This is a genomic window from Gilliamella sp. W8126 (assembly GCF_016102185.1).
GTDB classification, from domain to species: Bacteria; Pseudomonadota; Gammaproteobacteria; order Enterobacterales; family Orbaceae; genus Gilliamella; species Gilliamella apis_A.
The window spans coordinates 57672-115342 of the sequence record NZ_JACFPE010000007.1 but is presented as its reverse complement, the minus strand read 5'-3'; the positions used below and the strand labels follow the sequence as shown (position 1 = coordinate 115342).

The window sequence follows — 57671 nt, the reverse complement described above, 5'->3', positions numbered from 1 at the left end:
ATAGTAAATAATCGCTTAATGGGTTATTTTTGGCTAAAGTTTTCAAACGTGCCGCGCGGTGAATATAAAGTGTTTTCGTTGATGGATAAAATAGCAATGGGATCTGCCTAATTACTGAGCTTATATTTTGTTGTTCGAGTTGTTCTTGCGAAATGATTTTTATACTCATTATTGATTACCACTTTGAGGTTTTATCCAGAATTGATTTAGCCATTTAGCTAATCTGCTGATTAATATCAGCAGATCTACTATTAGACTTTATAAAGCAGGTTTTTGCTCAGTTTGCGGTGATTGCTCAACCTTAGTTTCACTCTCGGCATTAAGTTCTTGCTGATAAACTTTTTTCATTTCTTCTTCGTACCATGATGAATGATTTTTAAGCGCCCAAGCTCGAGAAACATAGCCAGTTATCATACCTTTTATTGAACCTTTTACCCAAAGTGCCATATAAGCATGCCCAATGGCTAATAAAATAAGACATATAGCTGCAAAAGAATGTAAAAATATGGCAATACGGACTATTTGAATTGGGAAGTAATCGGAAACGTAGCGACGCCACATAATTAAACCTGTGACAAATAATACAAAGATCAGACTCATAATGCACCAGAATAGAAATTTCTGACCAACATTATACTTACCGATCGGAATACCTTCTTCTTTACCCATAATGACGTGTTTAAAGTTTTTAATCCATAACAGGTCATTTTTATTTGGAATATTATGATGTGCTAGTTTTATAAACATAAACATTAATAAAACGAATACTACACAACCAATGATTGGATGCAACGCTCTAACTAGTTGTGGTGTACCAAGAAATAATCCAAATAGCTTAATGGATGGAAAAAACAGGGACAAACCAGATAGTGCCGTTAGAATAAACAAACAGACCATACACCAATGACAGAAACGTACAATAAGTGGTGTTCTTAATATCATTCCTTTTTTATTCATGATGAGCCTCCGTTTGCGACGAATTAGGCGTATTTTTTCGGCCAAAAATAGGCAATCCTAAACGTTTCCTTGCTTGTTTATCTGCTTCTTTTTCGTGTTCTATATCTTCTTCATCGACTTCAATCGCACCGACACCCATATAATGGAACAGCAATCCACCAAAAGTAGCGACAAAAGCCGCTGCGGATAGTGGCTTCCAAGCACCTTTCCAGAATTTAACAATTTCACTAATTTGTGGGTCTTTTGGTAAGCCATGATAAAGTTCAGGTTGATCAGCATGATGTAAAACATACATAACATGTGTGCCACCCACACCTTCTGGATTATAGAGACCAGCGTGTTCAAATCCACGTTTTTTCAAATCAGTAATTCGATGCTCGGCATGACGAATCATATCTTGTTTGGTGCCAAAATGAATCGCTCCCGTTGGGCACGTTTTTACACAGGCTGGCTCTTGGCCAACTGCAACGCGATCAACACATAAGGTACATTTATAAGAGTGATTATCTTCTTTACTGATTCTAGGAATATTAAATGGACAGCCGGCCACACAATATCCACATCCAATACAGTGTTCCGATTGAAAATCAACAATACCATTAGCGTATTGAATAATCGCCCCTTCCGACGGACACGCTTTTAGACAGCCAGGATCTGAACAGTGCATACAACCATCTTTACGAATAAGCCATTCAAATTTGCCATTAATTTCAACTTCTGAATAGCGCATAACGGTCCATGCTTTAGGTTCTAAGTCGGCAGGGTTGTCATAAACACCGACGCTATTACCTATTTCGGCACGCAGATCATTCCATTCGCTACAAGCGACTTGGCAAGCTTTACAACCGATACAGGTAGTTACATCAATTAACTTGGCAACTTCCTGCTGATAATCTCGTACCCGAGGTGCAGGGGTTAAAGCGTTAGTTGCTGAGCGGCGAATAATATCTTGAGTTTGTAATGACATAATTTATCCTCCCCCTTATGCCGCTGTAGTAACTTTTTCGATATTAACTAAAAAAGATTTATATTCTGGTGTTTGTGAATTAGCATCACCTAAATGAGGTGTTAATTCATTAACCAAAAAGCCTTTTTTCGTTTGCCCAGTGAATCCCCATACAATTGGAATTCCTATGGTTTCGATCTCTTTACCATCAACAGTCAAAGTTGGTAAACGTTTTGTCACAACTGCTTTCGCTTTGATATAACCTCGATAAGAGGTAACTTTTACCGTATCGCCTAATTTTATGCCTTTCTTATTGGCAAGATTTTCACTTAATTCAATAAATTGTTCTGGTTGTGTTATTGATGCTAGTCTTGCATGTTGAGTCCAGAAATGGAAATGTTCAGTGATACTATAAGTTGTGCCGACATAAGGAAACTCGTCTGCTTTACCCAAACGTGCAAGATCTTCTTTAAATGCTCTAGCAACAGGATTATTCATCTGTTTAGGATGCATTGGATTATTGGAAATTGGTGTTTCAAATGGCTCATAATGTTCAGGGAATGGGCCATCAACCAAACGATTTAAGCAGAATAATCCACCTAAACCATCATTATTCATGATAAATGCACCAGCACCAGAGCTTGGTGATAATGTACCTGTAAAGTCAGCGATATCATTACCATCCCAATTTGTACCGTTCCACTTGATTAATACTCGATTTGGATCCCATGGTTTACCATTTTCGTCGGCAGAGGCGCGGTTATACAGCACTCGTCGATTCATTGGCCATGCCCATGCCCAGCCAGCATGGATACCTTTACCGGATGGATCACTAGGATCTCGGCGTGCCATTAGGTTACCTTGTTCAGTCCAAGACCCACAGAATATCCAGATCCCTGATGAGGTGGAGCCGTCAGCTTTTAATTGTGAAAAACCACTTAATAGTTGGCCTTTCTTCAAAATAATATTGCCATTATCATTAGTTAAGTTAGTTAATGCTCGACCATTACACTCTTTAGCTAGTTCTTCAGCCGATGGACCTTCTGGATCTAGATAATCCCAGCTTAAATTGTTAATTGGTTCGTGATAAGCACCACCTTCTTCTTCATAAAGCTCTTTAATTCTTAAGTAAATGCGGGCAATAATTTCTGGATCATAAAGTGATTCATAAGGAGGTCTTGCTGCTGCCCAGTGCCATTGTAATAAACGTGATGAGTTAACAATTGTTCCGTTTTCTTCAGCAAAGCAGTTAGCAGGAAGTCTAAATACCTCTGTTTGAATTTTGCTTGGATCAACATCGTTGGATTCGCCATGATTTTTCCAAAACTCAGCTGTTTCGGTTGGCATTGGATCAATGTTAACTAAAAATTTAAGCTTAGATAAACCATCACGAATACTATTTTTATCAGGCAGTGCTGCTAATGGGTTGAAACCTTGGCAAATAAAGCCGTTAGCTTGACCATCACGCATCATTTTGCTGAATCTTAAAACATCATAGGTTTTATCCCATTTTGGTAACCAATCAAATCCCCAATTGTTATCTTGAGTGGCATTCTCGCCGTACATTGCTTTCATAAAGCTAACAAAGAATTTCGGGTAATTACCCCAAAAATTGACCTCATTTGGACCGAGTGGTTTAGGGGTTTTTTCTGTCAGATATTGCTCAAGTGAAGTTTGCGATTCTTTTGGTAAGTCAAGATAAGCAGGCAAGCGATTAGACAGTAAACCAACATCTGTTAATCCTTGAATATTGGAGTGACCGCGAAGCGCATTTATACCGCCACCCATGACACCAATATTACCAAGAATCAATTGAATCATTGCCGCGGTACGAATAATTTGCGAACCATAAGTATGTTGAGTCCAACCTAAAGCATATAAGAAAGTTGCTGCACGATCGTTGGTTTTGGTACTAGCAAGAGATCGACAAACATGTAAAAAACCGTCTATTGGACTACCGGTTATTTGATTCACCACTTCTGGTGTATAACGACTAACATGTTGTTTTAATAAATTCCATACACAACGTGGATGACTTAGTGTTTTATCTCTTAATGCATAACCCTTTTCATCTTTTTGATATGCCCAGCTGGTTTGATCGTATTGGCGGTTAGCGGCATCATAACCACTAAATAAACCACTATTTGTATCGAAGTTAAAATCATCACGGACAATTAAACTGGCATTAGAGTGGGTAACTAGATATTCAAAGTTTACTTCGTTATGTGAGATAAGGTAGTTAATAATGCCAAGTAAAAAAGCAATGTCAGAACCAGCACGAATTGGTACATAATGATCGGCGACGGAGGCAGTTCGATGAAAACGTGGATCAATTGCAATCAGTTCCGCACCGTTAGTAATTTTAGCTTCAATAGCCCATTTAAATCCAACAGGGTGGGCTTCCGCTGCATTACCCCCCATAACGATAACAACATTAGCATTTTTGATATCATTCCAATTATTGGTCATCGCGCCTCGACCGAATGTCGCAGCTAAGCTAGAAACAGAAGGACCATGACAAACCCTAGCTTGGGTTTCGAGGCTTAACATTCCTAATGAACGAGCAACTTTAAACGCTAACCAACCAGTTTCATTACTTGCTGCTGAGGTAACCAACCAGCCGGTTGTTGTCCAGCGATTAACTGTCGTACCTTGTGCATTTTTTTCTTGAAAGTTTTTATCTCGGTCAGCTTTCATGAGTCGTGCAATGCGATCAATTGCTTCATCCCAACTAATCCGTTGCCATTTATCAGAACCAGGAGCACGATATTCAGGATATTTAACCCGTTGTTCGCTTTTAATATAATCAAGTACTCCAGCTCCTTTCGGACAAAGAGAGCCACGGCTAACAGGATGGTCAGGGTCACCTTCGATATGAAAAATAGATGATTCGGCATTTTTTGCTCCATCTCCTCGGCTATAGAGGAGCATTCCACATCCAACGGAGCAGTAAGTACAATTGTTTCGCGTCTCTTTTGATTTTAATAATTTATATTGGCGAGTTTGTGCAAGAGCTATGCTCGGGGCAAGACCCAGCGTAGCTACTGTGGTTCCTGCCATGCCACCAGCACAGATCTTAAAGAACTGTCTACGGTTAAATAGCATATGAACTCCTTAAAAAGCTGACATTACATTATTTAGATTGTTATGTTGGAATGGATAAACATCCTTATTAATTGTAATGATAATATTTAATTGAATGGAAATAAAGGGATAAATATTCAAAAGTTTGATATATGTCAAAAATAGCGTTTGCTATTTAATTGTTTTAGGGTTTTATTTAGATATAAATATATTGTTAGTGAAATTAATTAAGTGAAAAAATTGTTTAAATTAATGATTATAAATGCAGTATATTTGGCTTACTGATAATAATCAAGTAAGCCTTAACCAATTTATTATTTTGGATTAATTTCGTCGATGGTTTGCATTACACGAGTGGTAATAAGAGGTTTAAGAATTTTATTCATGATTTCGATTTTCGCTAAATTAGCATCACCTTTATCATCTAAATAACCTTGTTCTCTTAGTGAAGCAACCAATGTTGAAAAGACGCCTTTATCGAAAAATTCTGGTGCATTAATACCATGAAGTATCGATAAACGTTCTGCTATTAATCGCCCTTCTTTTTCCAAACTTGCTCGGCTGATGGTTGGATCTTTTTGCAATAATGAAAATGCAATGACATAGCGTTGTAATGTATCTTTTGAGGATGATGCCAATAGCTGTAAACCTGACATTTTTAAGTAGTTCAAGGTTAATTTGTCTGGCGTGTAACTGATTAGATTCAATTCAGCATAAGTTGCAATAATTTTATTCACATACTCAGTTAGTTGTTCATCGTTGTGATATAAAAATAGTTCTGATTTTATTAATGGGAACAGCAGTTTGACTTGCATAAGTACTTCATCAAGCGAAATACGGTTATTTTTAAGCAAAATTCGCGCGACAATTGCTGGAATGATCAGTAAATGCTGAATGTTATTACGATAATAGGTCATCAATACTGCTTGATCGGCTGTTAAACCTACCATTTCACCAACTTCATCAGTGGTAATGACAAATTTGCCCATCTCTTTAGCATGTTCGAACATCTGTTCAGCAGTTTGATCAGGAATGGTAATTAAGTCGGAATAAGGAATGTTTTTTAATAATTTTAAGAGATAATCAATATTTTCTAATAATTTTACTTTGGTTAATGTACATTGGTCAGCAGCTAACAATATTGAACAACATAAATTCATCGCATTAATTGCAGCAGATGAATTTATGTGTTCCATTATTTGTGTAGCCAGCAGGTTAGTTGTGGGTGTTAACCAGCTAGGGCGTTGTGTTCCTGTTGGATCAATCGCATCTCGCCAATCGGGAATTTGTTGATTTAAAAATTGATTTAAAGGGATAGGATCACCAAAGTTAACATAACCAAATCCTAATTTTTTCAATTTTAAAAATGCTTTAATTGTACGCCACAAGCTCTCTTTTTCTTTTTTTGCGCCACGAAGTTCATTGGCATAAGTGGCAACTTCTAAAACATGTTCATAACCAATATAAACAGGAACGATTGTGATTGGCCGAGGATCACCACGCAATAAAGTCTGGACTGTCATCATTAACATTCCTGTTTTAGGATCAAGTAACCTACCTGTGCGTGATCGACCACCCTCAATGAAATACTCGACCGCATAACCTCGGATAAATAACTCAGCTAAATACTCCCGAAATACAGCGGTATAAAGTTTATTACCTTTAAATGAACGGCGAATAAAAAATGCCCCTAAGCGCCTAAAAATAGGGCCTGCTGGCCAGAAGTTTAAATTAATACCTGCAGCAATATGTGGTGGCACCAGTCCTTGTCGATAAAGTACATAGGATAGTAATAAGTAATCCATATGACTGCGATGACATGGCGCATAGACAATTTCATGGCCATTTTCAGCTAATTCTCGAACTGGGTCAGCATTAGTAACTTTTAGACCTTGATAAAGTCTATTCCATGCCCAAGTCAGAACAAAATCGGTCACTCTAAGCATGCGGTAAGAAAAATTAGCTGCAATTTCGTTTAATAATGATAGGGCATTCTTTTTGGCTTTATCCTGATCTATTTTTTTGCTTTTAGCTTCTTCTTGTATAGCTTCGGCAAGGGCAGGATTAGTAAGTAATTTGTTAAGCATCTCCTGACGAATAGGTAACTTCGGACCAACAGAGGCAGCCCTTTGTTTGGCAAAGTGTATGCGTGCGACTCGAGCAAGTTTGTGGGCTAAAACAGAGATATCTTGATTATCGTCAACCTTAATATTTTTAAATGATACCGTTCGAGAGAATCGAGTATAACAGTCGCGGCCAGAAATTAAGATTTTATAAAGTTTATACGTTGCGCCTAAAACTTGTAGTGAAGGCATTTTTTTACCTTCTTTATCTGGTTTTCGCCCGAACATAACGGAAACTGGCAACATTTGCACATCTAGTTCATCATTTTGTTGATGCGCTGAGATATATTCCCTTAAAATTTCAATTGATTTATTTTTTTGTTTTTTAGACGCAAAAATACCCGGCCCTTTATCAATATAAATATAAGCAGGAATAGTATTACCATTAATATCAATGCCTAGTAAAGGATCTGGCAAATCATATTTAAGACAAAGTGATCTCACTACCATTAAGTCAATTTGCGAATTATAAGGTAGCACATACAAAATTGGTCGATGGATATCGAGATCCAATTCAGTAATAGGATCGGTAGGAATTGGTTTACTTTTAACAAAAAGCTTAACAGGGATCTGAATTAGTGAAAAATAAACTTTTGTCCACCAAGAAAACATAAAAATAAACCTCATATTTTGTGGCTAATTATATAATTAAATCATTGTTAGCCATTCGTTTATCGACTGACTTGTCGATGCATAAATTGCAAATTTATATTGTTATTTTACTTTTTAACAATAAACATTAATCCAAGTATATATGTGTTATTGTCTAACTGTTAGTTAATTTGCATAATCTTTCAGCTAGATTGTTTTAATTTATAGATGCCTATGCCTACCCATTATAAAGACATATTAATAGCAACACTATATAGTTTATTGAAATTAAGTTATCACAATGGTTGTATTAATGAGCGAAAACTAGCCATCACAATCCAGTTTAAATCGTGATGGCATCAGTTTATTATCAAGCTTTGCTTTGATACATTACATCTAAAATGTAACGTAATTGTTTAACATCGAGTTGACCTGGAGCTGAGGCGTTTTTGGCAGCACCAAATGTCATGGCTGAACCAAAGGTTGTCCCTGCAATGCGGCTGATTGCACCAAGACCGGCCATTGACATGGTAATAATTGGTTGTGTAGCAAATTTTTCATTCATTTCGCTGGTTGCGGCAAGTAATGTTAATACATCATTAGTATTTTGTGGCATCACGGCAATTTTAGGAATATCTGCACCTAAGTCTTGCATTTTTCTTAATCGATAGACAATATCACTTTGTGATGGTGTTTTTTCAAAGTCATGGTTTGAGGCAACCACGAATACGTTATTTTTATGCGCAATATCGATAATTTCTTTTACATTGTCATCGCCAATAAAGACTTCAACATCAATTAAATCAACTAAGCCACTGCTTGCCATTGCTTTATTTAGTTGCATATAAGCATCTAATGGCCATGGTTTTACGCCACCTTCATTTGCGGTACGGAAAGTAAATAAAATTGGTTTATTGGGCAATAAGGTCGCTATTTTTTGTGCTATGGATTTGACTGCATCAATATTATCAACTTGCGTAAAGTGGTCAACTCGCCATTCTAAAACGTCAAAATCAATAGATTGTAAAAACTTTACTTCATCAATGAGTTCATCTTCGGTTTTACCAATAATTGGCACAATTATTTTTGGAGTACCTTTACCTATCTCAAGCTGTTTAACTGTTACTATATTCATTTTATTTCCTGTTCACCACAAAATTAATCATTAAATCCCATTTGTTCTTTGACATAATCAATTGGTGCATCTTCGCCTGTCCAAATTTTTATTTGTGCCGCTCCTTGCCATAGCATCATACCGATGCCATTGAGTGTTTTACATCCTTGTTGTTCGGCCATTTCTAATAGCTTAGTTTTGCGTGGGCTATAAATACAATCTGTAACAACGAGATCTGATCGCAAGATTGTTGGATCGGTAATTAAACTTTGTCCTTCTAATGGTTTCATTCCTACACCAGTGGCATTACAAAGTACATCACTATCAGCAATTTGTTTTCTTAACTCATTCTCATCAGCTAGATCGGTAATATGTACTTTACATTTTGTCTGTTCATTTAATTTTTTTATTACCGATTCTATCTTTGTATAGCACTCATCTTTCTGATTAAAAATAGCAATTTCTTTTACACCATCAAGAGCTGCTTGTACGGCAATTGCGGTTGCCGCACCTCCGGCACCGAGAACGGTTATTTTTTTATCTAGCATATTAATGCCAGCTTCTGCTAGCATACGCATATAGCCTATGCCGTCAGTGTTATAACCAGTCAATACGCCATTATCATTTGAAATGGTATTACAGGCACCACTCATTTCTACCGCAGGTGTTAATTTATCAAGGTATTGGCAAACAAGTTGTTTATTGGGCATTGAAATAGCACTACCTCGTAACCCAAGCGCTCGTAAACCTTTTATTGCATCGGGTAGCTTTAGTTGATCGACTTCAAATGCTAAATAAATAAATGGAATATTTAATTTAGAGTAAATGGTATTTTGCATTTGCGGTGATAAACTATGACGAATCGGATAAGCCATTAAACCAATCAATAGAAAATGACCATCAATATTACTTCTCATTTGAAATTCTCCGTAACTAATCTAAATTTTGTCCAAAACTGATCATATACCATGATGTTTGTATATATTAACTTTGTTTAGCCAAAAAGCTGGCAATTTAGACCTTAGCTTATTTAATTCAATAGGATAATTATTTAATTGTAATTTCAGTTTTGCTATTGCTTTTATAATGACACGAGATCAAGTGTGCTACAACCTAAAGATATAACAATATTATTTGTTTTATTGATTCATATTTTAACATGGTCAGTTAATTGGTGATTAAAAAAGGCTTTATGCGAGTAAGCGTATACTAACAATTGCACTTTAAATAGCTATCGCCTAGAATAACCACCTTTATCTCGCTACGAAGAATCTATTTATGAATACTATTCTTGAGCTGTTTTCCTCAGTAAATGCAGTTGTTGTTGCTGTTATTTTAATGTTAGTGCTTTCGCTTTGCCGAGTTCATGTGGTAATTAGCTTAATTATTGGTGCATTTGCAGGTGGTTTATGCAGTCATCTAACCCTAAAAGAAACCATAGACGCTTTTAATGCAGGTATTAGTAACGGGGCTAATATTGCCTTATCTTATGCTATGTTAGGTGCGTTTGCCGTGGCTATTTCTAAATCAGGATTACCAGAATTATTAGCTGATAAAGCCATTAAACAATTAACTACTAATGATGCCAAAACACGAATTAAATGGTTATTAGTTATTATTATCGGGTTAGTTAGTATTTCCTCACAGAATATTATTCCAATTCATATCGCCTTTATTCCGCTTTTAATTCCACCACTTTTATATGTGATGTCGAGATTACAACTAGATAGACGAATGATTGCGTGTATTATGACATTTGGTTTGATTACGCCATATATGTTTTTACCGGTCGGATTCGGTAATATCTTTCTAAATCAAATTTTGTTAAAAAATATTATTTCGTCTGGAATGGATGTTAGTCATGTTAATGTCATGCATGCTATGGCTATTCCTGCTTTCGGTATGTTTGTTGGTTTACTATGGGCTATTTTTGTCAGTTATCGTAAACCGAGACAGTATGAACTTATCCGTGAAGAGAGTCATGCCGAACAGTTTAGTAATGTAAGTGCTCGTTCACTTATTATCTCATTATTAGCGATTGTTCTTTCTTTCACCGTGCAACTTTGTACTGGATCGATGATATTAGGTGCGTTAATTGGTTTTATTTGCTTTATTGTTTCAGGTTCAATCAAATGGGGCGAAGCAGATGGAATCTTCACCGATGGTATCAAAATGATGGCAATGATTGGTTTTGTGATGATATCTGCGCAAGGGTTTGCCGAAGTATTAAAACAGACGCATGAAATAGAACCTTTAGTCATTAATAGTGCAGCGTTATTTGCTGGAAACAAAGTCGTGGCCTCTTTCATGATGATGTTAGTTGGTTTGGTCATTACGCTGGGAATTGGCTCGTCATTTTCTACTGTTCCTATTATTGCGGCAATTTATGTTCCGTTATGCGTTCAATTAGGATTTTCACCAATTGCAACAGTTTGTTTAATTGGTGCATCAGGAGCTATCGGTGATGCCGGTTCACCACCTTCAGATACTATTTTAGCCACATCTGCTGGTTTAAATAGTGATGGACAGCATGACCATATTAGAGACAGTGTTATTCCAACCTTTACCCATTTCAATATTCCGTTATTTATTGCTGGATGGGTGGGATCATTGATTCTTTAAACAATTAAAAGAATTAAGGCTATTATTAGTTATGAATAAAAAGTCATACCAAAATATTCGTGCGCTTTGTGCAAAAGCTATTTTTGCGGTACTTGAAGAAGGACAATCACTTAGTACGGCTTTAGCATCTTTGAATAATCAAGTTGCTGATAAAGACAAAGCACTAGTGCAAGAGATCTGTTTTGGTGTAATGCGAGTGCTACCAGAACTGGATTTCTATATTCATAACTTAATGAGCAAGGTCTTAACTGGGAAAAATAGAATTTTACATTACTTATTGCTAACTGGATTGTACCAAATTCTTTATACCCGAATTCCTGAACATGCCGCTGTAGGCGAAACAGTTGGTGCGGTTAATGATTTAAAAAAACCGCAATTAAAAGGTGTGATTAATGGTGTTTTACGTGAATTTTTACGCCAACAGGCATCATTAAAACAAAAATTTCAGCAAGATAGTAAACAACAAATTAGTCAGACCTTACATCCTGGTTGGTTATTAAATCGTTTAAAATCAGCTTATCCAGAAAAGTGGCAAGCAATTGTTAATGCGAATAATCAGAAACCACCTATGTGGTTACGAGTTAATCTTAACCATTATTCGGTTAGTGAATACCAACAATTACTTGAAAAACAACAGATTGCTTCCGAGTCTTTTGCTGATATCCCTTGTGCTATTCGCTTAACTACTGCGGTAAATGTGACTAAGTTACCGTTTTTTGCTGAAGGAGCGGTAACAGTACAAGATTTATCAGCACAATATGCGGCTTATCTATTAGCACCTAAAAATGGTGAGCAAATTTTAGATATGTGTGCCGCTCCTGGCGGTAAAACCACCCATATTTTAGAACTTGCGCCAACAGCTAATGTATTAGCTGTAGATGTTGATGCCAACCGAGTTAAACGAATTGATGAAAATTTAACACGCCTAAAACAACATGCACAAGTCAAAGTTGGTGATGGTTTAACTCCTGAAAAGTGGTGTGATGGGCGTCAGTTTGATCGCATCTTGCTTGATGCTCCGTGTTCGGCTACCGGGGTTATTCGTCGTCATCCTGATATAAAATGGTTACGACGTGATAGCGATATCACTCAACTCACCGAACTACAATATGCTATTTTGACACGTATCTGGCCTTATTTAAAAGCAGGTGGCACTTTAGTTTATGCCACTTGCTCCGTATTGCCAGAGGAGAATAAGTTACAAATCGCCCGTTTTTTACAACAAACCCCCAACGCCAAACAGCAGGGAGAACTTAGGCAGTTTTTACCGACTGAATTGGCTGGTGATGGTTTTTTCTATGCTGTATTAAGGAAAGAATAGTTATTAGTAATAATGTTTGATGATTTATTATGCAAATATAAATCATCACCATTATTCTATTGTTTATATTTTTCAATCATTGTAACTAATTTTTCACTATGTTGTATTGCTTTGGCCTTTATTTCATTTGGCTCAGCGGTTACTGGTGATACCCCATATAAAACAACTGGTGTTAGGTATTGCATTTGGCTATAAAGTGCAGATAGTTTTACTGGTTGATGTAGATGATCGATTATATTAGCGTCATAATCACTATAATTTTTCTCAACTTGTCCGATAGTTAAACTGGTTAGTAATTTTTTATCTTTTAATTTATCGCCTTTTGAACCATAGGCAAATTGATAGGTAAATACATCATCAAACCATAATTTTAGGATCGCTGGCATATTAAACCAATACATCGGGTATTGTAAAATGATTAGCTCGTGTCTTAGCAATGCGGTTTGTTCTTCTTGCACATTAATTTGATAGTTTGGATAAAGCTGATGAATATTTCGAACTTCAAGATCTTTAACTTCATTTTGTAAGGTTTCAACAATAGTTTTATTGGCTGTTGATTGTTCAATATTAGGATGAGCTAAAATAATTAATGGCATAAAATTTCCTTTGTTTTTATACTATAAAAAATTGAGTTACTCTATTTAGTTTATTGACAAATATTTTTTAAGCAATATCTATCAAACTTGATAGTATAGTTAGGAATATGTATGCAAAGTGGTGAAGAACGGCTGTCAAAACGCTATAACAATAAAACTTATTATTGCCCAATAAGTTTAGCAATGGATTTAATTGGTGGAAAATGGAAAGGTGTAATCCTTTATTATTTACTTTCAGGGGAAAAACGATTTAGTGAGTTAAAGATATTGATTCCAGAAGTTACCGATATGACATTAAGCATTCAACTTAAAAAATTGGAACAAGATGGGCTTATTATTCGCCGTGTTTATGGCCAAAAACCACCACTTAAAGTGTTATATAAACTAACTCCACTTGGTGAAAAAGTTGGTCCCGCGCTTGAACAACTCTGTTTATGGGGGGAAGGCGTTTAGTTGTCATTTTTGTCTTTTTAATTGTTAGTTGATTTGCAATGATTAATGATGAATTAAATTCTTACTCAAAAAATTTTGAGGAACGGGGTTTTTTAAGCGATAAAATTTAATCAATAACATCTTATCATCGTTACTTGGACAATCTTTGGCAGATATGGTAAATTCCGAATCTGTTTTGCACTTTTAAGACTCTCGAAATATGGCTTACACATTAACCTATAGTGATCTCCCTGAAAATATACAATATTGGCAAGGTTTACCTTTATCTTTAAATGGTTGTGAAGTAGTCCCATTAGATTACAATGCCGGAAAAACTGGTTGGATTATTTATGGTAAAAAGTTAAATAAAACCTTGCTGTCAAAATTTCAAAGACAGTTGGCAATGCCGATGGTTGTGGTTTCTTCATGGAAAATTAAAACCTATCAAATTGTACGTATTGCAGGGGTAATGCCGAAAAAAGCCAAATCGATTTCGTTAAGCTTAGGGATTGATGTTGCACCAATCGATAATTTACCAACCTTACATTCTCCAGGCTTATTGGTTATGGATATGGATTCAACAGCTATTGGTATTGAATGTATTGATGAGCTGGCAAAGCTACAAGGTGTTGGTGAACAAGTTGCTACAGTTACTGAACTTGCTATGCGAGGTGAACTTGATTTTGCCACCAGTTTACGCAAACGCGTAGCTACCTTAAAAGGTGCAGAACAAACTATTTTAGATCAGGTAAAAGAGAGCTTACCATTAACGCCGGGATTAATTTATTTAGTTAAAGAGCTACATAAAAAAAATTGGCACGTTGCTATTGTTTCTGGAGGATTTACCTATTTTGCTGACCATTTAAAACAGAAGTTGAAACTGGTTGCTGCTCATGCTAATGAGTTAGAAATTAAAAAAGGCCAGTTAACTGGTAAAGTGATAGGGCAAATTGTTGATGCTAAATATAAAGCTCGAATGTTACAACAATTGGCTGCTTCTTTAGATATTCCGATTGAACAAACGGTTGCAATTGGCGATGGCGCTAATGATTTAATGATGATTCGAATTGCCGGACTTGGAGTTGCTTATCACGGCAAGCCGAAAGTGGTTGAAAAAGCAAGAATTAGTATCAATTATGCTGATTTAACTGGTTTATGGTGCATTCTATCTACCAGTTTATTAAGTGAAGGTTAGGAGAAAAATTTGGCCAAAACAGTAAAGCGCGCTTATGTATGTAATGATTGTGGCGCCGATTATCCTCGTTGGCAAGGTCAATGTAGTGCTTGCCATGCTTGGAATACTATTACTGAAGTGAGGTTAGCCAGTACCTCATCACGCAATGATCGATTAACCGGTTATGCTGGTGGTGCAGGGCAAACTAAGATCCAAAAACTATCTGAGATTAGTTTAGAGGCCTTACCTCGATTTTCAACTGGATTTTCTGAATTTGACCGCGTACTTGGCGGTGGCGTGGTACCAGGTAGTGCTATCTTAATTGGTGGTAATCCTGGTGCCGGTAAAAGTACTTTGTTATTGCAAACAATGAGTAAATTGTCTGCACAAATGAATACACTCTATGTTACTGGTGAAGAGTCATTGCAACAAGTAGCAATGCGTGCCCATCGTTTAGGTTTACCTACTGATAATATTAATATGTTGTCTGAAACCAGTATCGAGCAGATCTGTTTACTGGCCGAACAATCTCAACCAAAATTAATGGTTATCGATTCAATTCAAGTGATGCATCTTGCTGATATCCAATCTTCGCCAGGCAGTGTGGCACAAGTTCGAGAAACAGCAGCTTATTTAACTCGCTTTGCGAAAACCAAAGGAATTGCCATTATCATGGTTGGCCATGTGACTAAAGATGGTTCGCTGGCAGGACCTAAAGTGCTTGAACACTGTATTGACTGCTCGATTTTACTTGATGGTGATGCAGATTCTCGATTCCGTACTTTGCGTAGCCATAAAAATCGTTTTGGTGCCGTAAATGAGCTTGGTGTGTTTGCCATGACCGAACAAGGCTTGAAAGAGGTTAGTAATCCATCAGCAATCTTTTTAAGTCGTGGTGAAGAGATGTTATCTGGTAGTTCAGTAATGGTGCTGTGGGAAGGCACTCGGCCATTATTAGTTGAGATCCAAGCGTTAGTTGATCACTCTGTTTATGGTAATCCAAGACGAGTAACTGTCGGACTTGATCAGAACCGATTGGCACTGTTATTGGCTGTTTTACATCGTCATGGTGGTTTACAAATGGCCGATCAGGATATTTTTGTTAATGTTGTCGGTGGGGTAAAAGTGACTGAAACGAGCGCTGATCTAGCATTAATTGCCGCATTGGTATCGAGTTTCCGTAATCGTCCTTTACCACAAGATGTGGTAATTTTTGGTGAAATAGGATTAGGTGGTGAAATCAGACCGGTACCAAGTGGCCAAGAGCGTATTTCAGAAGCGGCTAAACATGGCTTTAAAAAAGCGATAGTACCTATTGCCAATATGCCGAAAAAGAAACCAGAAAATATGCAGATCTTTGCGGTTAAGAAAGTATCTGAAGCACTAGATATTTTAAGTGATTTGTAGGGGGATTCTTGCTGAAAATATTCCGCCGATTTAATTCTGCAATTTAATCTTAGAATTTAACTATCGACGGAAAAGAAGTTATTTAATTTTAGCGTTAATAACAAATTTCATAACAAGGTTGGTAAGCACTGCCTCCAGGTAGCTTCATACGGTCTTGTTTTACATAGTTAAGCAGTAAATTATCTAATTGTTTCATGATCTCTGGATCACCTTGTAACTTATAGCGTCCATGTTCGGCGATTTGCTTCATACCGAATTCTTTAACATTACCGGCTACAATACCTGAAAAAGCTCGACGTAAGTCAGCTGCTAACATTTCAACAGGTTGATTTTTATGTAGATTAAGTGATGCCATATTTTCATGAGTTGGTTCAAATGGATGCTGTAATGATTCATCAATTTTAAGTAACCAGTTAAATCCGTAAGCATCTCCAGTCGCTAAACGTGATGATTTAACCTGTTTAACGCCATGTTTCATGATGCGAGCGACTTGTTCTGGCGAATCAATGATAATTTCATACAGTTTAGTTGCTTCATCTCCTAAGGTGTTGCGGATAAATTGGTCAATTGCAGCAAAATAATCTTCACACTCTTTGGGACCAGTTAAAATAATTGGTAAAGTTTGATTTTTATTGGCAGGATTGAGCATAATCCCCAAAATATAAAGCAATTCTTCTGCGGTACCTGGGCCACCAGGAAAGATAACAATACCATGCGCCATACGTACAAATGCTTCAAGTCTTTTTTCAATATCCGGCATAATAATAAGTTCATTAACCAGTGCATTTGGTGGCTCTGCGGCAATAATGGATGGCTCGGTCATACCAATAAAGCGACTATCTTTGATCCGTTGTTGAGCGTGACCAACCGCAGCCCCTTTCATTGGTGCTTCCATAATACCAGGTCCACAGCCAGTGCAGATATTGAGTTCGCGTAGCCCTAACTGCATACCTACTTGACGAGCATAATAATATTCACTTTCGTTAATGGAATGCCCACCCCAACAGACAATTAAATTAGGTTCTTCACCCACATGTAAGGCATTGGCATTACGTAAAATTGAGAAAACAAGATTGGTGATGTAATAGGAGTGTTCTTTTTCCAGTTTATCATTAGGCACCAAATGTTTAATTGCACTAATTTGGCTATTTAAAAACAGGATATCACGCAATACCGCAAATAGATTGGCTTGAATGGAGCGAATAATTTTTTTGTCGACAAATGCGGTTTCAGGAGCATCAATAAGCTCTAATTTGACCCCTCGTTCTTTGCTGATAACGTTAATTTCGAAAGATTTAAATCTATCCAATAATTCTTGAGTATTATCAGTTTTGCTACCTGCATTTAGTGTGGCTAGTGAACAATTTCTAAATAATTGGTATAGTTCACTATTTGCTGACTTTTTCAGAATATCAACTTCTGCTTGGGCAAGTAAATCCATTGATCCTAATGGACTAATATGGGTAATCATTACAACCTCCATTTGACGGTTTTATCGGCAAAAAATCATTATATATTCAAACAGAATAAAAAAATAAGTAAAGCTGATAATAACCTAATTTATCAATTAAATTAATTTAACATGAAAATATGTAACTATTTTTTTAAATTGAATTTTTCAATATTACATTAACCAATGATTTAAATATCATTGTAGTAAGAAATTATCGCAATTTTAGTTATTAAATAAGTGTGTCATCAATGAAAACAGATTTTTGTTTAATTAGAGGTAGAGTCAGTCAGCTGAAAAAGGATATTACCTGATTGGCTTAGCGCTATCAATACTGAGTATAGTAATAACCATGTTGAATGTTAGATAAAAATAAACTGTTTTTTATTAGATTGATATTAAATAATTGTTCATAGTCAAAAAATAAACGCTATGCTAGACTAAACCAAACTCTGAAGCTGATTTGCCTAAGTGATAATATTATTCATATGGTAATTTAGCCGCGGTATAGCACAGAAATGGCTATGCTTCCCGATTTGGATAAGGTGTTTATTATATATATGCAATTAGTGGATAATTATCAGCGTCGCTTTCAATATTTGCGTTTATCAATTACTGAACTATGTAACTTTCAATGTCAGTATTGTTTACCTAATGGGTATCGACCTAATAAAGATCATAAATTTTTATCGTTAAATGAAATTGATAATGTCATATCAACATTTACCGAACTTGGTGTGCATAAAATTCGCTTAACTGGTGGTGAACCGACTTTGCGTCGAGATTTTATGGATATTTTGTCAATTATTTCGGCTTATCCAAGTATTAAACAATTGGCAATTACGACCAATGGATCACGATTATTAAAAAATGTCCATTATTGGCAACAAGCTGGACTTAATGCTATTAATATTAGTATTGATAGTTTTTCTCCTTATATTTTTAAACGAATAACAGGCCAAGACAAACTCCAAGAGTTAATGCAAGGAGTTGAAAAATCATTAGATGTTGGTATTGAGAAAGTCAAAATTAATACCGTTCTAATGAAAAATATGAATGATCATCTGAGTGATTATTTAGCTTGGATTAAACACCGACCAGTAGAATTACGTTTTATTGAACTGATGGAAACAACCGAAAGTCGCCAATTATTTAATCATTATCATTTAGCTGGTCAAGCGATGGAGTCTCAACTTATTGAACAAGGTTGGCAATTACAAGCAAAAGAGGCATTATCTGGCCCAGCGAAAGTTTATGCTCATAGTGATTATCAGGGTAAAATTGGTCTAATTATGCCTTATTCGCAGGATTTTTGTAAAAGTTGCAACCGATTACGGGTTTCATCGCTTGGTAAATTACATTATTGCCTTTTTGGTGATGCAGCTGTTGATTTACGGGATTTGCTAAACAGTCCAGAACAGAAAGCACAACTTAAAGCACGCGTGTTAGCTTCACTATTAATAAAACCAGAAAAACATTTATTACATGAGCATAATCTAGGCATCACACCTAATTTATCTTATATCGGTGGTTAACACTTGGTTTTGTTTCGGTATTTGGTTAATTTTCCAGTGAGTTATTGCCCAATCTAATAACTGTTTTTGTGAGGCATCTTGCCAGCTTTCCGGTAATTGCTGACCTAAAAACTGTAATGCTTGTGCAGTTAATAAATTCGTATTTTTACTATCAATAGGGCTAGCATGGTTTTGTTTTGACAGCTTATTACCATGATTATCTAAAGCCAATGGTAAATGGCAGTAATTAGGAATAGTAAAATTAAATAATCGATAAAGCGAAATTTGTTTAGCTGTAACGGGTAGTAGATCTGCTCCTCGAACAATTTCAGTTATTCCTTGATAATTATCATCTAATACTACAACTAAATTATAAGCAAATAGCCCATCTTTGCGATGAATAATAAAATCTTCTTGAGCATTGGCTGGATCAACAGTTTGTTGACTACGAATTTTATCATCAAAACAAAAAACTGGCTGACTTTGCTTTAATCGAATAGCACATTGTTGTTGATTAGTTGATGCTAATTGTCGCTCACGACAAAAGCCATCATATATCCCATTGCTAAGATTATGGATCCTTTGTCTGGTACAATCACAATAATAAGCTTTTTGTTGAGTAATAAGCGATTGTAATACGGCTCGATAACGTTCAATACAATTTGATTGATATAAAACTTGGTCGTCCCAATACAGTTCAAAAGCTTCTAATGTTTTTAATATTAAGGATGAAGCGCCTTTGACTTCTCGTGGTGGGTCAATATCTTCAATGCGAACAAGCCATTTACCAGAATTGGCTTTGGCTTGTAGGTAACTACCGAGAGCCGTCACCAACGAACCAAAATGCAATGGTCCAGATGGTGAGGGTGCAAAACGACCAATATATTGCATGGGCGTATTAAGTAAAATAATAGTTTAAATGGAAATTACATACCCATTTGTTTTTCACGAAGTTCAGCTAATGTTTTGCAATCGATACATAGATCAGCTGTCGGTCTTGCTTCTAAACGACGAATACCAATTTCAACACCGCATGATTCACAAAAACCAAAATCATCGATTTCAATTTTCTTTAATGTCTTTTCAATTTTTTTAATTAATTTACGTTCTCTGTCACGCGCTCTTAATTCTAAGCTAAATTCTTCTTCTTGAGTAGCACGGTCAGCCGGATCTGGGAAATTTGCAGCCTCATCTTGCATGTGAGAAACTGTTTTACCCATTTCACCTTGTAACTGTGACAGCCATGCTTCTAAGATAAGTTTGAAATGTTTTAATTGCTTAGGATTCATGTACTCCTCATCTTTCGCCTCTTTATAAGGCTCAAGCCCTGCAATAGCAAGCAAGCTAAGAGAAGATGTATTTACTTTTTGTTCCTTTTTCACAGCAATCCCCTTAAGTACAGATTATTTGCGAGCGGTAAACTATAGCAATAATTTAGCCTTTGGCAAATTTTTTTTATTATTTTTTTTGCATTTAAACCATAAAAATTTACAACTATATGTTATTAATAAGATTAATTATTCATGCCATTTTTTTAATCCATTAATGGGACATTTTGTTAATAAATTAAATAGGTTATCGTTATCAGGTAATATTAGGTCTGGTGAAATATCAAATAAAGGATAAAGCACAAATTCTCTCTTTTTCATATGATAGTGTGGTATGGTAAGCCTTTCTGTATCTATAACTAAGTCATCATATAACAATATATCTAAATCTAATGTTCTTGCCCCCCAGCGATTTTCTTTACGGACTCTACCTTGTGACTTTTCAATGGCTTGTAAATGATCTAATAGTGCTATTGGTGTCAGAGACGTGGTTAATTTGATGACTGCATTGAGATAATCATTTTGATCTTGTGGTCCCAATGGTTTGCTACGATAAAATGGCGAAATATCAGAAACAACTGTTTCAGGTAATTGTTTTAAGGCCGCAATAGCTTGATTAGCTTGCTCTAATGGATCGTTAAGATTACTGCCTAAGGCAATATAACAAATTGGCATAATTAGATTCAATTGAGGTGATGTTAAAACATGGTGATATTTTAGCATATAAACAAGTTAGTAACTAATAAAGGAAATAGAATATAGAATAATGTTTCAATTAAATTTTTGAAAAAATTGAGGAGCAGTTTTTTTGAGTTTTATAACTATCTATTTATTATTTTTTTATAATATTTTCACTAAAACTGGATGTGAATTTGGTTCAATTTAACCTTAAACACATCCAATTATGAAGAATATACGTTATCTTAGTTTATACTATAAAACTTCGACAATTGATTCACAAAGTCTAGACATATTATCGATAGTCATTCCGGCAACATTGATTCGTCCTGAATTAACAATATAAATACTATAATCATTACGCAATTTAAGTACTTGTTCTTCAGTTAAACCACTAAATGAAAACATACCATTTTGTTTGGCAATAAAACTAAAATCTTGGTTAGCGCCTTTGTCTTGTAGCGTTTTCACAAATAGTTGGCGCATACGATGAATACGTTGACGCATGCCCGTTAATTCGTCAATCCACTCTTCTTTTAATTCAGCATTGTTTAATATATAAGAGACAATCTTAGCACCATGGGCTGGAGGATTAGAGTAGTTGGCTCTGATAATAGTTTTGACCTGACTAAATGCTCGATCGGCAATTTCGCTATCAGCTGCAATTAAAGTGAATGCACCAACACGCTCATTATATAGACCGAAATTTTTTGAGTAAGAGCTAGCAATCAGTAGTTCAGGTTGATTATTCGCAAACAGTCTAAGTCCATATACGTCTTCTTCTATACCTTGACCAAACCCTTGATAAGCGAGGTCAAATAGTGGTAACCAACCATTTTTTAAGGCTAACTCTGAAATTGTTTGCCATTGTTCTGGAGTCGGATCGATACCGGTAGGGTTATGGCAGCAACCATGAAATAGCACTGCTTCACCGGCAATAACTTGATTCAAATCACTCATTAAACCATCAAAATCTAGGCTTCGAGTTTGAGCATCATAATAACGGTATTCTCGAACTTCTAATCCCGCAGTTTGAAATACGCTACGATGATTAGGCCACGATGGATTGCTTATCCAAACTCGTTTTATTTTCGTACGGCGAGATAAAAAATCTGCCATAATGCGTAATGCACCGGTTCCGCCAGGGGCTTGCGCAGTTCTCGCTCGTTGATTTTCACTACCGAACAGTAAAACTTGAGTGGCAATATTAAATGAATTAACACCATCAATGGGTAAATAGCTTTTTGTGGTTTCATCATCTAGCAATAGATGCTCAGCTTTTTTTACACTTTCTAAAATAGGTGTTTTGGTGGTTTCATCTTTATAAACACCAACACTTAAATTAATTTTGTTGGTACGTTCATCCTTGTTGTAGAGATCCGCTAAGCCTAAAATAGGATCTGCTGGTGCTGCTAATAAATATTCAAACATAAGTTACCTATTTCTTTTAGTGACACTTATTGCATTATATACATATTGTTTGGCAAGTTACAATTTGTAAACCACAATGCACTTGAACCTCATTTGTACCACAGCTTAGTGATTATCGAAAGCTAATTATTATGCTATAACGATAAGTTTTTCAAGAAATGACGCTAAATCAGATGATAATGTTGTCAATTGTCCAGTTATTAAATCTTCTTTAACTACTTCACCAGTCAAATTATTTAATGCGACGATTTCAGTATCTTCATTGGTTGAGGCGATAAAAATGGTCGGCGTTCGCTTTAATTTTTTTTGTTGCGATAGGTGAGCAATTAAATTTTTTTCTAAATTTGAAAAGTCATCGTCATTCCATGCTTGCAATAAAATTAAATTAACGTCAGCAAATTTTGCTGTCAGATTTGCAGCATATTGTGTACCGTAAAATGTATGTGCACTTGGGTGGATTTTGATGTTAATAACTTGTTCTGCTATGGTTAAATCTCTTGGAGGATTAAGTAAAAAAGGTTGCCAATAAACGACTAGATTTTCAGTTTTGATAATGCAAGGCGAGGGTAAACCATGTAATTCTTCACTTTGTGGTGCATGTTCAAATTGAGCGATCCAACGCTGGGTATAATCAAGCAATGCTACTTTTTCTGGCGATTTCATAACTAAATATTATCTCATAGTTCATTTTATAATCGATAGTTGTTTAATATTATACGGACTAAATTGGCATATACACAATTGTTAAAGTTAAGTTTTTAAATTCATGAAATGTGTTATAAATTGATATAAAAAATTTGCCAAAGTTATTCCCAATTAAATGATGAGAAATTAATGGATAAAGCCTTTTTTTATTGTGTTTTCAGTTTAATTTTAGGGCAGTACAAAACCAGTATTAAATTGTTTATAAAATAGCCAGTTTAATTTACTTGCTATCCGTTGCTGAAACGTGAATAATAGACACGGATATTTTATCCATGTAATGCAGCAATGGCGTTAGACATTACAGTTTGTCAAAATAAAATAGCGTAAGTAGAATTATTATAATTAATTAATATGTTTATTTTAAACAATCATATAAAGATTTAGTGGTTTGTTAAATTGTAGAAAAAATAGAATTTGCAAACTCATCATTGAAATAATATCAATAATTGTATGTTTAGTGGTGTTCAAAAAGTGCATAGGTGTTTTGAATGTAATATTACCTCTAAAAAGTGTATTGATGTTGGATAAGTTATACTGATTTCACATAAAATAATAACAAAAATAACACAAATAAAATAATGAATACGGTATAAAAAATATTTAAGTAAGTACTATTGTTTATCATTGTTAAAAATAAGCGTTTATTGTTAATAATAAAATTCTACCTACAGTTAATTTAGATTAATGAAGAGTGTAGAATAATGAAAAGAATGCTAATCAACGCAACCCAGCAAGAAGAGCTGCGTGTTGCCCTTGTTGATGGCCAACGCTTGTATGATTTAGACATCGAAAGCCTTGGTCACGAACAAAAAAAAGCCAATATTTATAAAGGCAAAATCACTAAAATCAATCCTAGTTTAGAAGCTGCATTTGTCTCTTACGGTGGTGAACGAGATGGTTTTTTACCTCTAAAAGAGATCGCTGAAAGCTATTTCCCTTCCAATATCTCTGGTCGTCGTAGTATTAAACATTTACAAGAAGGCCAAGAAGTTCTTATTCAAATAGAAAAAGAAATTCGTGGTAAAAAAGGTGCCGCTTTAACGACTTATATTAGTTTAGCTGGTAGCTATTTAGTTTTAATGCCAAATGATCCTAGAGCCGGTGGCGTTTCTCGTCGTATTGAAGGTGAAGAGCGTGCTGACCTTAAGCGTATTATTGATGCGCTAGAAAAACCAAAAGGTATGGGCGTTATTGCGAGAACAGCAGGGGTTGGTAAAAGTCAGGAAGAGTTGCAACAGGATTTGAATGCTTTAGTCAACTATTGGACTGCAATTCAAAATGAATCTAAAAATCATCCAGCGCCAAGTTTAATCCATAAAGAAAGCGATATTATTACTCGCGCATTCCGTGATTACTTGCGTGATGATGTTGGTGATATTCTCATTGATAATCCAAAAGTACTTGAAATTGCTAAAAAACGATTAGCTGATTTAGGCCGAGTTGAGTATGTTAGTCGGCTAAAACTTTATGAGGGTGATGTACCATTATTTAACCATTTCCAAATTGAAGGGCAGATTGAATCAGCATTCCAACGTGAAGTTCGATTACCATCTGGTGGCTCTATTGTTATTGATGCGACCGAAGCATTAACTGCTATTGATATCAACTCAGCGAAATCTATCCGTGGTAGCGATATTGAAGAGACTGCATTTAATACTAACCTTGAAGCAGCGGAAGAGATTGCTCGTCAATTACGCTTACGTGATTTAGGTGGTTTAATTGTTATCGATTTTATCGATATGACGCCAATCCGTAATCAGCGTGAAGTTGAAAATCGCTTGAAAGAAGCGATGAAAACTGACCGAGCAAGAATTCAAACCACACGGATTTCTCGTTTTGGTCTACTTGAGATGTCTCGTCAACGTTTAAGCCCTTCGTTGCGTGAAGCTACTCACCATATTTGTCCTCGTTGTCAAGGGACAGGTACAGTTCGTGATAATAACTCATTATCACTGTCAATTCTTCGCTTAATTCAAGAAGAAGCGATGAAAGATAATACCGTGCAGATTGACGTGATTGTGCCAGTGCCAATTGCAAGTTATTTGCTTAATGAAAAACGTCGAGCCATTACCAATATCGAAAGAATGCATCCAGATGTTAAAATTGTTATTGCTGGTGATGAAGAGATGGAAACACCTCTTTATAAAGTCATTCGTAAACGTCGTGGTGAGGAGACCGATGTATTAAGCTACAATTTACCTAAATTGATTCGTGAGCTTGAAGAAGAGGAAGAAGATCAAGTTACTGAATTGGTGGTAGAAGAAGCAGTATTATCTGGCCCTAAAGTAGAAGCAAGCAAAGCGCCAAAAGCAAAAGTTGAGCCGAAAAAAGTTGAAACATCAACTGGTTTATTCGGTGGATTGTTTAAAAAGATTCGCCAACTATTTGTTACTGAAGAAGAGGCTCCAAAACCTGAAGTTAAGCCTCAGCAAAATAGACGACGAGACAATCAACGTTCAAATAATCGACGTCAACGTAATAATCGTAACAATAATGCGGCAGCTGCAGCAAATAATACAACTACTGAAGAAGTTAAAGAGCCGACACGTAACAATCGTCGTAGCAAACAAAATAACAATGGCAACACCAATACAGCGAATAATATCAAGGCAGATAAAGTAGTTAATGAGACTGCACAACCAAAACAAAAAGAAGCTAAGCCACGCAGACAACCACGAAACTTAACTAAGAGTGTTCGGGTTAAAAATAGTGATGCGCCAGTTCAGAACGAACAAGAGCGTATTGTGATCCCTTCTTTATTGTTACCAATTATTGTTCCAGAAACAGGTGAAAATAAAACTGTTGGCGAATCACAACCAAAACGTCAACGACGCACATCTCGACATTTGCGTATGAATACACCGCGTACCAAACGTCGTGGTAAAAATACTGAACTAAAACAGTCGCCAGTGCCGTTGTCATTTGCTGCTGCGTCTTTAGAGCTAGCATTAGGTCGGGTAGCGGTTGATTATAGTCAAGTGAATAGTGAACAACCAAATAACGTCGTACCAGTCATTCCTTCACTTTTATTACCAATCGTAATTAAAGATGAGGTGAATACCAATAGTGCTGAAAAAGCGGTTGTTAGTGACCCAAAACCACAACCACAACCAAAAGCAGCAACGAGCTCTCAAGCTGATATTGATGTTCAAGAAAATAAACCGCAGACAGATGAAGTTGTCACCATGCCGGCAACAGAAACGACTGCTGGTTATTCTTCATCAGTGATGACAAAGGCTCCTGCTCCAGATTATGTAGAATCTAATAGTGGGATAAAAACTCGAGAAGAGTTGGATTATCATTATGAAGGTAAAGGTAATGCGGGTGGCTTAAGTGCACAAGATCACGCTTATGCAGCTGCAAGTAAACCGGTTATACCTGAGTAGTTGTATAGATAAATAACGGTGACAAATGTCACCGTTATTCTTAACTCATAAAAGCGATAAAGATAAACAATGATTATCTATATTTTAAAAAAAATAGTAACGTTTTTATTTATTATCTGCGTGCTTGCCCAGATCAGCTTTTGTCTGGTTTATTTTGTTCCTCAATCTATTTTTAGTGATTTAACTTTTATTGATGCCTATAGCGCTTTTTTTAAGCAACTATTGCAAGGTCAATTTAGGTTAATGTCTGGTGAAACCGTTCCTTTTTTCGATACGTTATTAACGACATTTGAGCTTTGTATTTTAGCGTTACTTGTTGCGTTATTTATTGGTATTCCGTTAGGGATTTTTCTTGGTTTAAGTAATATAAATTGGCTAAATACCACAATTCGATTAGGTTGTTTAATCTTTTATTCTTGTCCGATTGTTATGTTAGCAACATTAGTGATGTTTTATCTTTCATCAACATTGCCAATGTCAATGAACTTCGATATATCAATATCAGTAACGGGGAGTTCTTTATTAGATATTATTCTTTCATCGCGAGCAGACAAATTACCGGCACTTTGGGAACAACTGCATTATTTACTTTTGCCAACAATCATTTTAGCGATTCAGCCAAGCATTGTGACTATTCAATTAGTCAGTGAAAATGTTAAAAACACTTCAAGGCAAAACTATATTAAAATGGCAATTATACGCGAGCGCTCACCATTTAAGATTTTACGTCGACACTTATTACCAAATTCGATTCCGGCGACAATCCCACAATTGACATATAATACAACGACTCTATTATTTTCAACGATGGTGATTGAAATCTTGTTTAACCGTGTTGGTCTTGGCCAATGGGTTATGTTGGCTTATCGTAATCATAATTATTTTATTATTTCGATAGCAATCCTTGCTTGTGGAACAGTAATTAGCTTATTAACTTTATTAGGTGAGATAACTGCTATTGCTATTTATCCATTACGTCATAAGGAACATTATGTCTAGGATGAACCAGTTAGCCAAGAACATGAAAATATGCTTGCATAAACTGCATAGTAATTTGTACTTAATTGTCAGTTTTTATGGGATTTTGGGCATAGCTTTTATTGCATTATCAACTAAATGGTTTTTTCATGCTCATTTAAATCCAGTATATGTCGCTTCTTTGCCTCCTGCTTGGTGGCCAACTGGTGATATCAATCATATATTAGGAACAACGGCTCAAGGACAAGATATTTTCGATTATTTATTGATCGGCTATCGGTCAACTATTTCAATGACATTAAAAGCGGTTTTTTATGTCATTATCATTGGTGGTGTGATTAATTATTTGATGTTTTTTGTCGCATTTATTCGACCGTTTATCTTATTTATCTTTAGATTCTTTATGGTTGTACCACCATTATTGGGTGTGATTGTAATTAGTTTGCTATTAGAAGATGATATTACCAATATCTTAGTGATCATTGGTTTATCTTATGCGCCAAGATTTATTTATAATATCCATCAACGTGTTATCAAAGAATGGAATAAAACTTACATCACCGCTTATCGACTTGATGGTTTATCTTCATTTTCTATTTTAAACCATTATATTGTACCTAATATCTTACCGGTTTATTTGACCGAGATAGTGTCATTATTTGGTTCGGTTATTTTAGCTATCACAACCATTACATTTTTAGGCTTTGCGAATGATTTTTCTCGACCTGATTTAGGTATGATGATGTTTAAAATGAAAGACATAATGGATGTTAATTTATTGGCCTTTTTAGCTCCAGGAATTGCCGTCTCTGTTACGATTATTTTGGTTTATTTATTCAATTTTGGGTTATATGGTCAGCGAGTAGGGCATTAATCATGGCACTATTAGACATTCGTAATTTAACTATTGAATTTATTACTCCTGATGGCCTGTTACGGGCGATTGATCGCGTCAATTTAAAACTATCAGAAGGTGAAATTCGAGGTCTAGTTGGTGAATCAGGTTCAGGTAAAAGTCTAATTGCTAAAGCGATACTTGGTGTCACTAATCATAATTGGAAGATTTCTGCTGATCGCTTTTATTTTAATGATGTTGATTTATTGAAGTTGACACCGAAACAACGGCGAAAAGTGATTAGTGATAATATATCCATGGTTTTCCAAGAGCCACAATCTTGTTTAGATCCGTCTATGAAAATTGGCCAACAATTAATTGAGGCCATTCCGCGAAGAACATTTAAAGGTCATTGGTGGCAACGACTGTTTTGGCGTAAGAATCGCGCGATTGAGTTACTACATCGTGTTGGGATTAAAGATCATAAAGAAATACTTAAATCATATCCATTTGAATTAACGGAAGGCGAATGTCAGAAAGTGATGATCGCTATAGCATTAGCTAATCAACCTAAATTACTTATTGCCGATGAACCAACCAATGCCATGGAAGCGACAACCGAAGCGCAAATATTTCGTTTGCTTGCGAGTATGAATCAAAATATGGGTACGACTATTTTACTGATTAGCCATGATTTGCAAATGGTTACTCGCTGGACTGATCGTATCAATGTCCTATATTGCGGACAAACTGTTGAGGTTGCTGATAGTGAAGATTTGATTAAATCACCTTATCACCCTTATACTCAGGCATTGATTTATGCTATCCCTGATTTTGGTAAAGCGATGCCTCATAAAAGCCCTTTAAATACCTTACCTGGCGTTATTCCATCATTGGAACATTTACCCATTGGTTGTCGGTTGGGGCCTCGTTGTCCTTATGCACAAAAAAAATGTATACAAGCACCAGAACTTATCCCAATCAAAGATCATTCGGTAGCCTGTCATTTTCCATTAAATACTGATGAGTAGTTTGAGATATAGGAATAGTTAATGAACCCAATATTAAAAGTCCGAAATTTATCAAAGCGATTTAAAATCCCTAAAGGACTCTTTGGTCATTTACAAATTGATGCTGTCAAACCTTTGTCATTTTCGCTAAATGAAGGGAAAACGTTAGCCATAATTGGACAAAATGGTTCCGGAAAATCGACATTAGCTAAAATGCTGGTTGGTATGATTAAACCAGATAGTGGCGATATTTGGATTGATGGTAACAAAGTAGAATATGGCGATTTTGGCCATCGTTCTCAACTGATTCGCATGATATTCCAACATGTTGAAAGTTCATTTGATCCTCGGCTTCGTATTGGCCAATTGCTTGAAATTCCACTTAAACGCAATGCCAATTATAGCAGTCATGAACGGGAAAAATTAATCAATGATGTTTTAAAGCAAGTTGGTTTATTACCGGAACATGCCTCTTATTATCCGTCAGTGATGGCTGCAGGCCAAAAACAACGAGTCGCTTTAGCTAGAGCGCTAATTTTAAAGCCTAAAGTGATAATTCTTGATGAAGCTTTAGCTGCATTAGATATTTCAATGCGTTCACAAATTGTTAATTTAATGTTGTCATTACAAGAAGAGCAACAGATATCTTATGTTTATGTCACACAAGATATCGGTATGATGAAACATATTAGTGACCAAATTATCGTTATGCATAATGGTGAAGTGGTCGAATATGGTAATACTGCCGAAGTTTTAGCTTCGCCATTAAGTGACATTACTCAAAAGCTTATCAATAGTTATTTTGGTGAAGCACTAACAGCCGATACTTGGCGGACAGATACTCGAGCTTTTTAGTTTTATTTTGCAGCAGAATTAACCAAATAACTCAGTTATTATTCTGATTTTGTTTAAAATATTCTATTTATTTTCCAATAAATACTCGACAAATTTTTTAAAACGCTCTATATTTAGCTATATAGATTTCTAGACGTCCGTTTTTCAGTGTTATAGAAGATAATTTATTATTGTTAGGAGCTTTTGTTATGCCTATATGTATTCCTGATTCATTACCGGCAGTTGATGTTCTTCGTAATGAAAATGTATTTGTGATGACTTCAACGCGTGCTAATACTCAAGAAATTCGTCCACTTAAGCTTCTTTTCTTAAATTTGATGCCGAAAAAAATAGAGACTGAAAATCAATTTTTGCGGTTACTTTCTAACTCATCTTTACAGGTGAATATTCAGTTATTAAGAATAGATCAGCGTGAATCCAAAAATACGCCAATAGAACATTTGAATAGCTTTTATTGTGATTTTGATGATATTCGTGAACAGAATTTTGATGGACTTATTATTACTGGAGCGCCATTAGGTAAAGTCGCTTTTTCAGATGTTGTGTATTGGCCTAAGTTAGCTGAAATTATTACTTGGGCGAAAGATCATGTAACCTCAACCATGTTTGTTTGTTGGGCGGTGCAAGCGGCATTAAATGTCTTATATGATTTACCTAAATTCACCCGTTCACAAAAGTTATCCGGTGTTTATCAACACCAAATCTTGCAACCAAATGCTATTTTAACCCGTGGTTTTGATGATACATTTTTAGCACCACATTCTCGTAATGCTGATTTTCCAATTGATAAAATTAAAAACTATACCGATTTAAATATTTTAGCTGAGTCAGATATAACTGGCCCATACTTAATGGCAACCGCCGATAAACGAATGGCGTTTGTTACTGGGCATCCAGAATATGATTCATTTACTTTGGCTAATGAGTATTATCGTGACTTGAAAGCAGGTATAAACCCTAAAATACCTTTTAATTACTTCCCAGAAAATAATCCTAATTTAACTCCGAAAGCAACATGGCGAAGTCATGCTTATTTACTATTTAGTAATTGGCTCAACTATTACGTTTATCAATTAACGCCATTTGATTTAACGACTCGTAATTTGACAATTGATGATTAACTTTAATGATAGATGGATTTATTAAATGAATAACTCCATCTATTTGATAATTATTAAATATTGTTAATTATGTTAAGTTACTAAAATTAAAAAACTGAATGATATAGTTTTTCAATATCTGATATATTTGTTTCTCTTGGATTTCCTTGTGTACATACATCAGCATACGCTGCTTCGGCTAATGCTGTTATGTCTTCCTTCTTCACGCCAACCATATGTAAGTTTGTTGGAATTTTGACATCATTATTTAATTGGAAAACGGCATTCACGGCTGCATTTCGAGCATCTTCAATTGTCATATCTTCAGTATTTTTTATCCCCATTGCTTTGGCTATATGACGATATTTTTCACCTGTGTACGGTGCATTATATTGCATGATATGAGGAAGTAATATTGCATTCGCAACACCATGAGGAACATTATAAAAAGCACCTAATGGATGTGCCATACCATGAACTAAGCCGAGACCAACATTTGAGAATCCCATTCCAGCAATATATTGACCTAAAGCCATTTGTTCAACGCCATTGAGATCACCATTCACCGAATCGCGTAGTGAACGAGAGATAATTTCAATTGCTTTCAAATGAAACATATCACTCATCTCCCATGCACCTTTTGTGATATAGCCTTCTATTGCATGAGTCAGAGCATCAATCCCCGTTGCAGCTTTTAAACTGGCTGGCATACTAATCATCATATTAGGATCAACTAAAGTCAAAACAGGTATATCGTGAGGATCTACACAGACAAATTTTCTCTTATTTTCTTCATCGGTAATAACATAATTGATCGTTACTTCTGCTGCTGTTCCCGATGTGGTTGGAATTGCAATGATTGGGATAGACGGTTTTTTGGTTTCCGCTAAACCTTCTAAACTACGAATATCAGAAAATTCAGGATTATTTATTACAATTCCAATCGCTTTAGCGGTATCTTGCGGTGAACCACCACCAATCGCTATTAAATAATCTGCATTTGATTGCTTAAATATCTCTATTCCTTGTTTTACTATACTAATTGTTGGATTAGGCATAACTTCATCAAATATTTGATAATCTAATTCTGCCGAATCAAGTAACTCAGTAACCTTAGTTGCAACTTTAAATTTAATCAGTTCTTTATCAGTAACAACTAAAGCTTTTTGATAGCCGCGTTTTTTTACTTCATCGATAATATTATGAATCGAATTCACCCCAAAATATGCGGTTTGATTCAAAATCATTCTATGACTCATTTTTAACCTCTTTCTTTATTAATATGAAACTGAAGATAATTTATTGGGGCTTTTTAACTGTTTAAAGTGTTTTAATCTTTCATCAATAGCCTGCATATACAGCATTGTATCCACACCTACAGCAACGAAATTTGCTCCCCATGAGATACATTTTTGTGCCATTTCGATATCAACAGCTAAAAACCCAGCTGCTTTACCTAATTGCCTAATTCTTCTAATTGTTTTTTCAATTATTTTTTGTACTTCCGGATGCCCAGCATTATCTGGATAACCTAAGGATGCGGATAAATCTGCAGGGCCAATAAATACGCCATCTACTCCTTCGGTCATAACAATTTCATCAAGATTTTCGAGTGCTTTTTTACTTTCAACTTGTACTAACAGACAGAGTGAATCGTTGACTTGTTGCATATACTTTTCAATTTTCCCCCAGCGGGCAGCTCTTGCTACACTAGCGCCTACGCCTCGGGTTCCTTCGGGTGGATAACGTGTCGCTGAAACTACAGCTTTTGCTTGTTCACCTGTTTCAACCATTGGTATTAATAATGTCTGAGAACCAATATCTAAAATCTGTTTTATGTTAGCTTGACTACCTTCTAAAGGGCGCACGACAGGATGACTGGCATATGGAGCGATTGCTTGTAGCTGGGTGAGTAATGTTTGTGCTGTATTTGGTGCATGTTCACCATCAAGTAGTAACCAATCATATTCTGAGGTTGCAGCAATTTCAGCCATATAAGATGTCGCTGAAGATAACCAAAGGCCAATTTGTAAATTTCCTTTGGTAATTTCTTGTTTAAATTTATTTTCCAATAGTTTTTTCATTATGTTATCCCTAATGTATTAGGAGCTTATTGATAAAATCAATAAGCTCTGTTTGTTAACTATTTTTGTTAGTTTGTTTTAGCATGAATATAGTTATAGTGCCGATTATTGTTATCAGTGCTAAAGTTAGTAAGCCTGCTATATTGTTATTAAAAAGCGTTTCTGCTTTTACACGAATAATTGGTGCTAAAAAACCACCAAATGCACCAAACATATTAATAAATCCTATGCCTGCTGCTAGGGCAGCTCCAGATAAAAGGTTAGTTGGTATAGTCCAAAAAACAGGTTGTACCGCAATAAAACCAATCGCCGCAAAACAAAGGGCAATAATTGCAATGCTAGGACTTGCAAGTGCTGAAATTCCAATACCTAAACCTGCTACCAATAATGTTATAGCAGCGATATTTCTTCTTTCTCCAACTTTGTCTGAATATCGAGGAATAAAATAAGTACCGAATAATGCAGCAATCCAAGGAATTGCCGCTACGAGTGAGGCTTTAAAACCAACCGTTGTTCCCATTAATTGAGCAACTTGTGTTGGTAAAAAGAAAATTAGCCCATAAACACTAATTTGAATTATCATGTAAATAATGGCTAGATGCCAAACAGTGACATTACTGATAGCATCGATTATTTTAGATGTTGTTTTTACACTCTCTTCTGATGATAATTTTTCTTGTAATGCTTGTTTTTCATTTTCATTTAAAAATCTAGCATTACTGATGTTGTCATCAAGGTAAATAAAAGTGACAACACCAGCTATAACAGCAAGAATACCTTCAATAATAAACATCCAGTACCAACCTGGGTGATCTAAAAAGCCATGCATTTCTAATAAAGCACCAGATAGCGGTGAACCAAATGTTAACGCTAAAGGTGCTCCCATATAAAATAACCCCATTATTCCTGCGCGGTGCTTTTGTGGGAACCATTGCGAAGTTAAATAGATCATCCCCGGGAAGAAACCGGCTTCCGCCATACCAAGCAGTACACGAACAGTTAAAAATTTCCATTCGGAATCAGCATAAGCCATTGCGGCGGATAATAATCCCCATACTAAAGTTGTACCGCCAATCCAGTAACGAGCACCAAATTTACGCATTAATAAATTGGCTGGTGCGCCTAAAAAAGCATAAGCTACGAAGAAAATACCGGCTCCAAGTGCAAATGCTTCATTACTGAGCCCTGTATCTAATTGATATGCTGATTTGGCAAAGCCAATATTTGCACGGTCTAAAAATGCTAATACGTATAGTATTAACATGAATGGAACAAGTCTTAAACGGGTTTTGCTTACCGCTTTTTCGAGAATATTAGACATAAAAATCCCCCTCTCCATAAAAATTACAGAGATATAAATGATGTTCATATGAAGAAAATAATTTTATTTAATCTAAAATCGCAGTTTTAAGTTCCTTTTAAAACTGCAATAAATCAATAAATAAACTTATTCTTCCTCATATAATTAATGAGAATAAGGACGAATTAATTTACATTCACGATTTAATTCAACACCAAATCCTGGTTTATCAAGTACTGATTTATGAATTCTTCCATTTACAGGAACGGGTTCATCAATCAATATTGGATCAAATTGCGGACGAAGTGTTGAACAATCAGGACTCGTCATTAAAAACTCACTAAATGGGGTATTTGTGAATGTAATCACTGCATGGTGAGAATAAACGGATGAACCATGAGGTACGACCAGTTGTCCTTTTGATTTCGCAATTGCAGCAATTTCAAGTAATGTGGTTAAGCCTCCACACCAACCAACATCGGGTTGCATGATATCAATGCCAGTTTCAGATAATGTTCTAAATGACTGAATTGTTCCATGATGTTCACCAGATGTGACCATCATTCCTGGCGGTGCATTGCGTTTTAACTCTCGGTATCCTTCATATTGTTGCGGAGGTAAACATTCTTCAATCCATTTTAAGTTATAAGGCGCACAAGCATAAGCAAGTTTTGTGGCATAATTTACGTCTTGACTCATCCAGCAATCAAGCATTAGCCAAAAATCAGGTCCACACTTTTCGCGCATGTCGGCAACCATTTCCGCATCTTTTTTGATGCCTTGATCTCCATCATGTGGTCCCCAATGTGTAGGCATCTTGCCACCAATAAAGCCCATCTCTTTTGCTAAATCAGGTCGAGCACCAGTTGCATAAAATTGAATTTCATCACGGACTGCACCACCTAATAATTTATAGACAGGTAGATCAGTCACTTTACCAAATAGATCCCAAAGGGCTAAATCAACACATGATATAGTGTTCATCACTAAACCACCTGAACCAGAATAATACATAGTTGCATTCATCATTTGGTCGTGAATTAGTTTGATATCAGAAACACATTTTCCTTCAATAAATCTATTTAGATGTTTTTCAACAATAAAACATCCCATTTCTCCGCCTGTTGATACGGCAAATCCAATTTGTCCATTATCAGCTTCAACTTCGACAATAAGTGTTCCAAGTACGTTGATACCAAAAGATTGACGTGATTGTTCATAGTCTTTATACTTGCTCATTGGCGTGGCGATATGGTCGTCGATCCAGTGGTGGCCGCCCTGATCGTGATAGTCTGCCCCGCCACTACCTTTCTCGGCGGTTGCTCCTCCCATAAAATAAGCTCTAACTTCTTTTATTTTTGGTAGCTTCATTTAATTTCTCCTTTAAAAGTTACAAAAATTATTCGTACATAAGACAACCCAATTCTTTTGAGATATCTTTTGCACATTCCTTGATTTTAATCGTAATTTCCGGTAATACATGGTCGGTTATTTGAAATGTTGTTCCTACAGCCGATATTGCCGCAGCAATATTATTTTGTGCGTTAAATATAGGTGCCGCTATGCATCTTATATTGATATAATCTTCTTCATTATCAAAACTACAACCTTGTTGACGAATCTTGGCCAATTCAGTATGTAATGAACTAATGGACATAATTGTATTTGTGGTTTTTTGTTCGAAAGAAAGTTGGTTAACGATTTCAGATATTTTTTCGCTAGGTTGGAAAGCTAATAAGCATTTGCCGACGCCAGAACGATAAAGCGATACTTGTTTTCCTACATAAGAACGAACACTGATTGTGCTATGTGATTCACATTTCAAAATATAATAAGCGGTTTTGTTATCTAAAATTCCTAAATGAGTTAACAGCCCAGTATTATTGGTTAATCTGGCAAGATGTTTTTTGGCTATTTCTCTAATATCAAAACAATTTGAAGCAAGCTCACCTAACTCGACTAATTTGATCCATAAAAAATAATCACCATTCTGATCTTGTTTAATAAATTGATATGACTTTAGTTCTTCTAGTAAAAGATAAGCAGAACTTTTAGGTATTTGTAGGCCATTGATTATTTCTGCGGCACTGCATCTACCTTTAGATGAGATAAAGTTAAGTATTTTGATTGTTCTTTGTAAAGCGGGTACTTTAGACATACATTCCTATATATTGTACTTTTATCCTGTATATTGGATGAAGTAGATTGTACTTTTATCAAATATTGGTACAACTATTTAATCGTATTATTGTGAACTTGATCATAAAAAATTTATAATTTACAATCGGTTATTCCTTTATATTGGAATTTTTGGGGTTGTTCCAATATAAAGGAATTTAAAATAGTCTAATTTATAAGATGTCTTAAATTTGAATGTTGTGATTTAAATTGAAATGATGAAATAGTGTGGTTTTAAATTAGAAACGATTTAGTAGTATAAATAAGATAACATGCAAATATTAGTTAGGTGGTATAGACTCCTCAATTATTTTTACAAATAAACTTTATCAATCAAGCAAAGATAATAATTATCTGAAAAAATAATTAACCAATAAGAATATTGATTGATAAAGATTAATACATACCATACTATTGGCAAAAACACTGGTTAAAGGTTAATGTTATTATATCTTTACTCATTTTTGCACGTTTTTATGAGTAGTTTACTCATACTTAAAACTTAATAACATGGTATAGAATCCTCAATTATTTTTACAAATCAAATTCAGTAACTCGAACCAAAGTAATTATATTTCTATGCGAAATATGTTTTTATTGTTTTTCTGCTGCTATTAAGAACATTGGCGTTGAATGATAGTTAATTTGTTCAATTTTATCCCAGACTATCTTTGATATATCGTTTTCAATATGAATATTTTTATAACCAATTGATTGTAAAATCTTCTTATCCCATTCAGGTCTAATTTCTTTACTCAATGGTAGTAATTTGGCGATTCGTTCCATTTCTTGCGTATTGGTTTGTCGATAATGATCTTCAATGCCATAATTCATGGTATTTTGTCTATCCTGCATATATTGTGAATAAAGATCTTTATTAAAAAGAAATAGGTACCAGTTGGCATCAAAATTAAGTAATTTACCTTTAGCACTTAACACTCTAAACCATTCTTGATATGCTAAAGTTGGATTACTCAAATTCCACGTAACATTACGCAATATAATTAAATCAAAACTACTGTTTTCGAATGGTAAGCAATGAACATCTGATAAAACAAAATTAACCTTTACTTGGTATTGTATTGCATTGTTTTTTGCTTGATTTATCATTTCTTCAGTAGCATCTACAGCAGTTACCTCATGTCCGGCTAAAGCTAACGTGATAGCTAAAAAGCCGGGCCCAGCGCCTATATCTAATACACGTAGTTTTTCTTTTTGTGGAGCATGATGCAGAATTAACTTTTGCCAGATAATTCTTTTTTCAGTTGCTAGTTCATCTTGATTGGTTTGGCTGTACTCTTTTGCTCGGTTTGCCCAATAAATGATAAGATCCCTTAAAATATTATCATCAATATTATTCGCTAATATCACTTAATCTTCTCGCTTTTTATTTTGAATTTTTAATTCTGAGGTCGGTGGTATATAGTTATTAATATTACTTAATAGCATAATACTCTTTACATTACTCTATAGACAAGTTATTTAGGATTGATATTTGGAGCATTATTGAATGATCATTAAGAATGAACAGATAGATTATATTTATTTTTAATAAATGATTTAAAGTGCCACTAATGTTGTTAGATGGCACTTTAGATTTAATTTATTATTCTATATATGCCCCAGCCATTAATGATTTAGCTCTTTCTGTATATTGTTTAAATACACCTTTTCGTTTGGAATAATCTGGCGGTGTCCATTTTTCTTTCCGTTTAGCAAATATTTCAGCAATTTCTTGTGCTGATTTGCTCTCGCCATTTATGCCAATGATATTGAGTTTTCTTGCATGCACATCAATTTCGACAATATCATTATCTTCAACAAGTGCGATTGGACCACCATCGGCAGCTTCTGGTGATACATGTCCTATGCATGGTCCATGTGTTGCCCCAGAAAAACGGCCATCAGTAACTAATGCTACACTGCCATTAAGTCGTTTATCAAAGACAATCGCATCAGTAGTCATTAACATTTCTGGGGCACCAGAACCTTTTGGTCCTTCATAACGAATGAAAATAACATCACCAGGATTAACTTTATTATTAATAATGGCCTCTTGAGCAGCTTCTTCAGAATTATAAACTTTGGCTGGTCCAGTATGTTTATGCATATCAGGACTACAAGCTGTATATTTTATAACTGCACCATCTGGAGCTATATTACCTTTTAAAACAGCGATAGATCCCATTTTTTCTTTGTTAGGATTTCGAATTAAATCATTTCGTTCTAATTTGTAATTATGCAAATACCCTAAATTACGGTCAAAGAAACCAGTTTGTTGCATCATTTCCAAATTATCACCTAAAGACTGCCCAGTAACTGTCATTACATCAAGATCGAGTAAATCCTTAATCATCCATTGAACCATTGGAATACCGCCGGCAAACCATAATAGTTCTGTTACGTATTTTCCACTTGGTTGTACATTGGTAAGGTATGGTACGGTATTATTGATGCGATCAAATACATCTGCGGTTAATTCAAATCCTGATGCATGTGCAATTGCTGGTAGGTGAATAAGCGCATTTGTACTACCACTGATAGCAGCGTGTACTTTAATGGCATTTTCAAATGCTGCTGGTGTGAGTATTTTACGTGATGTTATTCCTTCTTTGGCTAGATACATGGCATGATGTCCAGCAGATCTGGCCATCCTACGAATTTCGGACATTGTCGATGGTGCTAATGCACTTCCAGGTAATGCTAAGCCAAGTGCTTCTGACATACATTGCATTGTACTTGCGGTACCCATGAATTGACATGCTCCAGCGGTAGGGCAACCACACCTTTGTAAGGTTTGAATCTGTCTTATATCAATTTCACCTTTTTTATATTGTGCTGTGGCACCACCTAAATCAGATGTTGTCATATTAGGTGCCGGGCGCATTGAACCACCTGGCACATGAACTAATGGTATATCAAGTCGTGCTGCTGCAATTAAGTGAGCAGGTACTGATTTATCACAGCTAGAAATAAGTACGGCTGCATCATATGGTATGACAGAGCCATGGATTTCAACCATATTAGCAATCGCTTCCCTTGAGGCTAATATATAATTCATGCCATCATGACCTTGTCCCCAGCCATCACAAATATCTGTAACATGACTACGTACTGAACGACCGCCTCGTTCATGCACGCCAAGAACAACTTCATAACCTAAACTATCAAGATGATAACTACCTGGGTGACTTTCGCCAAAACAGTCATCAATCAGGACTTGAGGTTTTTCCGTATCTTCAACGGTATAATTCATTCCCATTCGTAATGCATCTAATTGTGACCATAGATCCCTGGCAAATTTACATTTTTGTTGCATAATATCCTCCAATGCATTTTTAAATTTTGTTATTTTGTTGGTTTTGCTGTTATTGCTGGTAAAGTGAACAATAAAATGATTGCAATGATTAATGCGCCAACCAAGGTATATAATCCTGCATTTTTACTTACTGTAACGGTTAATAAACCAACAAGGTACGGTCCAATAAATCCTCCTAAATTGCCTAGAGCATTGATTGTTCCTCGGACGCCACCTAAAACATTTGATGGGAATAATAATGGTGGTAAAGTCCAAAATGGCCCTGCGTATGCTTGTAGGAAAAAGCCACATAGAACCATCATTCCATATGCAAGCCATGTGTTGTTTTCTAATAATATTGATAAAGTTAAACAGATAGCGAAACCAATCATTGGAATTGCGGTATATAATCTACGATTCATGGTTTGGTCACATAATTTAGCAATATAATATTGTCCAAAAATGCAAAGAATGTATGGTGCTGCAGTTAAAAGGCCGACAATAGACATACCACTTCCAGTTAATTGTTTAATTAACATTGGCATCCAAAGTGCAAAACCATAGAAACCAATTTGGAAGAAGAAATAGATAGCAACAAGTTTCCATAAGTTGATACTGCTTAATACTGTTTTTACACTCGCTTTATCATCTAATTTTATAAGCGCTTTATCTTCTTCAAACTGTTGATTTAACCAATTTAATTCTCTTGGATCGAGCCATTTAGCTTGATGAGGGTAGTCAGAAACGAGAGGCATCCAAACGAAGAGCAATGCTAAAGATATAATTCCTTCAATTATAAACATTTCTCTCCATCCCCAAGCTTCAATTAACCAGCCAGATAGAGGACCTGTAATAATAGAAGCAGCAGCTAAATTCATTTGGAAAAATGCAATTGCTCTCGCTCTTTCATGGTTAGGGAACCAATGACCAATGAGTGCTAAAATAGCTGGATAAACGCCACCTTCAGCGACACCGAGGATAAAGCGTATAATAAGTAGTTGAATAGGATCTCGAACAAACCCTGTGATGGCAGCAAAGCCCCCCCAAACAACAATTGTCCATGCAATAAATTTTTTTGCGCTATAGCGTTCAGCAATTTGACCGCCAGGTATTTGTAAAAAGATATAACCAATAAAAAATATCCCTGCGACGAGCCCAGCAAAGGATGCGGTCATGCCCAAATCTTTATTCATTCCTCCGGCAATACCAATAGCTATATTGGTTCTGTCCATATATGCCACTATATAGACAAGAATAGTGGCCGGAATTATATGTTTCCAACGACCTTTGGGAATTGTTTTATCTTCAATATTATTCATATGGATGCCTCCAATTATTTATTTTTAATAGGTACTTGAGCTGACTTTAAAACTTGAAGTAATAACTCTTTTTTATGTTTTGGTAGCTTTTCTACTGGAGCTAAAACCTCTGTCGAAATATCGACGCCTGAAAGTTTTATTGCTTGTTTGATTACGCCAAAGAAAGGTGATTCAATTGCATAGACTGGCATTAATTTTGCAAGTTGACGTTGTAATTTGAATGCTTTTTCATAATCTTTTTTTACGAAAGCTTTATAAATTCCTTTAGTAATTTTTGGTGCAAAATTAAAGGTTGCAGGAATACCACCGTGGCCGCCAAGAATAAGGGTGTCTAGCATATATTCATCAAAGCCACTGAAAATGATAAAATCTGGACGGAAGGCGTGAACTCTGTTGATGATTTCTCGGGTATGGCTGATATTATCAATAGTATCTTTCAAACCAATAATATTAGGCAAATCCTTTGCCAGTCTTGTAATAACATCAATACCTATATCTTGACCGGTTAATGCCGGAAAATTGTAAAGTAGTACAGGGATATCGATATTTTCAGCAACAGTTTTATAATGGTTATAAATCGCATCACTATTTAATAAAGCATAATAAGGATTAACAACTAAAACTGCATCAGCACCAATTTGAGCTGCATGTTTGCCATATTGAATTGTCTCAGCAGTGCTTGGGCTTGATATGCCAAGCATAACGGGAATACGTTTATTGATATAGTTTACTGCGAATTCAGCAACTTCATATCGCAACTTAGGCGGCATATGGCAGAACTCACCACCACTACCTAGAATTAAAACACCATCAGCTTCGTTATCGATTAGATGATCTAATAATTTGCCCATTCCTTTTTTATCTAGTTCCCCTTTTTTATTAACAATAGTAGGGACTGGAGGGAATATACCTTTAAATTTTTCTAAATTCATTTTTTCTCCTTGTTCATGATATAGAACATTATTTCTTACACAGGAACAGATTATTGGAAAAAAAATTTAGAATTGCAATGTATTAATTCAAAAGAAAATTAATTTTGTGATCATCCTCTCATTGTCGAAAATAATTTTTTGGGTAATTAATTTTTTCCGTATAATGAAACATAGTTCTTTTTGTGGGAATTTTTGAATATTATTAATTAAGAGGTAAATATGATTTATTACATTCCACCGGTTAATTTATTAGGTAAAGGATGCTTATCTGAGTTAGGTGTACCGGTTAAAAAACTGAATTGTCAGAAAGCATTTGTTGTTAGTGATAAATTTTTAGTGGGCAATGGTACTGTAGATAGAGTAGTAGATATCTTAGCAAAAGAGGGCATTGAATCGGTTATTTTTTACGATGTAAAACCGAATCCAACCGTTGCTAATGTTGAAAATGCACTAAAATTATGTCAAGAATCTAACTGTGATTTTATTGTCTCAATTGGTGGTGGATCACCTCAGGACTGTGGTAAAGCAGTTGCTGTGTTAGCGACAAATGGCGGTAAAATTACTGACTATGAAGGGATGCATAAAAGTAAACATAAATGCTTACCAATTGTGGCAATAGCAACAACAGCCGGTACCTCTGCTGAAGTGACGATCAATTATGTTATTACCGATGAAAGTAGGCATGTAAAAATGATTATGGTTGATCCGAATACATTGGCGTCAATAACGGTTAGTGATCCTGATTTAATGATCTCAAAACCAGCCAATTTAACTGCGGCAACAGGTATGGATGCATTAACTCATGCTATTGAAGCTGTAGTGGCTAAAGGCGCAATGGATGTTACTGATTCAACCGCATTATATGCGATTGGTCAAACCTTTAAATATTTAGCTCGAGCGGTTAAAAATGGTAATGATATCGAAGCAAGAGAACAGATGAGTTATGCCTGTTTTTTAAATGGGATTGCCTTTAGTAATGCCGGTCTGGGTAATGTTCATGCTATGGCTCATCAACTAGGTGGTCTTTATGATTTACCTCATGGGGTATGTAATGCAATGTTATTATCGGTAGTTGAAGAAGAAAATGCTAAACATGCGCCAGAAAAATTTAGAGTTATCGCAGAAACAATCGGATTAGAGACTAAAAATAAAACGGATCAAGAGTGTGTTGATTATGTGATAAAACGAATTAAAGATTTGGCACAAGAGGTAGGTATTCCTAAATCTTTAAAAGAAATTGGTGTTGATAATCCAGATTTTGAATTATTGGCTGAAAATTCGATGAAAGATGCTTGTGCCGGAGCAAATCCAGTATTTTTTGATAAACAAAAATTGATTGAGTTATTTAAGAAAATAGCTTAACAGCTAATTTATCCAATGAGTTAAAATAATATTGAATCATAGTGATTCAATATTATTTAAAACTTATCCGTCAATTTTTGGCATGCATCACGTACTAATTGTGAATATTTATCAATTTTATCCACAGGTAGTTGAAAAAGAACACCCGAAATACTAATAGCGGCGATGGGTTCGTTATTTTTATTGAAGATTGGTGCAGCGATACAATGAACACCTTGAACATCTTCCTGATTATCATAAGCCCAACCTTGAGACCTAATTTTTGCAAGCTCTTTTTTTAACTGTTTCTTGCTGGTTATTGTTGTGTCGGTATATTTGATTAATTTGTCTTCGGGAATAAGTTGATCAATTTTTTCGTCTGGTAACCAAGCTATTAATGCTTTACCAATACCAGAGCTATGTAAAGGCAATTTTTTACCAATCCAAGTACGAATACCAATAGCCTGATCATTTTCAATTTTAGCAATGTAAACAGAATAAAGACCGTCAAGAACACCTAAATGGCAGGTCAAGTTGGTTTTATCTCGCAGTTTAATCATTAACGGTTCGGCTATTTTAGTGATATCAAACTGTTCTAAGGATTTATCTCCCCATTCATGTAATTTTAACCCAAGATAATACTTATTTTGATCTTGTCGCAAAATACCATGCATAACTAAGGCATTTAATAGTGTTGATGTACTGCTTTTAGGTAAATTGAGATCCTGAAATATTTGACTAAAAGTAGCTCCTCGGTGATTATCTAAATAATCACAAATACGGACAATTTTATCTAATGCTGGTACAAGTGTCTGAATATTTGGCATGAAATATCCTAATATAATAATGTAAGAAATATATTTATTTTATTGATACTAATTGTTTAGAAAAACATTTTTTGAACGGTTTAGTGTATTAAGTGTCTTATCTTTAACATTATATTCAAGTTACTTGATAAGGAAAAGAAAATAACTTTTATTATTTTCCTGTTTAGTGTATTTAAATCGATAAATCCTTATCTTGCATCATGTTAGGCATAGTTATATTATGAGTAGCAATGCTATATTATTTAAGGAATGAGTTATGTTAAAATCAATAGATCCAACCTCTACATCTTCTTGGAAATCCCTTCAAGCTAGTTATCAAAAACATCATAATAAAACTATAGCCGAAATATTAAAAGACGAGCCCAAGCGCGTCGAAAAACTGAGTATTCCATTTGAGGATGAGTTTTTGGTTGATCTTTCAAAAAACAGTTTAACGCAAGAAACATTAGAAATTCTTTATCAGCTTGTGGATGAGTGTGATTTAGGTGGCGCAATTAAAGCGATGTATAGTGGTGAAAAAATTAATCGCACAGAAGATCGAGCCGTGTTACACGTTGCACTTCGTAATGTATCTAATACTCCAATTTATGTTGATGGCAAAAATGTTATGGATGATGTAAATGCAGTGCTTGCTAAGATGGAGTCCTTTAGTAAAAAAGTGATTAGTGGTGAATGGAAAGGTTATACCGGCAAGACTATCACCGATGTTGTTAATATCGGCATTGGTGGTTCAGATTTAGGACCTCACATGATTACTGAAGCCCTTCGACCTTATAAAAACCATTTAACGATGCACTTTGTATCTAATGTTGATGGTACTCATATTGTAGAAGCATTAAAAGATCTTAATCCAGAAACAACACTCTTTTTAGTTGCGTCGAAAACTTTTACAACTCAAGAAACGATGACTAATGCTCAAACTGCCCGTCAATGGTTACTTGATGCAGCTAAAGATGATAAAGCAGTAGCACTGCATTTTGTTGCATTATCAACTAATACTAAAGAAGTTGAAAAGTTTGGTATTGATACTGCTAATATGTTTGAATTTTGGGATTGGGTTGGTGGTCGCTATTCGTCTTGGTCGGCAATTGGTTTATCAATCGTTCTTTCTATTGGTTACGAGAATTTTAAACAGTTTTTAGCTGGTGGCCATGCAATGGATAAACACTTCCAAACAGCGCCGGTTGAGAAAAATATTCCAACATTACTTGCGTTAATTGGTCTTTGGTACAATAACTTCTGTGGCGCAGAAACTGAAGCAATTTTACCTTATGATCAATATATGCATCGTTTTGCTGCTTATTTCCAACAAGGTAATATGGAATCAAATGGTAAAAGCGTTGATCGTAATGGTAATAAAACGACTTATACTACTGGACCTATTATTTGGGGTGAGCCTGGTACTAATGGCCAACATGCCTTCTATCAATTGATTCATCAAGGTACTAAACTGATTCCTTGTGATTTTATTGCACCAGCAATTAGCCATAATCCGGTTGGAGATCATCATCCTAAATTACTTTCAAATTTCTTTGCACAAACTGAAGCTTTAGCTTTTGGTAAAACCGAGCAACAGGTAGAACAAGAATTCCTTGCGGCTGGTAAAAGCCTTGATGAAGTTAAATCTATTATTCCTTTTAAAGTTTTTGCCGGTAATAAGCCAACCAACTCTATTTTAGTCAAAAAAATCACACCTTATGCTTTAGGTGCATTAGTTGCTATGTATGAACACAAAATCTTCACACAAGGTGTTATTCTTAATATCTTTAGTTTTGATCAATGGGGTGTTGAACTCGGTAAACAGCTAGCTGGTCGTATTTTACCTGAATTAGCCGATGATAAACCTGTGAGTTCTCATGATGATTCAACTAACAACTTAATCAATCAATACAAGAAATGGCGTTAGAGCGAGTTGTACAGTAGATAGAAAAAACCTTCAGTTTTAACTGAAGGTTTTTTTTATAGATGATTATTTTTTAACACGCATAATTGGCGTTTTACCTGCTTCAACAGAACCAGTTAGTTTGGTTAGTTCAACTACTGTTTCCATATTTGAAATTACAACAGGAGTTAAAACTGATTTGGCTTTACTTTCAAGTAAAGGTAGATCAATTTCAATGATAGTATCGCCAATTTTAACTTGTTGTCCTTCTTCAGCAACACGAGTAAAACCTTCACCTTTTAGTTCAACGGTATCTATACCAAAATGAACAAAAAGTTCAATACCTTCATCTGACTCAATCGCAAAAGCATGATTAGTTTCAAAAATTTTGCCAATTTTACCATTTAATGGTGCGACAATTTTGTTGCCAGATGGTTTAATTGCAACGCCATCACCAACGATTTTTTCAGCAAATACAACATCAGGCACATCTTCGATTTTAACGATCTCTCCACTAAGAGGTGCAATAATTTCAATGCTATTTTTGTTATCGTCAGAGACAAACTGTTTTATTTTATCAAATAGACCCATTATGGCCTCCTAACAAATTTGCTTTTCAGCAGTATATTTTTCAATTAAATCAGTTATTTCTTTAGCGGTTGCTTTTTCTAGTGCAGTTTCAGCAAATTTTTTCGCTTCTTCGTAATTGGTATTACGAATTAATTTTTTGATTTTAGGAATTGATACAGCACTCATACTAAACTCATCAAGTCCCATACCTAATAATAGGATAGTTGCTCTTTCATCACCAGCAAGTTCACCACACATTCCTGTCCATTTGCCTTCTTTATGAGAAGCATCAATGACATTTTTAATTAATGTTAACACTGATGGTGAAAACGGATTATAAAGATGTGAGATAAGCTCATTACCACGGTCAACAGCAAGTGTATATTGGGTTAAATCGTTAGTACCAATACTGAAGAAGTCAACTTCTTTAGCTAAGTGACGAGCAATAACTGCTGCTGCAGGTGTTTCGATCATAACACCAATTTCAATTTCTTTATCAAACGCTTTACCTTCGGCGGTTAATTGTTCTTTAAGAATATTGATTTCAGATTTTAAGATACGAATTTCTTCAACTGAAATAATCATTGGGAACATGATACGTAATTTACCAAAGGCTGAAGCACGTAGAATTGCGCGTAATTGTGCATGTAATATCTCTTTACGATCTAAACAGATACGGATTGCACGCCAACCTAAGAATGGGTTTTCTTCTTTTGGTAAATGCATATAAGGTACATCTTTGTCACCACCAATATCCATAGTACGAACAATAATTGATAAGCCATTAGTTGATTCGGCAACTTCTTTATATGCTTTGAATTGTTCTTCTTCATTAGGATACGCATCACGATCCATAAATAAGAACTCAGTACGATAAAGGCCAACACCTTCATAGCCATTGCGATCCGCACCGGCAATATCACGTACCGTACCGATATTGGCACAAATTTCCACTTGGTGACCATCAAGAGTTACCGCAGGTAAATCTTTTAATTTTGCTAATTCTTCCTTGTCAGCAATATATTTTGTTTGAACTTGTTTTAATTTTTCTTCAGTTGTGTGATCAGGATTAATATAGATTGCATTGTTAATCGCATCTAAAATAACAAAATCACCTTGTTTGATTGCTTGTGTTGCATTAGATGTACCAACAATTGCTGGAATTTCTAATGAACGAGCCATGATTGAGGTATGTGACGTACGGCCACCTGCATCAGTGATAAAGCCTAATACCATATCTAAATTTAATTGTGCAGTTTCTGATGGTGTTAAATCAGTTGCAACTAGGATACATGGTTGGCTAATAGCACTTAAATCAACAATTTCAATACCGAGAATGTTTTTCAATAGACGTTTGCCAATATCACGGATATCTGCAGCACGTTCTTTTAAATATTCGTCATCTAAGTTTTCTAACTCTTTTGCTTGCGTTTCAAATACAGATTGAACGGCAGCATCAGCACTTGAGTGTTTACTTTGGATACGAGAGATAACTTCTTGTTCAAGATCTTCATCTTCAAGAAGCATTATGTGACCTTCAAAAATGGCAGCTTTATCTTCACCTAATGTGGTCTTTGCTCTCTCCATAATAGTATTTAGCTGTTCGCTTGATTTTTGACGCGCTTCTTTAAAGCGCTCGATTTCAGCGTCAATTTTGTTATCAAGAATTTGCCTATTATTAATTACAATAGGTTCTTCTTTTAATAATAGCGCTTTTGCAAAAGCGATACCTGGGGAAACAAGTATACCTGATACCATAACATTTAATCCTTATTCAATATTAAAACCGTTCAATAATAATTGGGAGTATTATTCCAATTCAGGAATTAATTTTACTAAATGAGTTACTGCTTCTTTTTCATCTTCACCTTCGGCTGAAATAGTAATCGTTGTGCCTTGAGTTAAGCCTAATGTTTGTAATTTGAATAAGCTTTTAGCGCTAGCACTTTTTCCGTTTGATGTGACAGTAATTTCAGCATTAAAGTTTTTTGCTTCTTTTACAAATTGCGCAGCAGGGCGAGTATGAAGGCCATTCGATGCAGTAATGGTTACATCTTGTTTGTACATAATTATTTTACTCCCAAAAATATGTTTTTTCAGACGACAATATAAATAAAAACAGCGTGAAAGGCTAGTAAGATTTCACTGTTCTTTAACAATTCGTCTAATTTTGATGGTGATAAATCAACCAAGTTCGCCGATATTATTGTTAATATCGGTAAATTCGAGTGATTTTATCACGACATTTTTTAAATTCTACCTGCCCGTGAATTCCTCGTTTGATATTTTCAAACACAACTTCTTCACTACCATCAAGTTGTGAAGCTCGGATCTCTTCGTGGCAAAAAGATTCAAATTTTTCAAGCTCTTGTTCGCTGTTGCCTAAATGATAATTTTTAGGTAAATCTTGGCTAGTTATAGAGGTATTTGTTTGATTCTGTACATTAAGAACAATCACGCCTTTATTGGGCACCCATGAACTACATGCAGTTAATGACATAACAAAGAATAAAAATAGCGAGGGCAATGCTACGATCAATCTAAAAATGTTCAAAATATTTCCTTTATAAAGCACAATAACCTGTTTATTATTTATAGCTAGGCATAAATTATATACTATTAATCCGTGAAAGTGCAGGGGTGTGTTTTTACGGTATTTAAGACTAAGGTGGATTTAATGACTAATAGCAATAATTACAATGAGCTTAATCGCCAACTTATCCAAAATAAAATCGGCATGACAGCGGCTGAATTACATGGTTTTTTATCAGGTATTTTAGCAGGAGGTAATCATGATGAAAGCTGGAAAATTTTAACTAAGGATATGTTAAATGATGGGCAAAGCATTGCTGAACCTTTAAACAAAGAAATTGAAAAATTATATCATTCAACTAAACAACAACTTATTGATGAAGATTTTGAATTTCAATTGTTACTCGGCGATCAAGATCTATTTACTCAGATTGATGATTTAGTCGGATGGGTTAATCATTTTTTATTAGGAATTGGTTTGGTTCAACCTAAAATTAATCGTGTTAAAGGTGATGTTGGTGAGGCAATATACGACCTGAGACAAATCGTTAAATTGGGTTATGATGAAAATGAAGATCAGCAAGAGTTAGGCTTTGCATTTGAAGAAATTAAAGAATACGTTCGGATTACGGCGATGCTTTGTTTTGATGAATTTAACGAATCTGATATAACCCCAACTATTCATTAATATTAGTATCATTGATTTTTAAGGTGCAAGTTATGGTAGATATGCATAGCAAAACAGAACTTTTAGCGCGACGAAATAAATTATTGGCACAAATGGAGCCAAATAGCATCGCTTTGTTTTTTGCTTCACCAGAGGTTACGCGAAGCAATGATACTCACTATCCTTATCGGCAAGATAGTGATTTTTGGTATTTTACTTTTTTTGCTGAGCCAGAAGCTCTATTGGCGGTGATAAAGGAGTCTGATAATCAAGCTCGTTACGTATTATTTAACCGTAAAAAGGATCCTTTAGCGGAAACATGGACCGGATATCGATTAGGTCAGCAGGTAGCATTAGAAAAAATTTGCGTAGATGAAGCTTATCTTTTTGATGATATTAATAATCTTTTGCCAAATTTATTGAATGGTAGAAAGGTTATTTATCATGCTGACCAGTTATACGAATATGCTGATGAAATAGTTAAAACAACATTACATAATTTAAGGCAAGGTGTTCGCAACAAATTTGTTGTCCCAAATATAATGATTGATTGGCGACCTATTGTTCATGAAATGCGTATGTTTAAATCGGATTTCGAAATGGCTATATTGCGCCAAGCTTGTGAAATAAGTGCTAAGGCACATATTCGCGCAATGCAAAAGTGTCAGCCTAGTTTGTATGAATATCAGTTAGAAGCGGAAATTTTACATGAATTTGCTTGGTATGGTGCTCGTTCGCCATCTTATAACACTATTGTTGGTGGGGGAAATAATGGTTGTATATTGCATTATGAAAATAATAGCGACCAATTGAAAGATGGCGATTTAGTCTTAATTGATGCTGGTTGTGAATATCAGTATTATGCTGGGGATATCACCCGTACATTTCCTATAAACGGTAAATTTAATCAGTCACAACGTGAAATATATGACATTGTGTTAACGGCACAATACGCGGCAATCAAATTATTACAACCAGGTACTTCAATATCAATAGTAAACCAACAAATTATTCGAATTATGGTTGAAGGTTTAGTTAAACTTGGCATTATGCAGGGCGATATCGAGACGTTAATTGCAAATAAAGCTTACATGACATTTTATATGCATGGTTTAGGACATTGGTTAGGTATTGATGTGCATGATGTCGGTAGCGATCGTGATCGCATCCTTGCTCCAGGCATGGTGTTAACGGTTGAACCAGGGCTCTATATTAATCAAGAAGCCGATGTTCCTGAACGTTATAAAGGCATTGGCATCCGTATAGAGGATAATATTTTAATTACTGATTCAGGCAATGAAGTTTTAACCGCAATGGTGCCTAAAGATCCTCAACAAATTGAACAATTAATGCAAATCAATCAATAGACTTATGATCAAGTAAGGTGCTAATCAATAATTTAAGATTAGCGCCATTAAGTTTTATTTCAAATAAATACTATTGAATGATAGTTATGGATTGATAAATGTCAGTTTAGTTATTACCTAAACTAATTGAACTATCGCGATTAAAGATAATCTTCATTTTGATATTTTTACCAGCAATTGGTTTGTATTTCCATGTTTTCATTGCCGTGATCACTGCGCGATTAAAAATATTATTGGGTTGAGCTTCAATAATTCTAATATTTTCAACACGTCCTTCACTATTTACATCAAACATGACAATAACATGACCTTCTAAGCGCATGTCTAGTGCTCTTCTTGGATATTCTGGGCGATTTCGGCTAATCGGTGTTGGATTACCCGAATATTGCTGATTATCAGAAATTTTAGGTGCTACTGACGTTTTGGCAGTATTATCACTAATTGCTTCTTGTCTAACTTGTTGCCGAGAGGCTTTTTGTGTTGGTGGTTTTTTCTTTTTTGGTTTCGGTTTTGGTTCTGGTTTTACTATTGTTGGTTTATCAGGTTCAACAGTAGGTTTTTCGGGTTCTTTTTCCGGTGTAGGATCAAGTGTTTCTTCTTTAACGATTTCAGGCTCAACAATAGGTTCAACGGGTTGTTCTTCAATAGGTTTATTATCTATGATTTCACTGTTTTCTGCGCCTTGAATATCAGGTGTATTTTCAACTAATGATTGTTCAGGGGCTGCTAATTGAGTAAGATCAACCATTACGGCTTTAATTGAATCATCACCTTCATCAACCATGATGTTATTTGCAAACAACGCTGAGCTAAATAATAATCCTAATAAAAGTAGATGTGATATCACAGCAACAGATACAAATACATATATATAATTATCCTGTTGCTTGTTAGCAATAGGTGATTGTGGCTCTTTTTCTGTATTGATATCTATATCAAAATTGATCTTCATAGCAGTAATAATTTATCCCTTAGGGCGTGTATTCTAAATGAAAATGCTTATCATTTGTAGCATTTTTTTAAATATGATTTATCAATAACTTGTTGCATAAAAATATTTATCAGATAATAGTAAGTAAATATCTCTCATTTGTAGCGGTTAGACTGATGAATAATCCATCGATAAAACAGATACTCGATCTAGTTCAAGAAGATTTAGTGAAGGTTAATCAGGCAATACAAGCAGAGCTTAGCTCTGATGTTGTATTAATCAATCAATTAGGCAATTACATTATTAGTAGTGGCGGTAAACGTATTCGTCCAATCATTGCGCTACTCATTGCTAAAGCACTGAATTATCAGGGTGATAAACATATTATAACGGCTGCTTTTATCGAATTTATTCATACTGCAACCTTATTGCATGATGATGTTGTTGATGAGTCAGATTTACGCCGAGGCAAATCAACAGCTAATGCATTATTTGGTAATGCTGCTAGTGTTTTGGTCGGTGATTATATTTATACTCGTTCTTTTCAAATGATGGTTCGTACCGAATCATTTAAAGTATTACAAATTATGTCTGAGGCCACGAATGTTATCGCAGAAGGTGAAGTCCAACAACTACTTAATTGTAATGATCCAGATATTACTAAAGAACAGTATCTACAAGTCATATATCGTAAAACAGCAAGACTATTTGAAGCGACTTCTCATTCCGCTGCTGTCCTTGCTGAAGCAACCCCAGAACAAGAATTTGCCTTACAAGAATATGGAAAATATTTAGGGACTGCTTTTCAAATTATTGATGACTTATTAGATTATAGTGCCGATAGTAATCAAAAATTGGGTAAAAATTTAGGTGATGATCTTAATGAGGGTAAACCGACATTACCACTACTACATGCAATGCATCATGCTAATGCACAGGATGCGGCTTTAATCCGGCAAGCAATTGAACAAGGAAATGGCCGCCATTTATTAGATCATGTTTTAGCGGTGATGAAGTCATGCGGATCGCTTGAATTTACTTTAGAAACAGCCCAGCAAGAGGCAAATAAAGCGTTTAATGTGATTTCAATTTTACCAGATTCTCCTTATAAAAAAGCACTACAAGATCTGGCATTGTTATCAGTAAAAAGGGAAAACTAACAGTGATGTTTATTTGATAATTTTAAATACATTAGTTATACAATTTGTTTAATTAACATTGTTTTTTACCATTGATGGTGAATATTTCAAATTGAATTTTATTATGTTATGCAAATAGGTTGTGCCCTTTTTATAACAATCCCATTGTTCAAATAAGGTTATTATTATGTTCAAAAGGTCTTGGCCGGTTTTTTTAATTTTCGTATCGATGATTTCTGTACAATCAAGCGCTTCATTTGCTAAATATTTATTCCCAGTACTTGGACCAGAAGCAATGACTGCTTGGCGTTTATTTTTTTCCGCTATTTTATTGGTCATAATCTTTAAACCTTGGCGTAAAACGATTTCTAAACCAGCAATTAAATATATTATTTTATATGGTATTGCCATGGGATGCATGAATTTATCTTTTTATAATGCTATCTCTCGTATTCCTTTAGGTATTGCTGTCGCAATTGAATTGACGGGGCCAATTATGGTCGCTATGTTTTCCGGTCGACGATTAAGCGATTTTATTTGGTTAGCTATTGCCATAATTGGATTAGTTATGTTGTTGCCTATTCATCAAGCAGCCAGTGATTTAGATCCGATAGGTCTTTTACTTGCTTTAGGTGCTGGAGGCTGTTGGGCTGGTTATATTCTTTTTGGTCGTAAGGCAGGCGAAATATATGGTGCACCAAGTGTTGCACTCGGCTCGATTGTTGCTTCAGTATTACTCTTTCCTATTGGGGTATGGCAAAGTGGTAGCACAATGTTTTCCTTGGATATTTTGCCATTAGCTTTCATGGTTTCACTGTTAGCATCAGCGATTCCTTATGGCCTTGATATGGTCGCATTACCGCGTTTACCAGCCCAAACTTTTAGTACCTTAATGAGTTTGTCGCCAGTATTTGCGGCATTTTCGGGATTAATTGTTTTACATGAACAGTTAACACATTACCAGTGGTTAGCTATTATGTTTATTATTGTTTCTTCGATTGGTACGGTATTAACTATGCATCGACCAAGTAAAATTAAAGCACTAAATCGAGAAGATTGAGTGTATTGAATTACTATCGCGCTCAAACACGCGATAGTAATTAAGAGAAAGAGAAGTATAGTGAACGTTTATCGAGGCGGAAAACCCATGCCTCCGCCCATTAAGCCTTTCATTTGACGCATCATCTTCATCATGCCGCCACCCTTCATTTTTTTCATCATTTTTTGCATATCTTCAAACTGTTTAAGTAGTTTGTTAACATCTTGTACTTGTGTTCCGGATCCATTTGCAATACGGCGTTTGCGTGATCCTTTGATGATTTCAGGATTTGCTCGCTCTTTTAAAGTCATAGAGCCAATTATTGCTTCCATCTTGATGGTGATTTTGTCATCCATTTGCGCTTTAATATGATCTGGTAGTTGTCCTACACCAGGTAATTTAGCCAGCATGGCCCCCATTCCACCCATATTACGCATCTGTTTAAGCTGATCTTGGAAATCATTAAAGTCAAATTTATCGCCTTTTTTTAACTTTTTAGCGATTTTTTCCGCTTTTTCACGATCAACATTACTCTGTAATTCTTCAATTAAAGAGAGAACATCTCCCATGCCTAAAATGCGCGAAGCGATACGGTCAGGGTAAAAAGGCTCTAATGCATCCGTTTTTTCTCCCATCCCTAAAAACTTAATTGGTTTGCCAGTGATATGGCGGATTGATAATGCTGCACCACCACGAGCATCACCATCAACTTTAGTTAAAATGACACCGGTTAGTGGTAAGGCATCATTAAATGCTTTAGCTGTATTGGCGGCATCTTGTCCGGTCATTGCATCGACAACAAATAGTGTTTCAATTGGATTGATTGCATCATGTAGTGCTTTGATTTCATCCATCATGTCGCTATCAACATGCAATCGACCAGCGGTATCGACAATCAGTACATCAAAAAATTGTAATTTCGCATGTGAAATTGCTTTATTAACAATATCAACTGGTTTTTGATTGATATCTGATGGGAAGAACTCGACATCAATTGCTTTAGCAAGTGTTTCTAATTGTTTTATCGCTGCGGGTCGATAAACATCGGCAGAAACAACTAATACTTTCTTTTTTTGTTTTTCTTTTAAGAATTTTGCTAGTTTTGCAACGCTAGTTGTTTTACCTGCACCTTGTAAACCAGCCATTAGCATTACCGCTGGAGGCTGAGTAGCTAAGTTAAGTGAACTATTAACTTCACCCATTGCTGCAGTCAGTTCAGCTTGAACGATTTTAATAAACTCTTGGCCTGGGGTTAGTGTTTTATTTACGTCTAAACCGACGGCTTTTTGTTTAACTTGGTTAATAAATTCCCGTACTACAGGTAGGGCAACATCAGCTTCAAGTAATGCCATTCTGACATCACGTAGCGCATCTTTGATATTATCTTCAGACAGACGTCCACGACCACTAATATTGCGGAATGTCTGTGATAAACGGTCAGTTAAATTCTCAAACATACTAACTCTCAACAAATTAAAAAAATTATCACCTATCATATCAGAAAATTTGCAGAAGTCCCATGATCATAAATTTGTTATGGCTTGACACAAAATTGTGTTCCTGTTGAAATGAGAGTCATAATAAATGAAAGGAGAAAGTTATCTATGGTGAAAGTAGTTAATACCGATAAAGCCCCTGCAGCTATTGGTCCTTATGTACAAGGTGTCGATTTGGGTAATATGTTATTTGCATCAGGTCAAATCCCAATTAATCCAGCAACGGGTGAGATGCCAACTTGCGTGAAAGAACAAGCTAAGCAAAGTTTAGCTAATGTTAAAGCAATTATTACTGAGGCGGGTTATCAAGTTAAAAATATCGTTAAAACAACTATTTTTTTAGCTGATATGAATGATTTTGCTGATGTTAATAGTGTCTATGAAGAATTTTTTACCGAAAATCAAGCAAGCTTTCCAGCTCGTTCTTGTGTGCAAGTAGCTCGAATTCCGAAAGATGCTAAAGTTGAAATAGAAGTTATTGCTGTTAAATAAGTTTGCCAAATTTATTAGCACCAATAGGTGCTAATGAAGCAAAAAAGTTGAGGGAAGTTTTTTTGCGGCTTTTCTTGCTAAATTTTCCTATTTTTTTGGTCATCAGTTATGATGTTTTTCTATCTGTATCTGGCTGTTTAAAAGTCGATTTTATTCGCCTAAAATTATTTATATTTAAACTGTTATTTAGTGATTGATTGCTAATTGAGTTGGTGCAATAATCTACAATTATACATTGCTATTTATTGGTTAATTAGGTTGGAAAAATGTTTGAAAAAGTAGAGTCGTATGCTGGTGACCCAATTTTGTCATTAGTCGCAGAATTTAATAATGATAGCCGTCAGGATAAGACCAATTTAAGTATTGGATATTATTATGATGAAAACAGTGAGGTTCCGCAGTTATCATGTGTTAAAACGGCCCGTGATTATATTTATCAACATCAACAAGGCGCACAACTTTATTTGCCAATGAGTGGTTTACCTAGTTATTGCCAAGCGATTCAATCACTGCTTTTTGGTGAGGATAATTCTGCTATTCAAGCTAAACGCATTGCAACTATTCAAACGTTAGGCGGATCAGGTGCCCTGAAAGTTGGTGCTGATTTTCTTTATCATTATTTTCCGAATTCTCAAGTATG

The 57671-nt window shown here is 35.3% G+C and carries 50 protein-coding genes and 1 riboswitch (2 of these 51 cut by a window edge); of the genes, 20 read left to right on the top strand and 30 right to left on the bottom strand.

The window, feature by feature from the left end; translation table 11 throughout:
• The 7 genes from fdhE to H3S74_RS11125 all read right to left on the bottom strand — a co-directional run.
• Nucleotides 1–169 carry the beginning of a formate dehydrogenase accessory protein FdhE gene (gene fdhE, locus H3S74_RS11155; RefSeq protein WP_198247887.1) on the bottom strand. Its footprint begins 740 nt before the window's first position, so only the first 169 of its 909 coding nucleotides appear in the window; it begins with the start codon at nucleotides 167–169; its stop codon lies off the left edge, out of view.
• An 89-nt stretch (nucleotides 170–258) separates the two neighbouring features.
• Nucleotides 259–957 (bottom strand): formate dehydrogenase subunit gamma, encoded by a 699-nt coding sequence (locus tag H3S74_RS11150; RefSeq protein WP_086362721.1) that lies wholly within the window; start codon nucleotides 955–957, stop codon nucleotides 259–261.
• Nucleotides 950–1924, bottom strand: coding sequence for a formate dehydrogenase subunit beta (gene fdxH, locus H3S74_RS11145; RefSeq protein WP_086358780.1), 975 nt, complete (start codon nucleotides 1922–1924; stop codon nucleotides 950–952). Before fdxH ends, H3S74_RS11150 begins: the two co-directional genes overlap by 8 nt.
• 15 nt (nucleotides 1925–1939) lie before the next feature.
• Nucleotides 1940–5008, bottom strand: coding sequence for a formate dehydrogenase-N subunit alpha (fdnG, locus tag H3S74_RS11140; RefSeq protein ID WP_198247886.1), 3069 nt, complete (start codon nucleotides 5006–5008; stop codon nucleotides 1940–1942).
• 293 nt (nucleotides 5009–5301) lie between these two features.
• A complete protein-coding gene (gene plsB, locus H3S74_RS11135) occupies nucleotides 5302–7722 on the bottom strand; it encodes a glycerol-3-phosphate 1-O-acyltransferase PlsB (protein ID WP_110448610.1) in 2421 nt (806 codons plus the stop codon).
• Between the two features lie 349 nt (nucleotides 7723–8071).
• Nucleotides 8072–8836 (bottom strand): type I 3-dehydroquinate dehydratase, encoded by a 765-nt coding sequence (gene aroD, locus H3S74_RS11130; protein WP_086365103.1) that lies wholly within the window; start codon nucleotides 8834–8836, stop codon nucleotides 8072–8074.
• A gap of 23 nt (nucleotides 8837–8859) precedes the next feature.
• Nucleotides 8860–9732, bottom strand: a complete 873-nt coding sequence (locus H3S74_RS11125; RefSeq protein WP_110448608.1) for a shikimate dehydrogenase — start codon at nucleotides 9730–9732, stop codon at nucleotides 8860–8862.
• 361 nt (nucleotides 9733–10093) lie between these two features.
• Between H3S74_RS11125 and H3S74_RS11120 the strand changes: the two genes are divergently transcribed.
• Together H3S74_RS11120 and rsmB are read left to right on the top strand one after the other, a co-directional pair.
• On the top strand, nucleotides 10094–11437 hold the full coding sequence (locus H3S74_RS11120; protein ID WP_110448607.1) for a Na+/H+ antiporter family protein: 1344 nt from the start codon (nucleotides 10094–10096) through the stop codon (nucleotides 11435–11437).
• 31 nt (nucleotides 11438–11468) lie between these two features.
• Complete coding sequence (gene rsmB, locus H3S74_RS11115; protein WP_198247885.1) at nucleotides 11469–12758, top strand: 16S rRNA (cytosine(967)-C(5))-methyltransferase RsmB; 1290 nt, start codon at nucleotides 11469–11471, stop codon at nucleotides 12756–12758.
• Between the two features lie 56 nt (nucleotides 12759–12814).
• Here the strand turns inward: rsmB and H3S74_RS11110 are convergent, their stop codons facing one another.
• Nucleotides 12815–13354, bottom strand: coding sequence for an NAD(P)H-dependent oxidoreductase (locus tag H3S74_RS11110; protein ID WP_086360353.1), 540 nt, complete (start codon nucleotides 13352–13354; stop codon nucleotides 12815–12817).
• A 111-nt stretch (nucleotides 13355–13465) separates the two neighbouring features.
• Here H3S74_RS11110 and H3S74_RS11105 point away from each other — a divergent pair, with 111 nt between their 5' ends.
• The 3 genes from H3S74_RS11105 (at nucleotide 13466) to radA (ending at nucleotide 16367) form a co-directional block, all read left to right on the top strand.
• A complete protein-coding gene (locus H3S74_RS11105) occupies nucleotides 13466–13807 on the top strand; it encodes a helix-turn-helix domain-containing protein (protein WP_086360352.1) in 342 nt (113 codons plus the stop codon).
• 199 nt (nucleotides 13808–14006) lie between these two features.
• Nucleotides 14007–14981 carry a phosphoserine phosphatase gene (serB, locus tag H3S74_RS11100; protein WP_198247884.1) on the top strand — a complete coding sequence of 325 codons (975 nt, stop codon included), beginning with the start codon at nucleotides 14007–14009 and terminating at the stop codon, nucleotides 14979–14981.
• Nucleotides 14982–14990: 9 nt separating this feature from the next.
• Nucleotides 14991–16367, top strand: coding sequence for a DNA repair protein RadA (gene radA / locus H3S74_RS11095; RefSeq protein WP_086320860.1), 1377 nt, complete (start codon nucleotides 14991–14993; stop codon nucleotides 16365–16367).
• Between the two features lie 94 nt (nucleotides 16368–16461).
• On the opposite strand, the gene ppnN is transcribed toward radA, so the two are convergent.
• The gene (ppnN, locus tag H3S74_RS11090) at nucleotides 16462–17838 is read right to left on the bottom strand and encodes a nucleotide 5'-monophosphate nucleosidase PpnN (protein WP_110448605.1); all 1377 of its coding nucleotides are present in this window, start codon (nucleotides 17836–17838) and stop codon (nucleotides 16462–16464) included.
• Nucleotides 17839–18256: 418 nt separating this feature from the next.
• Nucleotides 18257–18380, top strand: a riboswitch (molybdenum cofactor riboswitch).
• On the opposite strand from ppnN, the gene moaA reads away from it, so the two are divergent.
• Nucleotides 18378–19352, top strand: coding sequence for a GTP 3',8-cyclase MoaA (moaA, locus tag H3S74_RS11085; RefSeq protein ID WP_363317454.1), 975 nt, complete (start codon nucleotides 18378–18380; stop codon nucleotides 19350–19352). (Overlaps the previous riboswitch by 3 nt.)
• Here moaA and gluQRS read toward each other — a convergent pair.
• The 5 genes from gluQRS to syd form a co-directional block, all read right to left on the bottom strand.
• Complete coding sequence (gene gluQRS / locus H3S74_RS11080; RefSeq protein WP_198247883.1) at nucleotides 19332–20222, bottom strand: tRNA glutamyl-Q(34) synthetase GluQRS; 891 nt, start codon at nucleotides 20220–20222, stop codon at nucleotides 19332–19334. The genes moaA and gluQRS overlap by 21 nt on opposite strands.
• A 35-nt stretch (nucleotides 20223–20257) precedes the next feature.
• Nucleotides 20258–20713, bottom strand: a complete 456-nt coding sequence (dksA, locus tag H3S74_RS11075) for an RNA polymerase-binding protein DksA (protein WP_110448602.1) — start codon at nucleotides 20711–20713, stop codon at nucleotides 20258–20260.
• A 135-nt stretch (nucleotides 20714–20848) separates the two neighbouring features.
• Nucleotides 20849–21334: a 2-amino-4-hydroxy-6-hydroxymethyldihydropteridine diphosphokinase gene (gene folK, locus H3S74_RS11070; RefSeq protein WP_198247882.1), complete on the bottom strand. Its 486-nt coding sequence runs from the start codon at nucleotides 21332–21334 to the stop codon at nucleotides 20849–20851.
• Nucleotides 21335–21592: 258 nt separating this feature from the next.
• Complete coding sequence (locus H3S74_RS11065; protein ID WP_110448600.1) at nucleotides 21593–22768, bottom strand: amino acid aminotransferase; 1176 nt, start codon at nucleotides 22766–22768, stop codon at nucleotides 21593–21595.
• 129 nt (nucleotides 22769–22897) lie between these two features.
• Nucleotides 22898–23431: a SecY-interacting protein gene (syd, locus tag H3S74_RS11060; protein ID WP_198247881.1), complete on the bottom strand. Its 534-nt coding sequence runs from the start codon at nucleotides 23429–23431 to the stop codon at nucleotides 22898–22900.
• Between the two features lie 743 nt (nucleotides 23432–24174).
• Here syd and rne point away from each other — a divergent pair.
• From rne to metA, 6 genes are all read left to right on the top strand, one after another.
• A complete protein-coding gene (gene rne / locus H3S74_RS11055; protein ID WP_198247880.1) occupies nucleotides 24175–26859 on the top strand; it encodes a ribonuclease E in 2685 nt (894 codons plus the stop codon).
• Nucleotides 26860–26928: 69 nt separating this feature from the next.
• Nucleotides 26929–27858, top strand: coding sequence for an ABC transporter permease subunit (locus H3S74_RS11050; RefSeq protein WP_198201772.1), 930 nt, complete (start codon nucleotides 26929–26931; stop codon nucleotides 27856–27858).
• On the top strand, nucleotides 27851–28711 hold the full coding sequence (locus H3S74_RS11045; protein WP_198201771.1) for an ABC transporter permease subunit: 861 nt from the start codon (nucleotides 27851–27853) through the stop codon (nucleotides 28709–28711). Before H3S74_RS11050 ends, H3S74_RS11045 begins: the two co-directional genes overlap by 8 nt.
• A gap of 2 nt (nucleotides 28712–28713) precedes the next feature.
• Complete coding sequence (sapD, locus tag H3S74_RS11040) at nucleotides 28714–29703, top strand: putrescine export ABC transporter ATP-binding protein SapD (protein ID WP_086362748.1); 990 nt, start codon at nucleotides 28714–28716, stop codon at nucleotides 29701–29703.
• 21 nt (nucleotides 29704–29724) lie between these two features.
• On the top strand, nucleotides 29725–30537 hold the full coding sequence (locus H3S74_RS11035; RefSeq protein WP_086365112.1) for an ATP-binding cassette domain-containing protein: 813 nt from the start codon (nucleotides 29725–29727) through the stop codon (nucleotides 30535–30537).
• A 188-nt stretch (nucleotides 30538–30725) separates the two neighbouring features.
• Nucleotides 30726–31658 (top strand): homoserine O-succinyltransferase, encoded by a 933-nt coding sequence (gene metA, locus H3S74_RS11030; protein ID WP_110448594.1) that lies wholly within the window; start codon nucleotides 30726–30728, stop codon nucleotides 31656–31658.
• 86 nt (nucleotides 31659–31744) lie between these two features.
• Here metA and fucO read toward each other — a convergent pair whose 3' ends face one another.
• The 9 genes from fucO to H3S74_RS10985 form a co-directional block, all read right to left on the bottom strand.
• Entirely contained in the window at nucleotides 31745–32896 is a 1152-nt protein-coding gene (fucO, locus tag H3S74_RS11025) for a lactaldehyde reductase (RefSeq protein WP_110448593.1), read from the bottom strand.
• Between the two features lie 18 nt (nucleotides 32897–32914).
• Nucleotides 32915–33721: a 2-keto-3-deoxy-L-rhamnonate aldolase gene (gene yfaU, locus H3S74_RS11020; RefSeq protein WP_198201768.1), complete on the bottom strand. Its 807-nt coding sequence runs from the start codon at nucleotides 33719–33721 to the stop codon at nucleotides 32915–32917.
• Nucleotides 33722–33776: 55 nt separating this feature from the next.
• On the bottom strand, nucleotides 33777–35042 hold the full coding sequence (locus tag H3S74_RS11015; RefSeq protein WP_198201767.1) for an MFS transporter: 1266 nt from the start codon (nucleotides 35040–35042) through the stop codon (nucleotides 33777–33779).
• A 144-nt stretch (nucleotides 35043–35186) separates the two neighbouring features.
• Complete coding sequence (gene rhmD, locus H3S74_RS11010) at nucleotides 35187–36392, bottom strand: L-rhamnonate dehydratase (RefSeq protein WP_086362754.1); 1206 nt, start codon at nucleotides 36390–36392, stop codon at nucleotides 35187–35189.
• A 28-nt stretch (nucleotides 36393–36420) separates the two neighbouring features.
• Nucleotides 36421–37179 carry an IclR family transcriptional regulator gene (locus H3S74_RS11005; RefSeq protein ID WP_198247879.1) on the bottom strand — a complete coding sequence of 253 codons (759 nt, stop codon included), beginning with the start codon at nucleotides 37177–37179 and terminating at the stop codon, nucleotides 36421–36423.
• Nucleotides 37180–37793: 614 nt separating this feature from the next.
• Nucleotides 37794–38570 (bottom strand): class I SAM-dependent methyltransferase, encoded by a 777-nt coding sequence (locus H3S74_RS11000; protein ID WP_198247878.1) that lies wholly within the window; start codon nucleotides 38568–38570, stop codon nucleotides 37794–37796.
• A 235-nt stretch (nucleotides 38571–38805) separates the two neighbouring features.
• Nucleotides 38806–40518 (bottom strand): dihydroxy-acid dehydratase, encoded by a 1713-nt coding sequence (gene ilvD, locus H3S74_RS10995; protein WP_110448587.1) that lies wholly within the window; start codon nucleotides 40516–40518, stop codon nucleotides 38806–38808.
• Between the two features lie 29 nt (nucleotides 40519–40547).
• Nucleotides 40548–41816 (bottom strand): MFS transporter, encoded by a 1269-nt coding sequence (locus H3S74_RS10990; protein WP_198247877.1) that lies wholly within the window; start codon nucleotides 41814–41816, stop codon nucleotides 40548–40550.
• Between the two features lie 14 nt (nucleotides 41817–41830).
• Complete coding sequence (locus H3S74_RS10985) at nucleotides 41831–42748, bottom strand: dihydrodipicolinate synthase family protein (protein ID WP_198247876.1); 918 nt, start codon at nucleotides 42746–42748, stop codon at nucleotides 41831–41833.
• Between the two features lie 219 nt (nucleotides 42749–42967).
• Between H3S74_RS10985 and H3S74_RS10980 the strand changes: the two genes are divergently transcribed.
• Nucleotides 42968–44110, top strand: a complete 1143-nt coding sequence (locus H3S74_RS10980; protein ID WP_110448584.1) for an iron-containing alcohol dehydrogenase — start codon at nucleotides 42968–42970, stop codon at nucleotides 44108–44110.
• A 56-nt stretch (nucleotides 44111–44166) separates the two neighbouring features.
• Here H3S74_RS10980 and H3S74_RS10975 read toward each other — a convergent pair whose 3' ends face one another.
• Nucleotides 44167–44916, bottom strand: coding sequence for an IclR family transcriptional regulator (locus H3S74_RS10975; protein WP_086362760.1), 750 nt, complete (start codon nucleotides 44914–44916; stop codon nucleotides 44167–44169).
• Between the two features lie 256 nt (nucleotides 44917–45172).
• Between H3S74_RS10975 and pgi the strand changes: the two genes are divergently transcribed.
• Entirely contained in the window at nucleotides 45173–46822 is a 1650-nt protein-coding gene (gene pgi, locus H3S74_RS10970) for a glucose-6-phosphate isomerase (RefSeq protein WP_198247875.1), read from the top strand.
• A gap of 63 nt (nucleotides 46823–46885) precedes the next feature.
• On the opposite strand, the gene crr is transcribed toward pgi, so the two are convergent.
• From crr to H3S74_RS10950, 4 genes are all read right to left on the bottom strand, one after another.
• On the bottom strand, nucleotides 46886–47389 hold the full coding sequence (gene crr / locus H3S74_RS10965; RefSeq protein WP_065614627.1) for a PTS glucose transporter subunit IIA: 504 nt from the start codon (nucleotides 47387–47389) through the stop codon (nucleotides 46886–46888).
• 9 nt (nucleotides 47390–47398) lie between these two features.
• Nucleotides 47399–49126: a phosphoenolpyruvate-protein phosphotransferase PtsI gene (gene ptsI / locus H3S74_RS10960; RefSeq protein WP_198247874.1), complete on the bottom strand. Its 1728-nt coding sequence runs from the start codon at nucleotides 49124–49126 to the stop codon at nucleotides 47399–47401.
• A gap of 51 nt (nucleotides 49127–49177) precedes the next feature.
• Entirely contained in the window at nucleotides 49178–49435 is a 258-nt protein-coding gene (ptsH, locus tag H3S74_RS10955) for a phosphocarrier protein Hpr (RefSeq protein WP_034901724.1), read from the bottom strand.
• 142 nt (nucleotides 49436–49577) lie between these two features.
• On the bottom strand, nucleotides 49578–49922 hold the full coding sequence (locus tag H3S74_RS10950) for a hypothetical protein (protein ID WP_034901722.1): 345 nt from the start codon (nucleotides 49920–49922) through the stop codon (nucleotides 49578–49580).
• Between the two features lie 123 nt (nucleotides 49923–50045).
• Between H3S74_RS10950 and H3S74_RS10945 the strand changes: the two genes are divergently transcribed.
• Together H3S74_RS10945 and pepP are read left to right on the top strand one after the other, a co-directional pair.
• Complete coding sequence (locus H3S74_RS10945) at nucleotides 50046–50588, top strand: UPF0149 family protein (protein ID WP_086362765.1); 543 nt, start codon at nucleotides 50046–50048, stop codon at nucleotides 50586–50588.
• A gap of 32 nt (nucleotides 50589–50620) precedes the next feature.
• Nucleotides 50621–51934, top strand: coding sequence for a Xaa-Pro aminopeptidase (gene pepP / locus H3S74_RS10940; RefSeq protein WP_232354894.1), 1314 nt, complete (start codon nucleotides 50621–50623; stop codon nucleotides 51932–51934).
• A 106-nt stretch (nucleotides 51935–52040) separates the two neighbouring features.
• Here the strand turns inward: pepP and H3S74_RS10935 are convergent, their stop codons facing one another.
• Nucleotides 52041–52886: a TonB family protein gene (locus H3S74_RS10935; RefSeq protein WP_198247873.1), complete on the bottom strand. Its 846-nt coding sequence runs from the start codon at nucleotides 52884–52886 to the stop codon at nucleotides 52041–52043.
• Nucleotides 52887–53041: 155 nt separating this feature from the next.
• Between H3S74_RS10935 and ispB the strand changes: the two genes are divergently transcribed.
• Nucleotides 53042–54025 (top strand): octaprenyl diphosphate synthase, encoded by a 984-nt coding sequence (ispB, locus tag H3S74_RS10930; protein WP_110448580.1) that lies wholly within the window; start codon nucleotides 53042–53044, stop codon nucleotides 54023–54025.
• A gap of 166 nt (nucleotides 54026–54191) precedes the next feature.
• Nucleotides 54192–55064, top strand: coding sequence for an EamA family transporter (locus H3S74_RS10925; RefSeq protein WP_198201755.1), 873 nt, complete (start codon nucleotides 54192–54194; stop codon nucleotides 55062–55064).
• 68 nt (nucleotides 55065–55132) lie between these two features.
• Here the strand turns inward: H3S74_RS10925 and ffh are convergent, their stop codons facing one another.
• Nucleotides 55133–56500, bottom strand: coding sequence for a signal recognition particle protein (gene ffh / locus H3S74_RS10920; RefSeq protein WP_065651701.1), 1368 nt, complete (start codon nucleotides 56498–56500; stop codon nucleotides 55133–55135).
• A gap of 147 nt (nucleotides 56501–56647) precedes the next feature.
• Between ffh and H3S74_RS10915 the strand changes: the two genes are divergently transcribed.
• Nucleotides 56648–57031, top strand: a complete 384-nt coding sequence (locus tag H3S74_RS10915) for a RidA family protein (RefSeq protein WP_110448577.1) — start codon at nucleotides 56648–56650, stop codon at nucleotides 57029–57031.
• A 266-nt stretch (nucleotides 57032–57297) separates the two neighbouring features.
• On the top strand, nucleotides 57298–57671 hold the beginning of the coding sequence (locus tag H3S74_RS10910) for an amino acid aminotransferase (RefSeq protein WP_198247872.1). It continues 823 nt past the right edge of the window; only the first 374 of its 1197 coding nucleotides appear in the window; it begins with the start codon at nucleotides 57298–57300; its stop codon lies off the right edge, out of view.

Excerpts from the sequence above, each read along its gene's own strand:
- aroD (WP_086365103.1), bottom strand. The coding sequence starts at position 8,836 with ATGAATATAGTAACAGTTAAACAGCTTGAGATAGGTAAAGGTACTCCA.
- H3S74_RS11150 (WP_086362721.1), bottom strand. The coding sequence starts at position 957 with ATGAATAAAAAAGGAATGATATTAAGAACACCACTTATTGTACGTTTC.
- serB (WP_198247884.1), top strand. The coding sequence starts at position 14,007 with ATGGCTTACACATTAACCTATAGTGATCTCCCTGAAAATATACAATAT.
- fdnG (WP_198247886.1), bottom strand. The coding sequence starts at position 5,008 with ATGCTATTTAACCGTAGACAGTTCTTTAAGATCTGTGCTGGTGGCATG.
- H3S74_RS10915 (WP_110448577.1), top strand. The coding sequence starts at position 56,648 with ATGGTGAAAGTAGTTAATACCGATAAAGCCCCTGCAGCTATTGGTCCT.
- plsB (WP_110448610.1), bottom strand. The coding sequence starts at position 7,722 with ATGTTTTCTTGGTGGACAAAAGTTTATTTTTCACTAATTCAGATCCCT.
- fucO (WP_110448593.1), bottom strand. The coding sequence starts at position 32,896 with ATGAGTCATAGAATGATTTTGAATCAAACCGCATATTTTGGGGTGAAT.
- folK (WP_198247882.1), bottom strand. The coding sequence starts at position 21,334 with ATGCCAATTTGTTATATTGCCTTAGGCAGTAATCTTAACGATCCATTA.
- H3S74_RS11065 (WP_110448600.1), bottom strand. The coding sequence starts at position 22,768 with ATGTTTGAATATTTATTAGCAGCACCAGCAGATCCTATTTTAGGCTTA.
- H3S74_RS11045 (WP_198201771.1), top strand. The coding sequence starts at position 27,851 with ATGTCTAGGATGAACCAGTTAGCCAAGAACATGAAAATATGCTTGCAT.
- H3S74_RS11105 (WP_086360352.1), top strand. The coding sequence starts at position 13,466 with ATGCAAAGTGGTGAAGAACGGCTGTCAAAACGCTATAACAATAAAACT.
- syd (WP_198247881.1), bottom strand. The coding sequence starts at position 23,431 with ATGAAATCGCCAGAAAAAGTAGCATTGCTTGATTATACCCAGCGTTGG.
- ptsH (WP_034901724.1), bottom strand. The coding sequence starts at position 49,435 with ATGTACAAACAAGATGTAACCATTACTGCATCGAATGGCCTTCATACT.
- pepP (WP_232354894.1), top strand. The coding sequence starts at position 50,621 with ATGGTAGATATGCATAGCAAAACAGAACTTTTAGCGCGACGAAATAAA.
- fdxH (WP_086358780.1), bottom strand. The coding sequence starts at position 1,924 with ATGTCATTACAAACTCAAGATATTATTCGCCGCTCAGCAACTAACGCT.
- H3S74_RS11120 (WP_110448607.1), top strand. The coding sequence starts at position 10,094 with ATGAATACTATTCTTGAGCTGTTTTCCTCAGTAAATGCAGTTGTTGTT.
- sapD (WP_086362748.1), top strand. The coding sequence starts at position 28,714 with ATGGCACTATTAGACATTCGTAATTTAACTATTGAATTTATTACTCCT.
- H3S74_RS10935 (WP_198247873.1), bottom strand. The coding sequence starts at position 52,886 with ATGAAGATCAATTTTGATATAGATATCAATACAGAAAAAGAGCCACAA.
- H3S74_RS10945 (WP_086362765.1), top strand. The coding sequence starts at position 50,046 with ATGACTAATAGCAATAATTACAATGAGCTTAATCGCCAACTTATCCAA.
- H3S74_RS10990 (WP_198247877.1), bottom strand. The coding sequence starts at position 41,816 with ATGAATAATATTGAAGATAAAACAATTCCCAAAGGTCGTTGGAAACAT.
- H3S74_RS10980 (WP_110448584.1), top strand. The coding sequence starts at position 42,968 with ATGATTTATTACATTCCACCGGTTAATTTATTAGGTAAAGGATGCTTA.
- ilvD (WP_110448587.1), bottom strand. The coding sequence starts at position 40,518 with ATGCAACAAAAATGTAAATTTGCCAGGGATCTATGGTCACAATTAGAT.
- crr (WP_065614627.1), bottom strand. The coding sequence starts at position 47,389 with ATGGGTCTATTTGATAAAATAAAACAGTTTGTCTCTGACGATAACAAA.
- ffh (WP_065651701.1), bottom strand. The coding sequence starts at position 56,500 with ATGTTTGAGAATTTAACTGACCGTTTATCACAGACATTCCGCAATATT.
- H3S74_RS11015 (WP_198201767.1), bottom strand. The coding sequence starts at position 35,042 with ATGTCTAATATTCTCGAAAAAGCGGTAAGCAAAACCCGTTTAAGACTT.
- H3S74_RS10975 (WP_086362760.1), bottom strand. The coding sequence starts at position 44,916 with ATGCCAAATATTCAGACACTTGTACCAGCATTAGATAAAATTGTCCGT.
- gluQRS (WP_198247883.1), bottom strand. The coding sequence starts at position 20,222 with ATGCAATATATTGGTCGTTTTGCACCCTCACCATCTGGACCATTGCAT.
- yfaU (WP_198201768.1), bottom strand. The coding sequence starts at position 33,721 with ATGAAAAAACTATTGGAAAATAAATTTAAACAAGAAATTACCAAAGGA.
- metA (WP_110448594.1), top strand. The coding sequence starts at position 30,726 with ATGCCTATATGTATTCCTGATTCATTACCGGCAGTTGATGTTCTTCGT.
- H3S74_RS11035 (WP_086365112.1), top strand. The coding sequence starts at position 29,725 with ATGAACCCAATATTAAAAGTCCGAAATTTATCAAAGCGATTTAAAATC.
- H3S74_RS10925 (WP_198201755.1), top strand. The coding sequence starts at position 54,192 with ATGTTCAAAAGGTCTTGGCCGGTTTTTTTAATTTTCGTATCGATGATT.
- H3S74_RS11125 (WP_110448608.1), bottom strand. The coding sequence starts at position 9,732 with ATGAGAAGTAATATTGATGGTCATTTTCTATTGATTGGTTTAATGGCT.
- ispB (WP_110448580.1), top strand. The coding sequence starts at position 53,042 with ATGAATAATCCATCGATAAAACAGATACTCGATCTAGTTCAAGAAGAT.
- H3S74_RS11005 (WP_198247879.1), bottom strand. The coding sequence starts at position 37,179 with ATGTCTAAAGTACCCGCTTTACAAAGAACAATCAAAATACTTAACTTT.
- H3S74_RS11050 (WP_198201772.1), top strand. The coding sequence starts at position 26,929 with ATGATTATCTATATTTTAAAAAAAATAGTAACGTTTTTATTTATTATC.
- ppnN (WP_110448605.1), bottom strand. The coding sequence starts at position 17,838 with ATGATTACCCATATTAGTCCATTAGGATCAATGGATTTACTTGCCCAA.
- ptsI (WP_198247874.1), bottom strand. The coding sequence starts at position 49,126 with ATGGTATCAGGTATACTTGTTTCCCCAGGTATCGCTTTTGCAAAAGCG.
- rne (WP_198247880.1), top strand. The coding sequence starts at position 24,175 with ATGAAAAGAATGCTAATCAACGCAACCCAGCAAGAAGAGCTGCGTGTT.
- rhmD (WP_086362754.1), bottom strand. The coding sequence starts at position 36,392 with ATGAAGCTACCAAAAATAAAAGAAGTTAGAGCTTATTTTATGGGAGGA.
- H3S74_RS11110 (WP_086360353.1), bottom strand. The coding sequence starts at position 13,354 with ATGCCATTAATTATTTTAGCTCATCCTAATATTGAACAATCAACAGCC.
- moaA (WP_363317454.1), top strand. The coding sequence starts at position 18,378 with ATGCAATTAGTGGATAATTATCAGCGTCGCTTTCAATATTTGCGTTTA.
- H3S74_RS10985 (WP_198247876.1), bottom strand. The coding sequence starts at position 42,748 with ATGAATTTAGAAAAATTTAAAGGTATATTCCCTCCAGTCCCTACTATT.
- pgi (WP_198247875.1), top strand. The coding sequence starts at position 45,173 with ATGTTAAAATCAATAGATCCAACCTCTACATCTTCTTGGAAATCCCTT.
- rsmB (WP_198247885.1), top strand. The coding sequence starts at position 11,469 with ATGAATAAAAAGTCATACCAAAATATTCGTGCGCTTTGTGCAAAAGCT.